This window comes from Methylobacter sp. Wu1 (genome assembly GCF_036553575.1).
GTDB lineage: Bacteria > Pseudomonadota > Gammaproteobacteria > Methylococcales > Methylomonadaceae > Methylobacter.
Genome location: NZ_JAZHOC010000071.1, coordinates 1 through 49,657 on the forward strand (window position 1 = coordinate 1; position 49,657 = coordinate 49,657).

General features: G+C 49.3%; 43 protein-coding genes and 1 tRNA gene. 16 read left to right on the top strand and 28 right to left on the bottom strand.

Translation table 11 applies throughout. The features are described from left to right. Positions 1–189: 189 nt before the first annotated feature. The 10 genes from V2P20_RS15370 to rlmE form a co-directional block, all read right to left on the bottom strand. Positions 190–990 carry a hypothetical protein gene (locus V2P20_RS15370; RefSeq protein ID WP_331819821.1) on the bottom strand — a complete coding sequence of 267 codons (801 nt, stop codon included), beginning with the start codon at positions 988–990 and terminating at the stop codon, positions 190–192. Then, complete coding sequence (locus tag V2P20_RS15375; RefSeq protein ID WP_331819823.1) at positions 987–1,172, bottom strand: hypothetical protein; 186 nt, start codon at positions 1,170–1,172, stop codon at positions 987–989. Before V2P20_RS15375 ends, V2P20_RS15370 begins: the two co-directional genes overlap by 4 nt. A 263-nt stretch (positions 1,173–1,435) precedes the next feature. Further along, the gene (locus V2P20_RS15380) at positions 1,436–1,693 is read right to left on the bottom strand and encodes a hypothetical protein (protein ID WP_331819825.1); all 258 of its coding nucleotides are present in this window, start codon (positions 1,691–1,693) and stop codon (positions 1,436–1,438) included. Between the two features lie 104 nt (positions 1,694–1,797). Then, a complete protein-coding gene (locus tag V2P20_RS15385) occupies positions 1,798–2,262 on the bottom strand; it encodes a hypothetical protein (RefSeq protein ID WP_331819827.1) in 465 nt (154 codons plus the stop codon). Positions 2,263–2,267: 5 nt separating this feature from the next. After that, positions 2,268–3,515 carry an integrase arm-type DNA-binding domain-containing protein gene (locus tag V2P20_RS15390; protein WP_331819829.1) on the bottom strand — a complete coding sequence of 416 codons (1,248 nt, stop codon included), beginning with the start codon at positions 3,513–3,515 and terminating at the stop codon, positions 2,268–2,270. A gap of 162 nt (positions 3,516–3,677) precedes the next feature. Then, a tRNA-Leu gene (locus V2P20_RS15395) sits at positions 3,678–3,762 on the bottom strand. Between the two features lie 40 nt (positions 3,763–3,802). Beyond that, positions 3,803–4,231, bottom strand: coding sequence for a preprotein translocase subunit SecG (secG, locus tag V2P20_RS15400; protein ID WP_194970479.1), 429 nt, complete (start codon positions 4,229–4,231; stop codon positions 3,803–3,805). Between the two features lie 319 nt (positions 4,232–4,550). Further along, entirely contained in the window at positions 4,551–5,891 is a 1,341-nt protein-coding gene (glmM, locus tag V2P20_RS15405) for a phosphoglucosamine mutase (protein ID WP_331819832.1), read from the bottom strand. 176 nt (positions 5,892–6,067) lie between these two features. Then, a complete protein-coding gene (gene ftsH, locus V2P20_RS15410) occupies positions 6,068–7,975 on the bottom strand; it encodes an ATP-dependent zinc metalloprotease FtsH (protein WP_194970493.1) in 1,908 nt (635 codons plus the stop codon). Between the two features lie 178 nt (positions 7,976–8,153). Continuing rightward, the gene (rlmE, locus tag V2P20_RS15415) at positions 8,154–8,771 is read right to left on the bottom strand and encodes a 23S rRNA (uridine(2552)-2'-O)-methyltransferase RlmE (RefSeq protein ID WP_331819834.1); all 618 of its coding nucleotides are present in this window, start codon (positions 8,769–8,771) and stop codon (positions 8,154–8,156) included. Between the two features lie 46 nt (positions 8,772–8,817). On the opposite strand from rlmE, the gene yhbY reads away from it, so the two are divergent. Beyond that, positions 8,818–9,084, top strand: coding sequence for a ribosome assembly RNA-binding protein YhbY (gene yhbY / locus V2P20_RS15420; protein ID WP_194970476.1), 267 nt, complete (start codon positions 8,818–8,820; stop codon positions 9,082–9,084). A gap of 60 nt (positions 9,085–9,144) precedes the next feature. On the opposite strand, the gene greA is transcribed toward yhbY, so the two are convergent. The 8 genes from greA to hrcA all read right to left on the bottom strand — a co-directional run bounded on the left by greA (position 9,145) and on the right by hrcA (position 20,009). Beyond that, complete coding sequence (greA, locus tag V2P20_RS15425) at positions 9,145–9,621, bottom strand: transcription elongation factor GreA (protein WP_331819837.1); 477 nt, start codon at positions 9,619–9,621, stop codon at positions 9,145–9,147. Between the two features lie 81 nt (positions 9,622–9,702). Continuing rightward, positions 9,703–12,921: a carbamoyl-phosphate synthase large subunit gene (gene carB, locus V2P20_RS15430; protein ID WP_331819839.1), complete on the bottom strand. Its 3,219-nt coding sequence runs from the start codon at positions 12,919–12,921 to the stop codon at positions 9,703–9,705. Positions 12,922–12,957: 36 nt separating this feature from the next. Next, on the bottom strand, positions 12,958–14,088 hold the full coding sequence (gene carA, locus V2P20_RS15435; protein ID WP_331819841.1) for a glutamine-hydrolyzing carbamoyl-phosphate synthase small subunit: 1,131 nt from the start codon (positions 14,086–14,088) through the stop codon (positions 12,958–12,960). A 103-nt stretch (positions 14,089–14,191) separates the two neighbouring features. Further along, positions 14,192–15,010, bottom strand: coding sequence for a 4-hydroxy-tetrahydrodipicolinate reductase (dapB, locus tag V2P20_RS15440; RefSeq protein WP_348532252.1), 819 nt, complete (start codon positions 15,008–15,010; stop codon positions 14,192–14,194). Beyond that, positions 15,007–16,137 carry a molecular chaperone DnaJ gene (gene dnaJ, locus V2P20_RS15445; RefSeq protein ID WP_331819845.1) on the bottom strand — a complete coding sequence of 377 codons (1,131 nt, stop codon included), beginning with the start codon at positions 16,135–16,137 and terminating at the stop codon, positions 15,007–15,009. The genes dapB and dnaJ overlap by 4 nt, the downstream gene beginning before the upstream one ends. A gap of 129 nt (positions 16,138–16,266) precedes the next feature. Then, positions 16,267–18,195 (bottom strand): molecular chaperone DnaK, encoded by a 1,929-nt coding sequence (gene dnaK, locus V2P20_RS15450; RefSeq protein ID WP_331819847.1) that lies wholly within the window; start codon positions 18,193–18,195, stop codon positions 16,267–16,269. 68 nt (positions 18,196–18,263) lie between these two features. Continuing rightward, positions 18,264–18,884: a nucleotide exchange factor GrpE gene (gene grpE, locus V2P20_RS15455; RefSeq protein ID WP_331819849.1), complete on the bottom strand. Its 621-nt coding sequence runs from the start codon at positions 18,882–18,884 to the stop codon at positions 18,264–18,266. A gap of 69 nt (positions 18,885–18,953) precedes the next feature. After that, positions 18,954–20,009: a heat-inducible transcriptional repressor HrcA gene (gene hrcA, locus V2P20_RS15460; protein ID WP_331819851.1), complete on the bottom strand. Its 1,056-nt coding sequence runs from the start codon at positions 20,007–20,009 to the stop codon at positions 18,954–18,956. 229 nt (positions 20,010–20,238) lie between these two features. On the opposite strand from hrcA, the gene V2P20_RS15465 reads away from it, so the two are divergent. The 6 genes from V2P20_RS15465 (at position 20,239) to V2P20_RS15490 (ending at position 25,984) form a co-directional block, all read left to right on the top strand. Further along, positions 20,239–21,120: an NAD(+) kinase gene (locus V2P20_RS15465; protein ID WP_331819898.1), complete on the top strand. Its 882-nt coding sequence runs from the start codon at positions 20,239–20,241 to the stop codon at positions 21,118–21,120. Between the two features lie 5 nt (positions 21,121–21,125). Beyond that, positions 21,126–22,805, top strand: coding sequence for a DNA repair protein RecN (recN, locus tag V2P20_RS15470; protein WP_331819853.1), 1,680 nt, complete (start codon positions 21,126–21,128; stop codon positions 22,803–22,805). A 36-nt stretch (positions 22,806–22,841) separates the two neighbouring features. Further along, positions 22,842–23,870 carry an agmatine deiminase family protein gene (locus V2P20_RS15475; RefSeq protein WP_331819855.1) on the top strand — a complete coding sequence of 343 codons (1,029 nt, stop codon included), beginning with the start codon at positions 22,842–22,844 and terminating at the stop codon, positions 23,868–23,870. 184 nt (positions 23,871–24,054) lie between these two features. Further along, on the top strand, positions 24,055–24,378 hold the full coding sequence (locus tag V2P20_RS15480) for a nucleotidyltransferase domain-containing protein (protein WP_331819857.1): 324 nt from the start codon (positions 24,055–24,057) through the stop codon (positions 24,376–24,378). A gap of 11 nt (positions 24,379–24,389) precedes the next feature. Next, complete coding sequence (locus V2P20_RS15485; RefSeq protein WP_331819859.1) at positions 24,390–25,001, top strand: DUF2238 domain-containing protein; 612 nt, start codon at positions 24,390–24,392, stop codon at positions 24,999–25,001. 98 nt (positions 25,002–25,099) lie between these two features. Then, the gene (locus V2P20_RS15490) at positions 25,100–25,984 is read left to right on the top strand and encodes a carbon-nitrogen hydrolase (protein ID WP_194970462.1); all 885 of its coding nucleotides are present in this window, start codon (positions 25,100–25,102) and stop codon (positions 25,982–25,984) included. A 78-nt stretch (positions 25,985–26,062) separates the two neighbouring features. Here V2P20_RS15490 and V2P20_RS15495 read toward each other — a convergent pair whose 3' ends face one another. Continuing rightward, the gene (locus V2P20_RS15495) at positions 26,063–26,407 is read right to left on the bottom strand and encodes an H-NS histone family protein (RefSeq protein ID WP_331819861.1); all 345 of its coding nucleotides are present in this window, start codon (positions 26,405–26,407) and stop codon (positions 26,063–26,065) included. Between the two features lie 1,046 nt (positions 26,408–27,453). Here V2P20_RS15495 and V2P20_RS15500 point away from each other — a divergent pair. The 4 genes from V2P20_RS15500 (at position 27,454) to V2P20_RS15515 (ending at position 34,191) form a co-directional block, all read left to right on the top strand. Next, positions 27,454–30,285, top strand: a complete 2,832-nt coding sequence (locus V2P20_RS15500) for a 2-oxoglutarate dehydrogenase E1 component (protein ID WP_331819863.1) — start codon at positions 27,454–27,456, stop codon at positions 30,283–30,285. A gap of 1 nt (position 30,286) precedes the next feature. Continuing rightward, positions 30,287–31,570, top strand: coding sequence for a 2-oxoglutarate dehydrogenase complex dihydrolipoyllysine-residue succinyltransferase (gene odhB / locus V2P20_RS15505; RefSeq protein ID WP_331819864.1), 1,284 nt, complete (start codon positions 30,287–30,289; stop codon positions 31,568–31,570). Positions 31,571–31,930: 360 nt separating this feature from the next. Then, positions 31,931–33,385: a dihydrolipoyl dehydrogenase gene (lpdA, locus tag V2P20_RS15510; RefSeq protein WP_331819866.1), complete on the top strand. Its 1,455-nt coding sequence runs from the start codon at positions 31,931–31,933 to the stop codon at positions 33,383–33,385. A gap of 32 nt (positions 33,386–33,417) precedes the next feature. After that, entirely contained in the window at positions 33,418–34,191 is a 774-nt protein-coding gene (locus V2P20_RS15515; protein ID WP_331819868.1) for a hypothetical protein, read from the top strand. Positions 34,192–34,278: 87 nt separating this feature from the next. Here V2P20_RS15515 and parC read toward each other — a convergent pair whose 3' ends face one another. After that, a complete protein-coding gene (gene parC, locus V2P20_RS15520; RefSeq protein WP_331819870.1) occupies positions 34,279–36,510 on the bottom strand; it encodes a DNA topoisomerase IV subunit A in 2,232 nt (743 codons plus the stop codon). 2 nt (positions 36,511–36,512) lie between these two features. Next, entirely contained in the window at positions 36,513–37,010 is a 498-nt protein-coding gene (locus tag V2P20_RS15525; RefSeq protein WP_331819872.1) for an acyl-CoA thioesterase, read from the bottom strand. Positions 37,011–37,493: 483 nt separating this feature from the next. Between V2P20_RS15525 and V2P20_RS15530 the strand changes: the two genes are divergently transcribed. Continuing rightward, positions 37,494–38,480: a helix-turn-helix domain-containing protein gene (locus tag V2P20_RS15530; protein ID WP_331819874.1), complete on the top strand. Its 987-nt coding sequence runs from the start codon at positions 37,494–37,496 to the stop codon at positions 38,478–38,480. Here the strand turns inward: V2P20_RS15530 and V2P20_RS15535 are convergent, their stop codons facing one another. From V2P20_RS15535 to V2P20_RS15560, 6 genes are all read right to left on the bottom strand, one after another. Next, a complete protein-coding gene (locus V2P20_RS15535) occupies positions 38,481–39,479 on the bottom strand; it encodes a dienelactone hydrolase family protein (protein ID WP_331819877.1) in 999 nt (332 codons plus the stop codon). It abuts the gene before it with no gap. Positions 39,480–39,522: 43 nt separating this feature from the next. Further along, positions 39,523–40,734, bottom strand: a complete 1,212-nt coding sequence (locus V2P20_RS15540; protein ID WP_331819879.1) for an aminotransferase class I/II-fold pyridoxal phosphate-dependent enzyme — start codon at positions 40,732–40,734, stop codon at positions 39,523–39,525. Positions 40,735–40,996: 262 nt separating this feature from the next. Next, entirely contained in the window at positions 40,997–42,220 is a 1,224-nt protein-coding gene (locus V2P20_RS15545; RefSeq protein WP_331819881.1) for an MFS transporter, read from the bottom strand. A gap of 1 nt (position 42,221) precedes the next feature. Then, positions 42,222–42,947: an iron-containing redox enzyme family protein gene (locus V2P20_RS15550; RefSeq protein ID WP_331819883.1), complete on the bottom strand. Its 726-nt coding sequence runs from the start codon at positions 42,945–42,947 to the stop codon at positions 42,222–42,224. Between the two features lie 15 nt (positions 42,948–42,962). Then, positions 42,963–43,517 carry a hypothetical protein gene (locus tag V2P20_RS15555; RefSeq protein WP_331819885.1) on the bottom strand — a complete coding sequence of 185 codons (555 nt, stop codon included), beginning with the start codon at positions 43,515–43,517 and terminating at the stop codon, positions 42,963–42,965. A gap of 474 nt (positions 43,518–43,991) precedes the next feature. Then, entirely contained in the window at positions 43,992–44,342 is a 351-nt protein-coding gene (locus V2P20_RS15560; RefSeq protein WP_331819887.1) for an FUN14 domain-containing protein, read from the bottom strand. Between the two features lie 194 nt (positions 44,343–44,536). On the opposite strand from V2P20_RS15560, the gene V2P20_RS15565 reads away from it, so the two are divergent. Further along, on the top strand, positions 44,537–45,967 hold the full coding sequence (locus V2P20_RS15565; protein ID WP_331819889.1) for an aldehyde dehydrogenase family protein: 1,431 nt from the start codon (positions 44,537–44,539) through the stop codon (positions 45,965–45,967). Positions 45,968–45,971: 4 nt separating this feature from the next. Here the strand turns inward: V2P20_RS15565 and parE are convergent, their stop codons facing one another. Further along, positions 45,972–47,867 (bottom strand): DNA topoisomerase IV subunit B, encoded by a 1,896-nt coding sequence (gene parE, locus V2P20_RS15570; RefSeq protein ID WP_331819891.1) that lies wholly within the window; start codon positions 47,865–47,867, stop codon positions 45,972–45,974. 397 nt (positions 47,868–48,264) lie between these two features. Here parE and V2P20_RS15575 point away from each other — a divergent pair, with 397 nt between their 5' ends. The 3 genes from V2P20_RS15575 to V2P20_RS15585 all read left to right on the top strand — a co-directional run. Continuing rightward, positions 48,265–48,498: an exodeoxyribonuclease VII small subunit gene (locus V2P20_RS15575; protein ID WP_194972019.1), complete on the top strand. Its 234-nt coding sequence runs from the start codon at positions 48,265–48,267 to the stop codon at positions 48,496–48,498. Beyond that, a complete protein-coding gene (ispA, locus tag V2P20_RS15580; RefSeq protein WP_331819894.1) occupies positions 48,491–49,387 on the top strand; it encodes a (2E,6E)-farnesyl diphosphate synthase in 897 nt (298 codons plus the stop codon). The genes V2P20_RS15575 and ispA overlap by 8 nt, the downstream gene beginning before the upstream one ends. An 85-nt stretch (positions 49,388–49,472) precedes the next feature. Further along, a partial coding sequence (locus tag V2P20_RS15585; protein WP_331819896.1) for a 1-deoxy-D-xylulose-5-phosphate synthase N-terminal domain-containing protein occupies positions 49,473–49,657 on the top strand: 185 nt, incomplete at its 3' end.

Sequence of the window (49,657 nt, forward strand, 5' to 3'; positions counted from 1 at the left end):
AGAATAAGTGTGTTAATTTCATCAGTAGCAGGTTCTTGTTTGGAGAAAGTTAGCGTCGAAAACTTATTTTCTCTTTTATAACAAAAACCTGCTCCCTTTTTTATCCCGAACTCAGGTTAGAAATAACAGTAATGGCATGATTGCAGCTCTTGATGACTTCGATTTGATCTTGTACACGATTTTTGCCGCTCATGGTTGCACCCCGTAATAAGCGTCTAATAGCGCCCGGGCGTCTTTGATTTCAAAGCGAATGGTCTCAGCGGATCGCCACAAAGTATCGCGAGAGAAATCTGCCTTATTGGTTTCCTGACAAGCGACTTCGATCAAATCAGCCACTGCTTCGGCACGTTGCAGGATCGGATATAGAGCGTGGTACATGGCAAAAGAATCACCCTTTTTTACGCTAAATGGCGCCCGGTGACTGAAAATGATATTGGGTTTATTGGTTTGATCTTGCTCGGTTTGAGCGTTTGATGCTGTGGTTTCCATTAGCCCTTCCTTGGTCATCAGGTATATAACCTGGCATTCAATGTCGTAAAGCAACTGGTCACTCCAGCCGGGGGTATGCCGAATGTGCAAGATCTCATGAAAGAGTCTAAAGCCTTCAGCATCTAGGCGGGACAACTCGCCCAGGCTATGTTGAAAAGGCTGGTCGGTCCGGTAGGCGCTGATAAAGGCGTCGGCCAGGAATTGACCGGAGTGGCCGCCTTGGTCAATGCGATCAAGCAACAATTCAGGCTCGAGCGATAATGGCTTGATGCCGCGTTCCTGATCCTGCCTGGCCATAAGATCATCAAGGCTGATGACTTGGGCTTGCTCTGAATTTAAAGCCTCCAGGTCATCGGCGGCCTGAATTAACTGGGCTGCCATCTTTCTGAGACTGTCCGAATACATTTCGGCATCCAGTCCCGGAAAGTTTTTAACGATGGCCAGCGGTTTGGCGTGCCGGTCTCGGATTATTTCGATATGGAGCGTTCTGTTTTGGCTCATTGTGCGGCCTCCATTCTGGAAAACTTCACAATAGCGGCGGGGGTTTCAGCAACCAGGGCGACTACCTGAGCAAAGGTTAAGTCCTGGCAAATTAATTGCCGGCCTTCAGGTGTGCGTTTGATAAGGTTGAATCTTGATTGTCTTTGGCTGGATTTAGCCGGTGTTTGGACGTGATTTTTCATGATTGTGTCTCGTAAGGTTATAAACCCGACACCTAGACGCCAATCATGGGTGCCGGACTGAACGAAGTTGGCGTACCGGTACGAGCACCGGCCAGTCTTGCGACTGCTCCGCCCAGCCCGACATAACGATGAGGAACTGAGAAGTTTTCGCGCACAAAAAAACCGCTTAATCGCGGCTGTGCCGCTCGTATTCCAGGACGCCAATCCCGTGCTGCAATTTGGCAGCAGAATAAGCATAGCGGCTTGTAGATATTTCGTCAAGATCATGCATCCTCGCCATTTTCAAGTGAAGCAAGCAAGGCACGTATCTCAGAGACCGGCCAGACTCGGCAGCGCGGGGATAACAATTTTCCAGCGGGATATTTACCTTCTTTTACCCCATTAAGAAAGCTGGTTTTTGAAATACCTAAAACCGCTAAAACTGTACATAATCGAACTACGCCTTCAGGCGGTAATGATGTAGGAATGTATGTGATTTTGTTGCGGGTTTTACGTTGAGAGTTTATGTTTTTTGTTGTCATTGCTCGTCCTCCTTTGGACGTTATTGGAACAATGACACCGTATTATTCACATATTTTTTCGAATGTAACCTCGGTAATTTTGCTTTTAATTACCGGGTTGACAATTAGATTTTTGAAGTTTTTCTATCTATTAATGATTTGATTTTTATAATATTTCTGACAGCTTCTCTACGATCCTTGATAAATTTTTCAGCCGTTGTTTTCTCAACGTGAAATTCTCTTTTTAGAAGATCAATAGCCCTGTCATAGGTTATTTCTCCTGATTCAAGGCTTAATACGATGCCAAATTCAGGATCATGAATGGTCTGTTTTAACCTTGCATTTTTTGGCCCTGTTTTTTTCCTTATCCCTAGTTCCTTCCTTAGATCTACGCCAACAACTATTAATGCCGATAATGCCCTGGCAACTGCCAAAAATTCTTCTTTGGTTATACCTTCACCCAAGTTCTCTGGCTCTGGGTCTATACCTGATGCCTTGCACTCTATAAAGCGTTCAAATGATCCCCAATAGTTTTTATCTACTTTTTCAATAAACCGCTTCAATGCTTCAAGATCATAATAATCATTCACAGCTATCACCCATTTTTACGCATCAATGGGATAACATCAGCGCCAGCCTTTAGGCTATCCAGATAATCAGACCAGGCTTGCATCATCTTTCGACGTTCTTCCAGGTATTGCGCCCGGTTGTATGCTGCCCTTACTGCATCCCTTGGCATGTGACAAAGCTGCCGCTCAATAGCATCTGGAGACCATCCTTGCTCATTCAGTAAAGTTGAAGCTGTGGTTCTGAATCCGTGTGCGGTCATGACATCGCTATCATAACCCAACGTTTTAAGCGCCGTTCTGATCGTGTTATCTGACATTGGCCGCCCATCGCCACGGCTTGAGGGGAACACATAGCGGCCCGATCCGGTTAGCGGTTTGATTTCCTCCAGGATGGAAACGGCCTGTTTGGACAATGGCACAATATGTAATACTTCTGTCTTGGTGACAAAATAGCGCCATTCTCTGGCCTCTAAATCAATATCATCCCATTCCATTTGGCGGATTTCGCCAGGTCGCTGAAACAGCAAAGGCGATAACCGGAACGCGCACTGTACAACGAAGGTTCCCTGGTAGCTGTATATGTCCCTGAGCAATTGGCCTATTTCTTTGGGGTCTGTCAGTGCCGCCCGATGTTTTACTTTTTGTGCCGGTATCTGCGCTGCTACGGCCTGAGCTGGATCATAGTTTGTAAAGCCGTGAGCTATGGCATAGCTATATACAGAACTGATCTCACTATGGACTCGATGCGCTGTTTCAAGCTGGTTTTTGGCAATGAGCGGCTTTATAACGCCATAAATATCCGGTGATTTGATTTCGGCTACATCCATTGCCCCAATGCCAGGGAAAACATGCCTTTCAAAATGCCTGATCTTTTTTTGTCGTGTAAGTTCTCTAACCGTGTGCGCTGCTGATTCTAGCCAGTCACGCGCGACATGCTCAAAACTATTGAGAACCGGCAAGCCGGCATCAAGCCTATTTTGCCGATCAATGGCGGCGGCTTTCTCGGCTTTACCCTGCTTCCTAATTTCGCCGGGATCTATTCCATCAGTTATTTGTTTTTTGGCTTCGTCTCGTTTGTCTCTGGCCTGCTTCAAACTGATCTCTGGATAAACACCCAAGGCCAATGTTTTACGCTTTCCGTCAAAACGGTAATCAAGCCGAAAGTATTTTCCGCCGTTGGGATGGATAAAGAGATACATGCCTTTTTCATCAGGCATTTTATAAGGCTTTTCGGTGGGTTTGGCGTTACGGATGGCGGTATCTGACAGCGACATGACGGTATATTTTTTGACGGTATAAGATGTACCGCCATTTATACCGTCATAAATGACGGTATGTCAACGAATCTGCTTGTACTTCGTTGGACAATAAAAAACCCGCTAGACCAGAAGGAATGCGGGTTTTTGTACTTTGTTGGGTCTCTTAAACCCTTAACTTGGTGCCGATGGTCGGATTTGAACCGACACGACTTGCGTCACCACCCCCTCAAGATGGCGTGTCTACCAATTTCACCACATCGGCTAATAAATCATCAGAACGTCATATTAAACACTGTTTTGAATTATTTTTCCACTTTATCTTTAGTTTGATCAACAGGCTTTTCAGCAGGCGTTGCCGCTGGCGCTGGTGCCACTGGCGCTTTTTCTGATCCGGCCTCAGGTATAACGGGAACACTCTTCATATCTGTGGCTCCATCCACTTTAGGAATACCGGAAGTATCCTCGACTTCAGGAGTACTCATCAGATCAGTAGTTTTGCCCTGTTGACCACTTAATACAGCGAGCCCTAAGCTGGTCGTAAAAAACAAAGTTGCCAAAATTGCTGTTGCCCGAGACAAAAATGAAGCAGCGCCCTGAGCACCAAAAACGGAACCTGAAGAGCCGGAACCAAAAGCCGCGCCCGCATCAGCCCCTTTTCCTTGCTGCATTAGAACTAATCCAACAACGCCTATACCCAACAACACATGAACAACAATGATTACCTGATACATAAAAAGTCTAAACTACTCTAAGTCGAATGATAAATCTGTAAAAGGACCCGCATCCTGCGAAGCCTCACCTATTAAGCTGCTATCAATATTCTCATGACAAGCAAGTCTTTTCCCTATCCGGCTTAACACTACCTCAACATACTTATAATTGCATTTCGCATCGGTAATGTCCTTATCTTTCCAGTTATAACTGTTGATCTTAGGGATTGAGTCCGCTCATCCGTTGCTGTTTCTTAAAATTCTCACAACCAGAGACTGGAGCATTTCTACGCTCAAGCAGGAAATAAACGACGTATAATATATGCTAATTACTTATAGTTCAAGCTCCTATTGCCTTCTTAACATCGCCGGCCAAGTAATTTGCGTACTCTTTTACCAAGCCTTCGCTTTGTCCTTCTACCATTACACGAATCAGGGGTTCTGTCCCTGAAGCTCTTAACAGCACTCGGCCAGTATCGCCCAGTTTTTTCTCAATGGACTTCACTGCTTTTTGTATGGACTCATCCTTATCCGGATCTACTTTTTTGCTTGTTTTGACATTCACTAGAACTTGAGGATATTTTTGCATTCCGGATTTCAATTCGTACAAATTTTTCCCGCTACTTTGCATCTCCGCCATAACTTGTAGCGCCGAAATAATGCCATCCCCTGTTGTCGTTCTATCCAGGCAAATAATATGACCGGAATTTTCCCCGCCTAATATGCCATTATTGACTGTCAACATTTCCATGACGTACCGGTCGCCTACTTTCGCCCTCATCAGATCTATGCCCAGTTCTTTCAAACCGTGCTCCATACCCAGATTTGTCATTAATGTACCGACTACAGGGCCGGACAATTGGCCTGACTTCAGTCTTGATTTAGCGATAATATAAATGAGTTCATCACCGTCAACGATTTCACCTTTATGATCCACCATTATTACACGGTCGCCATCGCCATCAAATGCGATGCCTAAATCTGCTCTGTACTCCAGAACGGTCTCAGCTAACTTCTCCGGCCTGGTTGATCCGCATTCATCATTAATATTAAGCCCATCCGGCTCTGCGCCAATCGTGACAACTTCTGCGCCTACCTCGCTAAACACATGAGGCGCTATATGATAAGTTGCCCCATGAGCGCAGTCGATTACAATCCGCAACCCTTTAAAATCAAGCCCAGAAGGAACACTTGCCTTGCAAAACTCAATATAACGGCCGGCCGCATCGACCAATCGTTTTGCTTTGCCTAATTTTGAGGACTCTACCGTAGTCATCGACGAGTCAATGTAATGTTCTATTTTTTTCTCTATTTCATCAGGCAATTTTGTGCCTTGCACCGAGAAAAACTTTACGCCATTATCGTAATAGGGATTGTGAGAAGCACTAATAACAATACCTGCACTCGCTCTCAATGTACGAGTTAAGTAAGCTATACCCGGCGTAGGCATGGGGCCCAATAGCCGAGTATCGACACCTGCCGCAGTCAAGCCCGCTTCCAACGCGGATTCAAACATGTAGCCTGAAATACGAGTATCCTTTCCAACCAAAACAAAGCCGTGCCCTTCCTCTGCAAAAACACGTCCGGTAGCCCAACCCAGTTTCAGCAAAAAATCTGCCGTGATGGGGGCATCCCCTACTCTGCCTCTGATACCATCAGTCCCAAAATATTTTTTTGTCATAATCCTACAAACCTCTACCTGAAAAATAGGGAAGCATTAATGCTTTCATAGATTATTATGCGATAAAAACATGCATTATTCTCGAATTCAGTTCACTTTATCGCATTCCTTGCCAAAAATTACGCATAAAAAAAGGAGAGATATCAATCTCTCCTTTTTTTCAAGCTAGAGAATTGCTAGATCTGCTCGGCTGTGCCGCCAATCGGCTTCTCCGTCGCTCCTTTGGAATCATCTGCCTTAACATCAGCATGAGGAGGCGTGTCATCCCAGCCTTGAGGCTCTCTGACCGGTTTACGGGCCATCAGATCGTCAATCTGATATTTATCGATAGTCTCATACTTCATTAACGCTTCAGCCATGGCATGCAGAATGTCAATATTTTCCTTAAGAATTTTTTCCGCACGCTCATAGTTCCGGTCAATGAAAGAACGAATCTCTTCATCAATCGTATGAGAAGTTTCTTCCGCAACTGTCTTATGCTGCGTTACCGAGCGTCCCAGAAAAACTTCACCTTCCTCTTCACTGTATGCCAACGGCCCTAAACGTTGAGATAATCCCCATTTAGTCACCATGTTTCTGGCTAACTCAGTGGCTCTCTCGATATCATTGGAGGCACCGGTGCTAACCTGCTCCCAACCAAAGATCATTTCTTCGGCAATACGGCCGCCATATAAACTGGAGATCATGCTGTCCAATTTTTGTTTGCTGGCGCTGTATTGATCCCTTTCCGGCAAGAACATGGTAACACCCAACGCACGTCCCCGCGGCATGATACTGACTTTGTAAACAGGGTCATGCTCAGGAACAAGCCTTCCGACGATAGCATGGCCGGCCTCGTGATAGGCCGTCATCTTTTTTTCCTTCTCGCCCATAACCATGGAGCGTCTTTCAGCGCCCATGATCAGCTTATCCTTGGCTTTTTCCAGATCCGCCATATTCACCAGGCGTTTATTTGATCTGGCTGCAAACAAAGCCGCCTCATTAACCAGGTTAGCAAGATCGGCGCCTGAAAAACCTGGCGTACCCTGGGCTATATATTTAACTTCAACATCGTCAGCCGTAGGCACTTTCTTTAGGTGCACATTAAGAATCTGTTCCCGGCCTCTTACATCAGGCAGACCCACCGTTATTTGACGGTCAAACCTGCCAGGACGCAACAAAGCCTGATCCAATACATCGGGACGGTTTGTCGCGGCAATGACGATAATGCCTTCATTGCCCTCAAAACCATCCATTTCCACGAGCAATTGGTTCAATGTTTGCTCGCGCTCATCATTTCCGCCGCCCAGGCCGGCGCCCCGTTGACGACCGACCGCATCGATCTCATCAATAAAAATAATGCACGGTGCGTGCTTTTTAGCCTGATCAAACATATCGCGTACGCGCGATGCACCTACACCCACGAACATTTCCACAAAATCCGAGCCGGAAATAGTGAAAAACGGAACTTTAGCTTCGCCGGCAATGGCTCTGGCAAGCAATGTTTTACCTGTACCAGGAGGGCCGATCATCAGTGCGCCGCGAGGAATTTTGCCGCCCAATTTCTGATATTTGGCCGGATCTCTCAGGAAGTCGACCATCTCAACGACCTCTTCCTTAGCTTCATCGCAGCCAGCCACATCGGCAAAGGTCACTTTAATCTGATCTTCTTCAAGCATGCGGGCTTTGCTCTTTCCAAAAGTCATTGCGCCGCGGCCACCGCCAGCGCCGCCCTGCATTTGCCGCATGAAAAATACCCAAACAGCAATAAGCAACAGCATCGGCCCAAAGGACACCAGCAACTGCATGAGCATTGAAGGCTGTTCGGGTGGTATAGCTTTAATTTCGACGCCGTTTGCCAGCAAGTCATCAACTAAATGCGGGTCTTCCGGTGCATAGGTTTTAAACCTCTCACCTCCCTGCATTTTGCCTTTGATAACGTTATCGTCAATCATAACTTGCTGAACCTGGCCCGATTTTACCGACTCAATGAACTGCGAATATGATAGCGATGAATCGCCCCGGTCGCTCTGCGGACCAAAATTATTAAAGATGGACATCAATACAACAATAATGACGCCCCACAGGATTATATTTTTAATCATATCGTTCAATTTGCACACCCTAGGGCCGAACGGCTCACGGTTTAAAAAACTGACTAATTATATCAGGAATAATCTTTTTGACAGTGTCTATTTATCTGGAATTCACCAGCTATGAAAATAAAATTTCCACCACACCTAGTAATCTCCTTATTAGCTAAATATTAAGGGCTATAAACGATTATTTAAACCCTTTGGCCAAAATATATACTTCATTACTTCTTGGTCTTGAAGCTTTCGGTTTTCTAATGACTACCCTTGAAAAAGATTTCTGCACTTCTTGATAAAACTGCTCAAAGCCTTCGCCATGGAACAGCTTAACCAGAAAAGTACCGCCTTTTGCCAGCACCGCCTTGGCCGTTTCCAAAGCCAGTTCTCCCAGGTAAATGGAGCGCGGCTGGTCTACAGCTTTGTTGCCGCTCATATTCGGCGCCATATCCGACATCACCAAATTAACCTCTGCTCCATCGAGAACGGCATATAACTCATCCAGAACAGCTTGTTCGCGGAAATCTCCCTGTATAAAGTCAACACCTTCAATCGGCTCCATCGGCAAAATATCCAATGCAATGATCTTATTCTTTTTACCGATAATCTCTCGTGCAAACTGCGACCATCCGCCCGGGGCCGCGCCTAAATCAATAATATTCATCCCTGGCTTGATAATTTGATCCTTATCCTGAATCTCATTCAGCTTAAAAACCGCGCGCGATCTATAGCCCTTCACTTGAGCCATTTTGACATATTCGTCACTGAAATGTTCCTGCATCCAGCGACTGCTACTTTTACTTCGTCCCATTGCCAATTTTTAGTGTAAAATTAAGTTTTTGATTTAGGAATAAAGAGTGAATTCTGCAGATAAGAAAAAACTCCGAGCGCAGGCTCATAGCTTAAAACCCGTAATCATGATCGGCCAATCCGGATTGACAGCTGCAGTCATGGCAGAAATAGAACTGGCACTCGACAGCCACGAGCTTATAAAGGTAAGAATACGTGCCGAACGGGAAGATCGCAAGCAAATTAGCGATAAAATCTGCATGGATACAGGAGCGGCACTTATTCAAACTATCGGCCAGATTGCTGTCATTTACAGAGTAAACCCCGACAAATAACTCAAACCAAGGCTAAAGATGGAAAGCGCCATAGCTTATATCTTTAGCCTTGAGACTCAATCAAATATATTCGACTGAGATAATTTCGTATTCGACATTGCCGCCCGGCGCCTTAACCGTAACAACATCTCCAGCTTCTTTACCAATTAGCGCCCGCGCGATAGGCGATCCGATTGAGATGCGGCCATCCTTAATGTTGGCTTCATCTTCACCGACAATTTGATACGTCACTTTCTTTTCCGATTCTATATCTTCTATTTCAACTGTTGCACCGAAAACCACCTTTCCATTCGCATCCAGTTTAGTGACATCAATAATTTGGGCATTGGATAATTTAGCCTCAATTTCGGCAATACGTCCTTCTGCGAAACTTTGTTGCTCACGCGCAGCATGATATTCCGCATTTTCCTTTAAATCGCCGTGCTCACGCGCAGAAGCTATAGACGCAATAATGCGCGGACGAACTACTGATTTCAATTCGTCCAATTCCTCACGCAATTTTTCTGCACCCTTCACGGTAAGCGGTACTTTATTCATTTTGTTACAACTCCAAAAATATTATTCATCCATCCCTTAACCTGGGAATTCAAAACCTGCCTAACGCAGATCGATCATTAACTAAGTCAGGCTTTTATGCAGATCCTGAAGACTATTCACATTACCGGCATCCAGTTCGCCAAGCGCGTAACAGGCAGCTCTAGCGCCAGCCATAGTCGTGTAATAGGTTACGCGATGCTGCAATGCTTCTCTGCGCATGGTAAATGAATCAGAAATAGCCTTTTTACCTTCCGTTGTATTAATAATCAACTGAACCTGATCATTTTTTATCATATCGACTGTATTAGGTCGACCTTCATTGACCTTAAATACAACTTCGCAAGGAATGCCGGCTTCCTTAAGAAACTTAGCCGTGCCGCCGGTTGCGACAATCTCATATTTTTTCTCCACCAGCATTCTTGCAATATCAGGCAGTTTGGGTTTATCAGCATCGCGAATGCTGATCAGCACCTTGCCGCTATGATTCAAGTTAACGCCAGCCGCTCGTTGAGATTTGGCGAACGCTTCACCGAACGTCTTTCCAACTCCCATCACCTCACCTGTTGACTTCATTTCAGGCCCCAATAAAGGGTCTACACCTGGGAACTTAACGAACGGAAACACGGCTTCCTTGACCGAATAATAAGAAGGAATACGCTCTTCAGTAATGCCTTGTTGCGCCAACGATTGCCCTACCATGCAGCGCGCCGCAATTTTGGCCAGCGGATAGCCTGTGGCTTTGGATACAAACGGCGCCGTACGCGATGCCCTTGGATTCACTTCCAGCACATAGATGTCTTCGCCCTGAATCGCAAACTGCGTGTTCATCAAGCCTCTTACGCCCAGAGCCTCTGCCATTTTGGCGACCTGTTCGCGCAATTTGTCCTGAATCTCGGGAGCCAGGTCGTATGGCGGCAATGAACATGCTGAATCGCCTGAATGGATACCGGCCTGTTCGATATGTTCCATCAGACCGCCGATCAATACGCGCTCGCCGTCATAGATGGCATCGACATCCATTTCGACCGCATCATCAAGGAATCGGTCGAGTAGAACCGGCGAGTCATTGGACACTGTAACCGCTTCCTTCATATAGCGCTGCAGGCCTTCTTCATTGAAAACGATTTCCATGGCGCGCCCGCCCAATACATAGGAAGGCCTCACAACCAAAGGATAGCCCAGCTCTTTTGCCGCATTAAGCGCCTGCTCGACAGAACGCGCTGTGGCATTGGGTGGCTGTCTCAAATCCAGCCGCTCCAGCAATTTTTGAAACCGCTCACGGTCCTCGGCCAAATCAATTGAATCGGGCGATGTGCCAATAATCGGCACGCCAGCCGCTTCCAGCGCGCGCGCCAGCTTCAGAGGCGTCTGTCCACCGTATTGAACAATTACACCTTTGGGTTTTTCAATATTGACGATTTCAAGCACGTCTTCCAAGGTTAACGATTCAAAATACAATCGGTCGGACGTATCGAAATCGGTGGAAACCGTCTCAGGGTTGCAGTTGACCATGATCGTTTCATAACCGTCTTCACGCAGCGCCAATGCCGCATGCACGCAGCAATAGTCGAACTCGATACCTTGTCCGATACGGTTAGGCCCGCCGCCGAGAATAATGATTTTTTCCTTATCCGAAACGCGCGCTTCGCATTCTTCTTCATAAGTCGAATACAAATAAGCCGTATCCGAGGAGAATTCAGCCGCGCAGGAATCGATGCGTTTGTAGACCGGGCGGATATTCTGTTTATGCCTGACGTTGCGCACTTCCGATTCGGTCGTATCGAGCAACTTGGCCAGTCTTTGATCAGAGAAGCCTTTACGCTTTAACCTGTAAAGTTCGCCCTCTTTCAACGTCGACAAAGTTTTGGTCGATAATGATTTTTCGGTCAGCACCAAATCTTCAATTTGCGCCAAAAACCATGGATCGATTTTGGATGCCTCATGCACTTCATCCAGAGTCATGCCGCTACGGAAGGCATCAGCGACATAAAGCAAACGATCTGGCCCCGGATGGCGCATTTCACGCTGCATTTTTTCGCGTGCATCTTCGGCGCTCAAGTCGACAACTTCATCGAGACCGCTGATGCCGATTTCCAGACCGCGCAAGGCTTTTTGCAGCGACTCCTGAAAAGTCCGGCCTATCGCCATGACCTCGCCTACCGACTTCATCTGCGTAGTCAGACGATCGTCGGCTTGCGGGAATTTCTCGAAAGTGAAGCGCGGCACTTTGGTGACGACATAATCGATCGTCGGTTCAAACGATGCCGGAGTTGCGCCGCCCGTGATCTCATTTTGCAGTTCATCCAATGTATAGCCGACGGCCAGTTTGGCTGCCACTTTGGCAATCGGGAAGCCGGTAGCCTTGGAGGCCAGCGCTGACGAGCGCGATACGCGAGGATTCATTTCGATCACGACCATGCGCCCATCTTCAGGATTGATCGCCACCTGTACGTTTGAGCCGCCGGTATCGACGCCGATTTCGCGCAATACGGATACCGCGACATTGCGTAAAATCTGGTATTCCTTATCAGTCAAGGTCTGCGCCGGGGCCACGGTGATCGAATCACCGGTGTGCACGCCCATCGGATCAAAATTCTCGATCGAGCAGACGATGATGCAATTGTCTTTCGAATCGCGCACAACTTCCATTTCATACTCTTTCCAACCCAGCACCGATTCCTCAATCAGCAGCTCATTGGTCGGAGATAAATCAAGGCCGCGTTCGCAAATTTCAATAAACTCTTCCTTGTTATAGGCAATGCCGCCGCCGCTGCCGCCCATGGTAAAAGACGGACGGATGATGGTGGGATAACCGACTTCCTGCTGAGCCGCCAGCGCCTCCTCCATTGAATGCGCGGTCTTTGAGCGCGCCACTTCGAAACCGATTTTTCGCATGGCCTGATTGAACAGTTCACGGTCTTCGGCTTTGTTGATCGCTTCTTTGGTGGCGCCGATCATCTCGACGCCGTATTTTTCCAGCACCCCATGCGCATCCAGCGCCAGCGCGCAGTTCAATGCCGTCTGTCCGCCCATCGTCGGCAGGATGGCATCGGGACGTTCTTTTTCGATAATTTTTTCCACGGTTTGCCAATCGATAGGCTCGATGTAAATGGCATCGGCCATATCCGGATCAGTCATAATGGTAGCCGGATTCGAGTTGACCAGAATGACGCGATAGCCTTCTTCCCGCAGTGCTTTACAAGCTTGCGTACCCGAATAATCAAACTCACAAGCTTGACCAATAACAATCGGGCCTGCGCCCAGTAATAAAATCGATTTTATGTCGGTTCTTTTTGGCATTTCGTTGTTTTGCTTTGCTGATTATTGACTGGCTTATTACTTGTTGAACTGATCCATCATAGTGATGAAATCATCAAACAATGATTGTACATCATGAGGACCGGGACTTGCTTCAGGATGTCCCTGAAAGCTCATGGCAGGGCAATCGGTCCGCTTGATGCCCTGCAAGCTGCCGTCAAATAAAGAATGATAGGTTGCGATCAAGTTAGCGGGAAGCGATGCTTCATTAACCGCGAATCCATGATTCTGGCTACTGATCATCACGCGGCCTGTGGATTTTTCCTGCACAGGATGATTGCCGCCGTGATGGCCGAATTTCATTTTTTCGGTTTTGGCTCCGCTGGCTAAAGCCAGTAGCTGATGTCCAAGGCAAATGCCGAATACCGGAATTTTCTTGGCTAAAAATACTTTGATCGCTTCTATGGCGTAAGTGCATGGCTCCGGGTCGCCTGGGCCATTGGATAAAAATATGCCATCGGGATTCATTGCCAGCACGGTTTCCGCCGACGTGGTCGCCGGCACGACCGTAATGCGACAACCACGGTTTGCCAATAATCTCAGGATATTGCGCTTAACACCGAAATCGTAAGCGACAACATGCCGGGCCAGATTTTCAGCTTTAGTGTGGCCGTCTCGCAGATGCCAGACATTTTCAGTCCACTCATAAGGCTCGGCGACGGTAACGTCTTTCGCCAAGTCCATGCCCTGCAATCCCGGGAAAGTATCGATTGCCGCTTTGGCTTCCTCTACATCCACTGATTCCCCGGCCATGATGCAGCCCCGCTGAGCGCCTTTATCACGCAACAGGCGCGTTAATTTGCGCGTATCGACATCGGCGATAGCGACGACGTTATTGTCGATCAGATATTGCTGCAGAGTTTTTTCACAGCGCCAGTTACTGGCCAGCAATGGCAGATCTCTGATGACTAACCCGCTGGCAAAAACGCCGGTAGACTCGTCATCTTCGTCCGTTGTGCCGACATTACCGACATGCGGGTATGTTAATGTAACAATTTGCCGGGCATAAGACGGATCACTGAGGATTTCCTGATATCCGGTCATAGAGGTATTAAATACGACTTCTCCCACGGAACAACCATCGGCGCCTATGGATACGCCATTGAATACTGTTCCGTCTTCCAACACTAACAACGCAGGCTTACTCAAACACGTCACCTCAAATGTGCAAAACGGGATGAACCCGTAAGGACTCACCCCGTTATAAAAAACAAAATTCTGCTTATTTTACGAGATTATAGCGTTTTGGTCATTAACAATTTTTCAGACCTAAGACATCCTGCATGTCATAAAGACCGGTTTGTTTATCTTTCAACCAAACCGCCGCCCTGACTGCACCATTGGCAAAAGTCATGCGGCTTGTGGCTTTGTGCGTGATTTCCACGCGTTCGCCTTCGTCGGCAAACATAACCGTATGTTCTCCAACGATATCGCCGGCACGGATAGTCGAAAAGCCGATGGTTTTTCGGTCCCGCTCGCCGGTATTGCCTTCACGGCCATAAATCGCACAGTTTTTCAAATCCCGGCCTAGCGCAGCCGCAACTACCTCGCCCATGCGCAAGGCAGTGCCTGACGGCGCATCGATCTTATGCCGATGATGGGCCTCAATGACTTCAATATCGGTATAATCACCCATGACCTTGGCGGCCATTTCCAACAATTTGAGCGACAGATTGACACCGACGCTCATATTGGGCGCCAGCACTATCGCCACTTCTTTGGCAGCCTCTGCAATCCGGGCTTTTTGCACATCACTGTACCCCGTAGTTCCGATTACGATTTTTTTGCCGGCCTGGCGGCAAATATCGATATATTCCATGGAAGCATCGGGACGAGTAAAATCGATCAGCACGTCAAACTGGTCAACAACAGACGCCAGATTATCGGCGACTTTAACGCCGACAGCGCTAATACCCGCCAATTCGCCGGCATCCTTCCCCACTGCAAGACTCCCAGGCCGAGAAACTGCTGCAGAAAGCTCAGCCTTGTCGGCCAGTGCCGACGCCTTGATCAGACAAAGCCCCATCCGTCCTGTTGCGCCTACTATAGCAATACGAATCATGGTGCTTATCCTGTCAATTTATCAAAAAAGCTTTTTACACCGTCGGTCCATGAGTGTTCCTGAGGACTATGATGCTTGCCGCCGCCTGACAGGGAATCACCCAACTGTTGAATCAGCTCTTTCTGCTCTTTGGTCAGATGAACCGGGGTTTCAATCTGCACCCGGCACAATAAATCGCCGATCGCGCCGCCGCGTACCGGCTTGACGCCTTTGCCGCGCAATCTGAATAATTTTCCGGTTTGCGTTTCGGCAGGAATTTTGAGCATCACTTTGCCATCGAGCGTCGGCACTTCTATCTCACCTCCTAGGCAAGCCGTAGGAAAGCTGATCGGCACTTCGCAGTAAAGATTGGCGCCATCACGTGTGAAAATCTCATGTTCTTTCACCTGAACCTGCACATACAGATCACCGGCCGGCCCGCCGCGCTCTCCGGCCTCGCCTTCTCCAGCCAAACGAATACGATCGCCGGTATCGACGCCCGCAGGCACTTTGACGGATAAGGTTTTGGTTTCCTGAACACGCCCCTGTCCATAACATTTGCCACAAGGATCCTTAATCTGCTTGCCCGTACCGCGGCAAGTCGGACAGGCCTGTTGGACGGAGAAGAAGCCCTGCTGCATTCTGACCTGCCCATGACCATGACAGGTCGAGCAGATAACCGGACTAGAACCCTTCTTGGCGCCCGAACCGCTACATTCACTGCAAACGACCAGCACCGGCACCCGAATTTTGGCTTCGGTTCCGGCGACAGCTTCTTCCAGCGTCAATTCGAGGTTATAACGCAAATCTGCGCCACGCTGCACAGAGCTGCGTGTCCTTCCGCCGCCAAAAATATCGCCAAACACATCACCGAAAATATCGCTGAAGCTATCGGCGCCGAAACCGCCGCGGCCGCCGCCCATGGATGGATCAACGCCGGCATGACCGAATTGATCATAAGCGGAGCGTTTTTTAGGATCCGACAAAACTTCGTAAGCTTCCTTAATCTGCTTGAATTTCGCTTCAGCCTCAGCCTGATTGTCTTTATTTCTATCAGGATGATACTTCATCGCCAGGCGGCGATAGCTCTTCTTAATCTCTGCATCACTGGCGTTTCTTTCTACACCGAGAAGCTTATAAAAGTCTTCTTTTGCCATGTTCCAATCGTTAGTTTCGTCTTGTTTTTGCTTAAATCCATTCCCGAGGACTTACTCAGGAGTGCAAGCATTGCCATAAAGTTATCAGGAACCGCGCCGTTAAAGGCGCGGCATGAACTATAGTTTTAATTACTTTTTATCGTCCTTGACTTCTTCAAACTCGGCATCGACAACGCCTTCATCAGCAGCATGCTGTTCAGAAGCGCCCGCCCCGGCAGACTCGCCGCCTGCAGCGCCAGCTTTCTGAGCATAAACGCGCTCAGCCAACTTGCCGGACAGTTCAGTCAAGGCATTGGTTTTCGCTTCGATCTCAACTTTGTCATCGCCTTTAACGGCGTCTTTCAGCGCATTGATCGCATTCTCGATCGCGCTTCTTTCATCGGCACCAACCTGATCGCCCAGCTCTTTCAGCGACTTCTCCGTAGCATGGATCATACCATCGGCATGGTTGCGCGCCGCCACCAGTTCTGCCAATTTGCGGTCTTCATCAGCATGAGCCTCGGCATCCTTGATCATGCGTTGAACTTCTTCATCTGATAACCCACTGGACGCTTTAATGACAATAGATTGTTTTTTGCCGGTCGCCTTGTCTCTGGCCGATACGTTCAGAATGCCGTTGGCATCGATATCGAATGCCACTTCGATCTGCGGAATGCCGCGCGGTGCGGGCGGTATATCAGACAGATCAAAACGCCCCAGTGATTTATTGGCAGCCGCCATCTCACGCTCGCCCTGCAACACATGAACCGTTACCGCAGTCTGGTTGTCATCGGCCGTAGAAAAAACCTGTGAAGCATTGGTTGGAATCGTGGTGTTTTTCTCGATCAGCTTGGTCATGACGCCACCCATGGTTTCGATACCCAATGATAGCGGAATAACGTCCAGCAACAGCACGTCTTTGACTTCGCCGCCCAGAACACCGGCCTGAATCGCCGCACCCAAGGCCACCGCCTCATCCGGGTTAACGTCTTTGCGCGGCTCTTTACCGAAAATGTTTTTTACCATTTCCTGTACTTTCGGCATACGGGTTTGACCGCCCACCAGGATCACGTCATCAATTTCGGATGCAGACAAGCCGGCGTCTTTAAGCGCTATTTCGCAAGGACCTTTCGTGCGATTGATCAACTCTTCAACCAGCGATTCCAGTTTTGCGCGGGTCAGTTTAACGTTTAAATGTTTAGGACCTGTTGCATCAGCAGTGATGTAAGGCAGGTTAACATCGGTTTGCTGGGCTGAAGACAGCTCGATCTTGGCTTTTTCCGCCGCTTCTTTCAAACGTTGCAGCGCCAAAGGATCATTATGCAGGTCAACGCCGCTTTCTTTCTTGAATTCTGACGCCAAATATTCAATGACTCTCAAGTCGAAATCTTCGCCGCCGAGGAAAGTGTCACCGTTAGTCGACAATACTTCAAACTGATGCTCGCCTTCTATCTCGGCAATTTCGATGATGGAAATATCGAATGTACCGCCGCCGAGGTCATATACGGCAATTTTGGTATCGCCTTTAGGCTTGTCCATACCGAAAGCCAGCGCCGAGGCAGTCGGCTCGTTGATGATACGCTTTACATCCAGCCCGGCAATACGGCCGGCATCTTTAGTAGCCTGACGTTGTGAATCGTTAAAGTAAGCAGGCACCGTGATAACGGCTTCGGTGACTTCTTCGCCCAGATAAGCCTCGGCGTCTTTTTTCAGTTTCATCAAAACACGTGCTGAAACTTCAGGCGCCGCCATTTTCTTGCCGTGCACCTCAACCCAGGCATCGCCGTTTTCAGCTTCGACAATTTTATAAGGCACCATTTTGATGTCTTTTTGCACGACATCGTCTTTAAAGCGACGGCCGATCAACCGTTTGATAGCAAATAGTGTGTTTTTAGGGTTGGTTACGGCCTGACGCTTAGCCGATTGGCCTACCAATACTTCATCATCACTGGTAAAAGCGATAATTGACGGCGTCGTACGGGCGCCTTCGCTATTCTCGATCACTCTCGCTACGCCGTTTTCTAAAACCGCAACGCAGGAGTTTGTGGTTCCTAAATCTATTCCAATAATTTTAGCCATTGAAGTCTCCAGACTTGAATATGTAAATGTTAAAAGTTGTTCTTAATATGGGGATTGTTTTATCTTCTTCAAGCCTGTTTATTATTGCTTGGTGTATCTTCTGCCGGTTTTTCGGGGACTTTGGCAACCACGACCATGGCAGGGCGCAACAGGCGCCCGTTCAGCAAATAGCCTTTCTGGAAAACATTAACCACGGTATTAGGCTCGGCGCCTTCCACGGCCTGCATGGCCATAGCCTGATGATGTTCGGGGTTAAAAGGCTGGCCGACCGGATCGATCGTTTCAATGTTAAATTTGGCGAATACCGATTCAAACTGTTTGATCGTCAATTCGCTGCCCACGCGAAACTTCTCCACTTCAGGGCTGTCGCCAGTAGCTGCCTGCAGTCCTAATGTCAGACTGTCCAATACCGGCAGCAACTCTTTGGCAAACCCTTCCAGCGCAAATTTATGCGCGCTCTCCAGATCTTTCTGCGTCCTTCTCTTCAGGTTTTCCATCTCCGCTTGGGCACGAACTGCTTTGTCCCAGTTTTCCTGAGCTTTCTGCTCGGCCTGCACCAATTGCTGCTTCAGTTCTTCAAGAGTCGGTTCAGACAACAGCTGCTCTCCGTTAATCACTTCACCAACTGGCTCTTCTTTTTTAACCTCGGCTTCAACCTGAGATTCAGGCACTTCCTGATCATTACTCATTCGCTATAGCTCCTCAAAATATAAAAATGGGTTTTCGCGCCCAATCGCGCGAAAGAAAACAGATGCTAGTTATGATGGGGACGATGATTTTTGATTCAAGGCTGCGCCTAATAATTTTGCCGTAATATCGACATAGGGGATAACTTTCTCATAAGCCATGCGTGTCGGCCCGATGACGCCCAGCACACCCACCACCTCATCGCTAATCGAATAAGATGATGTAACCAGGCTGCAGTGATCGAAGGCCTGATAGCCGGATTCTTCGCCGATAAAAATCTGCACGCCTTCTGCATTCATACATTGATCCAGCAAATGAATCACATCCTGTTTTTGACTGAATGCTTCAAATAATTTTTTCAGCCGGTCCATATCCGCCAACTCTGAAAAACCCATTAAATTGGTTTCGCCGGTCAGCACGTAATCTTCTTTTTCACTGTCCTGCTCGAAAGTCAGCTGCGCCATTTTGATCGCATCAAGCATACCCTGATTCATGCGCGCCTGATCTTCCTTCAACTCTTCAAAAACTGCTTGCCGCACTGAAACCAGACTGCGGCCGCAATAAACTGAATTCAAATAATTCGCCGCCTGCTGCAATTCAGCAGCGCTAAACGCCTTCGCAGTATGAATGATTTTGTTATGGACTTCCTGCTCATTGGTAACAAAAATCACCAATACACGCGTATTGGATAAAGACAAAAATTCAATATGCCGCAGGCAGAGCATTTCCCGCCTAGGCAAAGTCACGACCCCGGCCATACGGGTCAATTCCGACAGCAGACGAGAGGCGACGCCGATAACATCACCATTATTATCAGTGACTGATAAACCCTGCTGCAATCGAGCCAACTCTTCCGATTTCAAGGGCTTGACTGTCAACAGGCTGTCTACGAACAAGCGATAACCGCTGACTGTGGGCACGCGTCCAGCCGAGGTATGCGGCGAATGCACCAACCCCAAATCTTCAAGATCGGCCATAACGTTGCGGATGGTGGCCGGACTCAAGTTTAAGCCCGAGTCTTTTGATAAAACCCTTGAGCCTACCGGCTGACCGTCACTGATATAACGCTCAACCAGCGTTTTCAGCAATTGCAGCGACCTTTCGTTTAAAACTTGATCAGTACTCACATCAACCTCTAAAAGATCATAATTAGCACTCCACCCGAGCGAGTGCCAGCGCCGCAAAATATCAGCTCAACGGTTTGTTGTCAATAAAACCCTTTTTCTTAAAACTGCCTATTATTAAAGAAGGCCTTTCGCTCCTCCTCATGAGAACCCCAAACATCTTCTGCCGGTAAAACTGGTTGCTTTACTGAGGTTTTTGTATAATCCAATTCATTTTGACTTGTATCCGGCAATGCAGAGCCCTTTCAAAACCATTGGCCTCATAGGCAAACCCAGTGACCCCAGCATTGCTGAGCCCCTGTCAATTCTTTATGATTTTTTAAAAAGCCGGCAATTCACTGTCCTGATTGCCAAGGACAGCGCCCGGTTTATTCGTAATCAGCCCGAATCCCGCCCTATGGACAAACTAGGCCAATATTGCGATCTGGTTATCGCGGTTGGCGGCGATGGTACTTTTTTGACTGCCGCACGGGCCATTGCCGAATATGATATTCCTTTGATTGGCATCAATCTGGGGCGTCTCGGTTTTCTGGTCGACATATCGCCCAACGAACTGCCGGACAGATTGCACCGCATGCTCCAGGGCCACTATATTGAAGAAAAACGCTGTTTATTGCGGACCAAAATCGTCCGTGACGAACAGGTCATTCACGAAGAAACAGCCGTCAATGAAGTGGTGATTCATCGCTGGGTAACGCCCAGCATGATTGAAATCGTGACCAAGATTGACGGCGTCTTTCTCAATTCTCAACGCTCCGACGGCTTGATTGTTTCCACGCCCACCGGTTCGACCGCCTACTCCCTGTCCGCAGGGGGCCCGATTCTGCATCCGTCGTTAAATGCGCTGGTATTGGTGCCGCTCAACCCCCATACCCTGACCAATCGCCCGATCGTCATCGATGATTCCGCTGAAATTGAAATCAGCTTCTGCCAGACCAAGCAAATCAATGCACTGGTTACCTGCGATCAAATTGAAATTCCGGCCGTGCTGATCAGCGATAAAATTTTGATCAAAAAAGATCCGAAACCGATTAGAATTCTGCACCCCGAAGACCATGACTTCTTTCAGATACTGCGGGGCAAATTAAACTGGAGCAGTGGTTATCATATTTAATTCCTATGCTATTGAACCTTAACATCATCGACCTTGCCGTTGTCAAATCGCTGGACCTGGACCTTGAAAAAGGTATGTCCGTGCTTACCGGCGAGACCGGGGCCGGCAAATCCATACTCTTGACCGCATTGGGGCTCGCCCTGGGTGACCGGGCCGACTCAGGCTATGTACGCCCCGAAGCCAAACGCGCCGAAATCAACCTGGAGTTTGATCTGGCCGATGCGCCTGAGGCCCAGCGCTGGCTGAAAGAAAACGATCTCGATGACGACCACCATTGCCTGATTCGGCGCATAGTCAATCAGGACGGGCGCTCCAAAGCCTATATCAACAACCGGCCGGTCACATTGCAGACCCTGCAGGCGCTTAGCGAGAAACTGGTAGAAATTCACGGCCAGCATGCGCATTTAACCTTGCTCAACAGCGACGAACAACGCCGTCTGTTGGATGCCTACGCCAAAGACCAGCCGCTTCTGGATCAAGTCAACGCCTGTTACCGGCAATGGCAGCAAGCCCATAAGGAACTGGAAGCGCTGATCAAAGCCGGCAAGGACAAAGCCGAACGCGAAGAATTATTGCGCTACCAGATTGAAGAACTGCAGCAGCTTGATCTGCAAAACTTCAATTACGCGGCCTTGTCGGAAGAACACAGCAAACTGGCCAATCTGGGCCAGATTTTAGCGGTCGGCCAAAGCCAGGTTGACATTCTCTACGAAAACGACGAGCAATCAGTCAGCCAGATGCTGGGCCATAGCCTGAATGAAATCACGCATATCGCCCGCTTTGCGCCGGAGCTGAACGAGATCTGTTCGCTGTTATCGGAAGCGCAGATTCAGACCGAAGAAGCGGCACAGCAGCTGCGCCGTTTCCTTGAGTCTCAGGAAGCCGATCCGCAACGCATGGACATACTGGAAAACCAGATCGCCGTCATTCAGAACCTGAGCCGCAAGCATCATGTCAAGCCGGATGAACTGCCGGAACTGGCAGAAAACCTCGAGCAGGAACTGGATGGGCTGACTCACAGCAGCGAGCGCATCGAAGCCTTAAAGATCAGCACGGCAAAACTGCTCGAACAATACGATCAACTGGCCGCGCAATTGTCGGAACAGCGCAAACAGGCCAGTAAAAATCTGGCACAGCAGATATCAGCCATGATCAAGGAGCTGGGCATGCCGCAGGGCGAGTTTTTGGTCGACGTCACAGCGCTGGATCTGGAGGCGCCCAAGCTGAACGGCAAGGATAAAATTGAATTTCTGGTCAGCGCCAACCCGGGCCTGCCGGCCAAGCCGCTGGCCAAAGTCGCCTCCGGCGGCGAATTATCGCGCATCAGTCTGGCCATCCAGGTCACGACCAGCAACGACAAAACCACGCCGACCATGATTTTCGACGAAGTCGACACAGGCATCGGCGGCGGCATTGCCGAGATTGTCGGGCAAAAACTGCGCAGTCTGAGCCACAACCGCCAGGTCATGTGCGTGACGCATTTGCCGCAAGTCGCATCGCAGGCGCACACTCATCTCTATGTCGAAAAAAATAATAAGGCCGATATCACATCGTCCAATGTCAGAGTCCTGAATGACGAGGAGCGCGTTCAGGAAATTGCCAGAATGCTGGGCGGCATCAACATCACCGCCAACACGCTGGCCCACGCTAAAGAAATGTTATTTCAATCCGCCGCCAGCCATTAATCGGCCGGCGCGCACAACCACAGGGTACCAAAATCAATGATCCGCTTTCCAGCCGAATGGGAAAAACAGTCCGCCGTATTAATCGCCTGGCCGCATGCAACCGGCGACTTCAGCAATCGTCTCGATGCTGTCGAACAGAGCTACGGTTTTATTGCCGAAACGATCAGCCAGTATCAGCGCTTATTTATCGTCTGCAGGGATGACGCCCATCAGCAGCATATTCAGTCTTTAATCAAAAACAACGGCAATATCACCTTTCTTCACGCCGAAGTGAATGACATCTGGGTCAGGGATACCGTTTTCCTGACCGCAGAAGAAGATGGCCGCATGAAACTGCTCAACTTCAGATTCAACGGCTGGGGCGGCAAGTACCCGCACCAGCGCGATAACGCGCTGAACCATGCCTTATTAAACTACAGTCCATTCAAGAATGCGGCTTATGCCGACATGGACTTCATCCTCGAAGGCGGCAGTGTTGAAAGCGATGGCATTGACACGATCATGACCACGCGCCAATGCCTGCTGAACCCGAACAGAAACAAAGAACTGTCGCAACAGGACATTGAACAGCGACTGCAACAGTATTTCGGCGCCAAAAGAATATTATGGGTGGACCAGGAAAATCTGTCCGGCGACGATACTGACGCCCATATCGATACACTGGCCCGTTTCTGCTCGGCCACGACTATCGCCTATACCAGCAGCGATGATCCCGAAGACAAGCATTATGCAAGTTTGAAAAACATGGAATCTCAGCTGCAGGCTTTCCGCACGCAAGCAAATGAAGCCTATAATCTGGTGCCGCTGCCGATGCCGAAACCGATCTTTGATGAAGAAGGCCAGCGCCTGCCGGCCAATTACGCCAATTTCCTGATCATCAATCAGGCCGTCATGGTGCCTGTCTATGACGACCCGATGGACGCCGTTGCCCTGGAACGGCTGTCCGGCTGCTTCCCGCACCACAAGATTATCGCCACGCCATGCCGGCCGCTGGTGCATCAATACGGCAGTTTGCATTGCATGACCATGCAGTTTCCTGAAAAAGCGTTTGCTGTTACCGACTAATGCTCAATCTGTAATTGCTCGGCGCTGATTAAGTATAAGCGTCCGATATATATTTTCGGATGCTTATATTATTGATGAAACCCGTTACATAATAAAACGATTTAAATGAACTTGAAGTACAAGAGCTCATTCAAAGCCATAAATACTTTTGTGAGCGGGTTTATTTAAAGCGCAATCATAAAACATGAAATACGGCCTCAAAAATCAAACCATAGCACAAATAAATGCCGTTTTTGCCCGCCACCCTGAAATAGAACAGGTCATACTCTACGGCTCTCGGGCGAAAGGCAATTATAAAGATAGCTCGGATATCGATCTTGCGTTAAAAGGGCAGGAATTAAATTCAAGCGTTATTGACAGGGTAAGTTTTGAGCTCGAAGACCTGTTTTTACCTTATTGTTTTGATATTTCACTTTTCAGTCGAATAAATAATGCCCGCCTTATTGATCATATTAATCATATAGGCGTCATTTTTTATGAATCTGCAAATGCACCGCATTTAGACTGACAAAACCGACCATGACTAAAACCTGGGCGGCAATATTTTTTTCGGTACTGATCTGGTCGGCTATCAATCCCAAAGATTATTTTACCTGGCTGCTTGAAACCACACCCGCTCTGATCGCCTTGATCATTCTTATCGCGACGCGCCGGCGTTTCTCTTTGACTCGCCTCGCCTACAACCTGATTTTGATCCACAGCATCCTCCTGATGATAGGCGCCCATTATACTTATGCCGAAGTTCCGTTATTTAACTGGCTGAAAGTGACTTTCGAATTGGAACGCAATAATTACGATAAACTCGGCCATCTGGCCCAAGGTTTTATCCCGGCCATTGTAGCCCGCGAGATATTAATCAGGAATCAAGTCGTGGCAGGCCGTAAATGGCTAAACTTCCTCATTATCTGTATCTGTTTAGCCATCTCGGCATTTTACGAACTTATCGAATGGTTCGCTGCCTTAGTCAGCAAGGAAGCTGCCGAATCATTTTTAGGCACACAAGGTTATATGTGGGATACGCAGTCCGACATGGCTTTCGCGTTGGCCGGCGCAGTTTCGGCCATCGTAACGTTAAGCCGTCTTCATGACCGTCAAATAAGCAAAATTGCCGCAGGACAACCTTTGCCTTAGTGACCTTTCGGCTTTCACTGAACCGAATAGCGCTACTGCCTATTTTTAAATCGTTGTAAAATAATACTATTGTCAAAACCCATCCAAGCTTATTCATCATGAAATCAAAATTAATCGTCAGCGCTGTTCAACAGCCCTGCAATGAAGACAGACAGACTAACCTTGAATTTTCCATTGAGAAAATCCATGAGGCGGCCGCTGCCGGCGCAGACCTGGCCGTACTGCCGGAACTGCATCTGGGGCCTTATTTCTGCCAGAACGAGGATCATAATACCTTCGCCCTTGCCCAGCCTATTCCCGGCCCCACTACCGAAGTCCTATCGGCAGTGGCTAAAAAGCTGGAGATCGTTATCGTTTCAACTATCTTTGAAGAAAGAGCGCCGGGGCTTTATCACAACACCGCCGTGGTTTTTGATAAGGATGGCAGTATCGCCGGTAAATACCGGAAAATGCATATTCCCGACGATCCTGGCTTTTATGAGAAATACTACTTCACGCCGGGCGATATTGGCTTCAAACCGATCCAGACTTCAATCGGCAAACTAGGCGTATTGATATGCTGGGACCAATGGTTTCCCGAAGCGGCAAGACTGATGGCTCTGGCTGGCGCAGAACTATTGATCTATCCTACCGCAATAGGCTGGGACCCTCTGGATACGCCTGAAGAACACAAGCGCCAACTGGATGCCTGGGTCACCGTTCAACGCGCGCACGCTGTAGCCAATGGCATTCCGGTCATATCCTGCAATCGCATCGGCTTTGAAAAAGCGCCTGATTCGGATAAAGGCATAAATTTCTGGGGCAATAGCTTTATCGCAGGCCCCCAAGGGGAAATCATCACTCATGCCAACGAATCGGAGATAAAACTGCTGACCGCCGATCTTGACAGCTCAAGGGTTGAGCGCGTCAGACGAATATGGCCTTATTTGCGCGACCGAAGAATTGATGATTATGGGGATTTAACAAAACGTTTTATTGATTAAAACCACTGGCACAAGGCAAAAACCGCGCTGTTTTGCCTTGTGCCCCGGACCGGAAAATATCTGCCTGAACCTGGATAATCAAACTTCAAATTCAGAACGGTCATGGCCGGCATCGATCAAAGTCTGCATCCATTTTGGCGTCACTCCGCGGCCGGTCCATGTTTTTTCAGGGTCCTGGGGATGACGGTATTTAACAGGCACCTTAACGCCTTTGCGAGCCGACCTTTTATCGCCTTCATAAATTTCAACGGCAACATCGATTGATGCCGCCAGCTCTTTTATCTGAGCAATAACTTCCTTACGTTTATTTGCCTGCTTGGTCTTTAATGCTTTTTCGGCTTTTTCAATAAGAGCCTGCAATTCATTTTCAGTGAGATTTTGATACTCTGTCGTTTTAAGATTCTGATACTGGGATTGGGTCATTTTAGCTCCTAATAATAAAAATATATTACAATCATATCATGACTACCTAATACTATAAATAGTAAGAATTACTTAGATTAATCTTAAATAATCATTTATAACCCTATAATTTTTTAATTCTTAGCCTGCAACACTAAGTTAATAATAATCTTAAAGCTTTTTTAATTTAATATATGCCCTAGCTCATCAATAAGTCTAACGCCTCAATTACCTGCATTTTTATCAGTAAATAACTTGCTGCTGGTTGCCCTCCATCTATTACCTAAGATATTTATCCGTTATTAAAGCAGCCTTTCTATTATCTAGCCATTCATGACGGAGCGCCGGACCTTTTAATTCGTTTAATTCAGTAAAATAATAAATGCCTACTGCTTTTGTTTCATTGACACTAACCGGTAGATTTAGTTCTCCGACAGACTTATTATTAACCCCATGAGTCGATAAAGCACGGGAAACATTTTTATTAACAATTGAGACATGCTGTTTTTTGTTGCGCTTTTTGTTTAACTATTATTGGTTGCCTTTTTACTTTCCCCTTAACTTTAATACTAGCCGGTTGGTTTTAGCTTCTGGCCCGATCGTATTATTAGCAACTTTGGACAAGCCCGCAGGCTCAATTATTACTGGCTGCTCTTTGTGTATATTCATCTATTATTTCCGCTTTAGCTGAAGCATTAACGTTTGCATCAGACAGTGGCGCATCCGTCTTTTTGACACCCGGCTTTATGAAAAGTACAGCTCACTTGAAAGCAGGGCGATTACAATGCTGCCAATTAATAATATCTGCTTGGCATGCCGCACTGTTATCATCTCGGGCACAGAGATAGGCTTTAGATCTTCCCGATTTTTGAATAAGGAACTCTAATTACAATATTTTTTGTCTCTCATATTTTTTATCTCAACAACAAGCAGATGAAACTTTATGATTGCCTTTGCCACTAATAAAATGAACCATACTTTGGCTAGACAACATCTAACCAAGTACTATACCACTGCGGATAGGGTGGAAAATTAAAACCCCGTTTTGAATAAATTGGATAATACTAATGAGTAAGCTGCTAAAACTTTTTCAAGATTCTTCCAGCCTCTATGGCAGCAATGCCAGCTTCATTGAAAGTCTGTATGAAAAGTTTCTGGAAGATCCTGAGTCGGTCGACCCCAGCTGGCAGAAAGAATTCAGCGCCATTCACGACGGTGTCGAATATGAAGCGGCCCATAGTCCCATCGTGAAACGCTTTGCACAGCTCGCGATTAAATCTCAATGCAGGCTGGCCGAATTGCAAGGGTTCACGGAAGAAAGCGTCAAAAAGCAATCGGCCGTTGCCCGGCTTATCAACCATTACCGCGTCCGCGGGCATCAAATCGCCCAAAACAATCCGCTGGGAAAAACAACGCCCCCGCCTCCCGATTTTGATCCGGCTTATTACGGACTGTCCGCGCCCGACATGGATACCCTGTTCGATGCCGACATGCTGCGGGGCATTGACCGGTTACCGCTGCGCGACATCATAACCAGCCTGAAAGAGATTTACTGCGGCAGCATTGGCACCGAATACATGCATATTGTCGATACGACAATCAAACGCTGGATAAGAAATCATCTGGAAAGCCCGAAATCGACTTTAGCGATAGAACCCGAAAAAAAGCGCTGGCTGTTGAAGCTGCTGACGGCAGCTGAAGGCATAGAAAACTATCTGCATACACGATTTGTCGGCCAAAAGCGCTTCTCACTGGAAGGCGGCGAATCGCTGATTACGGTTCTCGACGAACTCGTTCAGAGAGCCGGAGAAAAAGGCGTTAAAGAAGTCGTGATCGGCATGGCGCACAGAGGCCGGCTGAATGTGCTGATCAATGTCCTCGGCAAAAGTCCTGCCATTTTATTCGACGAATTCGCCGGTCTGCCCAAGCTATCGCCCGGCGTCATTTCCGGCGACGTCAAATATCACATGGGTTTCTCGTCCAATATCGCCACGCCCGGCGGCCCATTGCATTTAACGCTGGCTTTCAACCCGTCGCATCTGGAAATCATCGATCCGGTCGTGGAAGGCTCGGTAAAAGCACGTCAGGACAGGGCCGGCGCAGACGGTGAAAAAGCGGTCATACCGGTGCTAATCCACGGCGATGCCGCGTTTTCGGGACAAGGCATCATCATGGAAACGCTGAACATGTCGCAAACCCGGGCCTTTTCTACCGGCGGCACGATTCATATCGTCATCAACAACCAGATCGGCTTTACCACCAGCAATCCGCAGGACGCCCGCTCCACCCTCTATTGCACCGATGTGGCCAGCATGATTCAGGCGCCGGTTTTCCACGTCAATGGAGACGACCCCGAAGCCGTCATTTTTGTCACTAAAATGGCGCTTGATTTCAGAATGACTTTCAACAGAGACGTCGTCATCGACCTGATTTGCTACCGCCGCCTCGGCCACAACGAAGCCGATGAGCCCTCGGCCACTCAGCCGCGCATGTATAAAAAAATCCGCAAGATCAAAACCACGCGGCGGCTTTATGCGGACCGCCTGATCAGCGAAGGCGTCATTACGGAGGAACAGGCGGCCGAAATGGAACAGCAGTATCAGAAGCAGCTCGATGCCGGCCAGGTCGTCTCCCGGCCTGTGCTGGACCACAATCATTACTCATATACCACGCAATGGAATCAGTTCCTGCACGGAAAATGGGACACCCCCTGCGACACTTCCGTTTCGATAGACCACATTCGCTTCTGCAACGATCGCATGCAGCGGCTGCCGGCCGGCTTTGAACTACATCCGCGCGTCGCTAAAATTATGGATAACCGCCGTAAAATGGCTGCCGGTGCCATGCCTCTGGACTGGGGATTTGCCGAGAACATGGCTTATGCGACCCTGCTGATGGAAAAATATAATGTCCGCCTGACCGGCCAGGATGTCGGCCGCGGCACATTCTTCCATCGCCATGCCGTCTTGCATAATCAGCTCAACGGCAAAACCCACACGCCGCTGAAACATCTGGACAAGGATCAGGGCCAGGCGCAGATTTTCGATTCATTGCTGTCTGAAGCGGCCGTATTGGGATTCGAATACGGCTACAGTTCCACCGTACCGAATACACTGGTCATCTGGGAAGCGCAGTTCGGCGATTTTGCCAATGGCGCGCAAGTCGTCATCGATCAGTTCATCAGTTCCGGGGAAACCAAATGGGGCCGGTTGAGCGGTCTGGTCATGTTTCTGCCGCACGGTTTCGAAGGCCAGGGACCTGAACACTCATCCGCCCGACTTGAACGCTATCTGCAACTGTGCGCCGAACACAACATGCAGGTCTGCAATCCGACCACGCCGGCACAGATATTTCATTTGCTGCGCCGGCAATTGATCAGGCCTTACAGAAAGCCGCTGATTGTCATGACGCCCAAAAGCCTGCTCAGGCATAAACTCGCCGTTTCCACGCTGGAAGACCTGACTGACGGGCAATTTCAGACTATCATCGGCGAACAGGACCCGATCAATCCGAAAAAAATTACGCGCTTTATCTTATGCTCCGGCAAGGTTTACTATGATTTGCTCGAAGCGCGCCGCAAGGACAAAGACAATCTGAAACATGTAGCCATCACGCGCATAGAACAATTGTATCCTTTCCCCATCGAAGCCTTCAGAGCGGAACTGGCGAAGTATCCCGCCATGAAAGAGTTCGTCTGGTGTCAGGAGGAGCCACAGAATCAAGGCGTCTGGTATCAATCCAAGCATCATTTCGCAGACAGTCTGCCTGCGCATGTCACTATGAGTTACAGTGGCAGAGAGGCGTCTGCAGCCCCTGCGGTGGGGAATTTCCGCGTCCATATAGAACAACAAAAAGCCGTCGTAGAATCGGCCTTATACAGTAAGTCATCAGGAAAATAACATGAGCATTGAAGTCCTAGTCCCCAACCTGCCCGAATCGGTTTCAGACGCCACACTGGCTACCTGGCACAAGCGCCCCGGCGATTTGGTCGATAAAAACGAAAACCTGGTCGATCTGGAAACGGATAAAGTGGTTCTTGAGGTACCCGCGCCGGACTCAGGCATTCTGCGTGAAATACGCAAGAAAGACGGCTCGACAGTCGTTGCCGGCGAAGTATTGGCCGTGCTCGAGCCTCAAGCCGCTCAAGCACAGACAGCCGGCAAAATACAGGCCGTTGAGGATATTGAAACGGCCGAACCTGAAACACGCGCACCTGGCAGTGAAGCTCATCCTGCGCTCAGCCCCTCCGTACGTCGACTGATTCTGGAAAATAATATCGATCCCGTTGGCATAAAAGGCACGGGCAAAAATGGCCGCATCACTAAAACCGACGTGCTGGATTATCTGGAAAGCCACAAACCGCCTGCACCTGAAATCGAACCGCCAAAACCGGAAACCGCGCCCGTAGAGCCCATCAGGCAGGAAACAACGGCTAAACCAGAGATAGCCAAGCCAGTCGAGCCGGCAATGCCTGCTATGAATCTACGTCCGGAACAACGAGTTCCAATGACGCGTTTGAGAGCGAGGATTGCCGAGCGCCTGCTGCAGGCCCAGCAAAATGCAGCCATGCTGACGACCTTCAATGAAGTCAATATGCAAAACGTTATTGATCTTCGCAATCAGTACAAAGCCCGTTTCGAAGAAAAGCACCATATCAAGCTGGGCTTCATGTCATTTTTCGTCAAGGCTTCCATCGAAGCCTTGAAGCGTTTTCCGGCTGTGAACGCTTCCATTGACGATAACGACATTATTTATCACGGCTACTATGACATTGGCATCGCTGTTACGACAGAGCGCGGCCTGATCGTACCGGTTCTGCGCGATGCCGATCAGCTCGATTTCGCCGGCATTGAGAGAAGCATCGCCGATTACGGAGAAAAGGCGCGTAACGGCACGCTGGGCTACGAGGACCTGAAAGGCGGCACATTCACCATTACCAACGGCGGCATTTTCGGTTCCATGCTGTCAACGCCGATATTGAATCCGCCGCAGTGCGCCATATTGGGCATGCATGCCATCAAGGAGCGCCCCATTGTCGAAAACGGCCAGATTGTCATCCGGCCAATCATGTATCTGGCTTTGTCCTACGATCACCGCCTGGTCGACGGACGCGATGCCGTGCAGTTTTTAGTGACGATAAAAGAATGCCTGGAAGCTCCCGCCCATCTGCTTCTTAATATCTGATGTTACGTCGGACGATTTTATCCCGTTTGCCGCGCCGAGCACCGCAGCTTTCGGCGAGAACACCCAGCATTCGACGCCGCCAACGCTGGGTCCCTGGTTCCCACGGTCCTCCACGGGAACCGATGCCGAGCTTTGAGAGCGAGCGGCACGTCGTATCCAAGCCCCGTATACGTTCCCAGGCAGGAGCGTGGGAACGCGGAAATGCAGGAGCAATTGCCGAAGCGACGCAAAAGAAAGGCACTCGCCCTCGGGCGCGATAAACCCGATTAAACCAAACCGTCGCGCTAGCAATACTTTAGCCAAACCGATCTGTATTCAACTTACTGCGTAACATCAGTTAATATTTAAAAAGGCTTTATTATGTCAAAGCTACAATCTCATTACGATGTCGTCGTCATTGGCGCAGGGCCGGCTGGTTATGTCAGCGCCATCCGATGCGCGCAGCTCGGCTTGAAAACGGCCTGCGTCGATAATTGGAGCAATAACAAACGCCAGAGCAGCCTGGGCGGCACTTATCTTAATGCCGGCTGTGTCCCCGCTATAGCCCTTCTCGAGTCGGCAAAAATTTATCATCTGCTGAACCATGAGCTGAGCAGACATGGTATTCATGCTGAAAATATTTCAGTGGACATCTCCCAGATGATGCGACGCAAGGACAAAATCATCGAAACGCTCAGCAATAAAATCGTCGATATATTTAACCATCACAAAATTACCCGTATCCATGCCCAGGCAAAATTGCTCAATGCCTGCGAAGTGGAAATTACCCCTGTAGACCATTCGTCATCGTCCATCATTAAGGCCAAAAATATTATCCTGGCCGCCGGCTCATCCCCGATCTGTCTGCCCTGCGCCCCGATCGACAATGAATTCATCATTGACTCCACAACCGCCTTAAGCCTTGACAGCGCACCCAAAAAGCTGGGCATTATCGGCGCCGGTGTCATAGGTCTGGAGCTTGCCTGCATTTGGAAGAAACTCGGCTCCGAAATCGTTATGCTGGAAGCGCAGGAAAATTTTTTAACGCTGCCCGACCAGCAAATCTCACGCGAGGCCTATCGCATTTATACGCAACAAGGACTGGAAATGCGTTTGGGCGCGCGGGTCATTTCCACCAAAAAAGGCCATAAAAAAGTTGCTGTCGAATATCAGGATAGTGAAGGTCTGCATTGCCTGCGTGTAGACAAACTGCTTGTTGCCTCGGGAAGAAAACCCAATACCGAAAACCTGATCGCCGCGGAAGCCAATTTAATGCTCGATGAAAATGGCTTCGTGCATGTCGATGAAAACTGCAGAACCACCCTGCCTGGTGTTTATGCGATAGGTGATTTGACTTCGCTCGGCCCCATGCTGGCCCATAAGGGCATAGAGGAAGGCGTCTTCGTCGCCGAACAGATTGCCGGCGTTCACAACCCGATCAATTACGAACTCCTGCCCTGCGTTATTTATACCGAACCTGAAGTTGCCTGGGTCGGCCAGACCGAACAGGCTTTAAGAGCCATAGGTGAGCGCATCAAGATCGGAACTTTCCCGTTAAGCGCGGCCGCCCGGTCTCATGCCATGGGCATTTCTGAGGGGATGGTTAAGATCATTGCCCATGCCGAAACCGATGCCATACTTGGCGTTCATATCATTGGCGCCCATGCCTCCGAGCTGATTGCCGAAGCCGCACTGGCTATGGAATTCTCGGCCAGCGGCGAAGATCTGGCCAGAACCATACACGCACACCCGACCATCTCAGAAGCCTTGCATGAAGCGGCGCTGTCTCTTGAGAAACGGGCATTGCATTTGCCAGTGGGCACACTGGCATCATAAGAAATCCGGTTCCTCTAATACAGAAATCCAATATGCCCCTCTCTTCCGTTTTTGAATCCCTGTTCAAATGGCTTTTCATGCTCAGCGTATTGGTGATGGGAGCGACTTATTTTTATAAGGACACGTTGCCAGATCCCTCGTATTACGATCTGGATCAGCTCGAAGAACCGATGCAAACGCCGATTTCCGATCAGGCTTTCACGCTGCAGGTCAATGGACAGGAATACACAGTCAATCCCAAATTCAGCTATGAGCTCGACGGCGTCGTTGTCGGCTATCATGATGCCGATGATTTCAGCGATATCTGGCATCACAAACGTTGGAAGGATTTCATCAATCTGCGTGATCTCTGCGTAATCTGGGGCGAGAATGTCGAGTCAGGCGTTTACAAAAGCATGACGTTCAGCAATGACAGCTGGACCTGCTGGGCGTCCTGGCCCGATGCCTCAGTCGGTGCGCTTTTCAAAATGAATGCACTGTCCAACAATCATCTGCTGACCGATGATGACGCAGTCAAAACAGCCCTGATGAGTGCCGAACCTGGCGATCATATCCGGCTGAAAGGCGTTCTGGCGAGCTATTCCAATAAAGCCAGCGGCTTTCAGCGCGGCACCAGCGTCATCCGTGACGACACCGGCAACGGCGCTTGTGAAACGATTTATCTGGACGAATTCAAGATTATCAAGAAAGCCAACCGCAAGCTGCGCCGGTTATATGGCATGACAAAATGGCTGACCCTCTTTGCCGGTATCGGATTTCTGATCATGTTTGCCATTACGCCGGTCAGAAATAACCGAAGGTATTAACTGCAAAAATTCATCTACCACGAAGGACACGAAGAATAAGACTTCGTGTCCTTCGTGATTTCAGATTTCATGCTTTAGGCAACGAACTTACTCACACTCCAAACCATCAACCCGCTGAAAGCCTCTCAGCAAAGCCGATCCTCTGTTGGCGCGGCTGCCTGAATAATGCTCGATATCAGACGATTTCAGCGTCAAATGACGTTTGCCGGCCAACACTTTCAACTGGCCGTTTTCCGGCAGCGCAATCACCGCGATCACTTCATCCTTGCCGGCGGCCAGATCCGAAGTCGGGATCTGGATCAGCTTGTTGCCCTTGCCCTTCGCCAACGCCGGCAGCTCGGCCACCGGAAAGACCAACAAACGGCCCTGCATCGTAACGGCCGCAAGCAGATCGGATTCATTGGCTACCCGTGCCGGCTTCAATACCTTGGCGCCATCCGGCAGTGTAATCAGCGACTTGCCCGCTTTGTTCTTGCTGAACAGTTCCTTGAGCTGCACACGGAAGCCGTAGCCGGCGTTGCTCGCCAGCACAAACCAGTCATCGGGATTGCCGGCGAGCAGATGCGTGAAGTAAGCGCCGGCCGGCGGATTAAGGCGTCCCGTCAGCGGCTCGCCCTGGGTTCGGGCCGACGGCAGATCATGCGTCGACGTGCTGTAAGCCCGGCCGGTCGAGTCGAGCAGATAAACCGGCTGGGTCGTTCGGGTCCTGACTGCATCGAGAAAACCGTCGCCGGAGCGGTAGCTCAGGCTGGTCACGTCGATGTCATGGCCCTTGGCCGCCCTGATCCAGCCTTTCTGCGACAGGATGACCGTCAACGGTTCATTGGCTATCAGCTCGGTCGTATCCAGCGCCTGCGCGGCCTGTCTTGCGACAATCGGCGAACGGCGGTCATCGCCGTATTTCTCGGCGTCGCGTTCGAGTTCCTTTCTGATCAGGTGGTTCAGCAATTTTGAGGAGCCGAGGGTCTTTTCCAGCGCAGCCCGCTCTTTTTCCAGCTCATCCTGCTCGCCGCGGATCTTCATCTCTTCCAGCTTGGCCAGATGCCTCAGCTTTAATTCGAGAATCGCCTCGGCCTGCAGGTCGCTGAGCCCGAATCGCGCCATCAGCACCGGCTTGGGATTGTCTTCATTGCGGATAATGGCGATGACTTCATCGATGTTCAGATAGGCGATCAGCAAGCCTTCCAGAATGTGCAGACGCGCCAGCACCTTGTCGAGCCGATGCTGAAGCCTGCGCCGGACCGTTTCGGTACGGAACGACAGCCACTCGGTCAGGATGTCTCTCAACCCTTTGACCTGCGGGCGGCCGTCCAGGCCGATCATGTTCATATTGACGCGATAGCTTCTTTCCAGATCCGTCGTCGCGAACAAATGCGACATGACCGCCTCGACATCCAGCCGTTTCGACTTCGGTATGACCAGCAGGCGGGTCGGATTTTCATGGTCCGACTCATCCCTCAAGTCCTCGATCATCGGCAACTTTTTCGCCAGCATTTGCGCCGCGATCTGCTCCATCAATTTGGCACCTGATACTTGATGCGGCAGGGCCGTAATAACGATATTGCCGTCCTCCAGCTCGTATTTGGCACGCATTTTGATCGAACCGCCGCCGCTGATATACATTTTCCGTATCTCTTCGGCCGACGTGATGATTTCGGCGTCGGTCGGATAATCGGGACCTTTGATATGCCTGAAAATGGCGTCCGGCGGGCAGTCAGGATCGTCCAGCAGCTTGATGCAGGCATTCGCCACTTCGCGCAGGTTGTGCGGCGGAATGTCGGTCGCCATACCGACGGCAATGCCCATCGTGCCGTTCAGCAGCACGTTCGGCAATCTTGCCGGCAGTAAAACCGGCTCTTTCAGCGTGCCGTCGAAATTGTCGGTCCAGTCGACCGTGCCCTGCCCCAGCTCACTCAGCAAGGTCTGCGCATAAGGCGTCAGCCGCGATTCGGTGTAACGCATGGCCGCGAACGATTTCGGATCGTCCGGCGAGCCCCAGTTGCCCTGGCCGTCGATCAACGGATAGCGGTAGGAAAAATCCTGCGCCATCAGCACCATGGCTTCGTAGCAGGCCGAGTCGCCGTGCGGATGGTACTTGCCGAGCACGTCGCCGACCGTTCTGGCCGATTTCTTGTATTTCGCCGCCGCTGTCAGGCCCAGCTCCGACATCGCATAAACGATGCGCCGCTGCACCGGCTTCAGGCCGTCGGCAATATGCGGCAGGGCCCGATCCAGAATCACATACATGGAATAATCCAGGTAGGCTTTCTCGGCAAAATGCTTTAACGGCAGTTGTTCGTAATTTTCTTGTATACCCACGATCACAATTCATCCTTTGGTAAATCTACATGTAACGCCCGACTCTTTTCCATGAATTCCTGACGCATTTTTTTGCGCATTTCTGCAGCTTCAAATAATCTTCTTTCCACTTCAGTCTCTATCTGTAATTTCGGTATTTCCTGTGGTTTGCCGTTTTCATCGACGGCCACCATGGTAAAGTAGCAGGAGTTGGTATGCCTTGTTTCTCCTGTCATCAGATTCTCGGCCTCGACCTTGACGCCGATTTCCATCGAGGAGCGTCCCACGTAATTGACATGCGCAAAAAAATTCACCAGTTCACCAACCTTGATCATCTGCTTAAAGAACACATGGTCCAGCGATGCGGTCACGACATAGCTTTTACAATATTTCGCCGCACAGGCATAGGCCACCTGATCCAATAACTTCAATAACGCGCCGCCGTGCACATTGCCGGAGAAATTCGCCATATCCGGCGTCATCAGCACGGTCATGGCCAACGACTTCTCTTGTCTATCCATTTTACTTTCCTGACTCAATAAGGCTGAATAGCCTTGTTATGACACGGGCAATCCGAAAAATGCCCTCCTGTCGTCCCCTTAAGACGTATTCTACCTGAAGGCTGCTTATAAAGGCCTAAGAACCTGTTCATTGTCTCCACAGCAACGACAAGCAAGCCAAATTACAGGCGGGTATTGGGCAGGCGCGCGGTATTTTTCCATAGCATCCGGCACTTTACTAGATACGTACAGCCCAGCCTTGGGCCTTTCTTATGTTTCTGTTGTCAGCAGGTATTGAACAGGTCCAGATCCGACGGTTGCGACCTGTTTTTTTCTCCTCACTGCCACTTTTAGCAGTTGATTGCCTTTCAAGCCTATATAAAGCCGCGCATCTGTTTGTAATATTTCTCACTTATAATTTGAGCTCAACGTTAAAATCCATTTTGACTATTCCTAACGCCTTAATGACAATGTAACTTCGTACTTAGTGGAATATAGCAACCTATGCAGCCGAATCATGCCCAAGACAAAGCAATAGTCGCTCAATCCGCGATTCATGTTTATTTCCTTATCACACCAGAAGTTCACCTGCTGGATCTGGCCGGGCCTATTCAGGCATTTCATGAAGCACAGCTTATCCATAGTGGTTTTGTTGTCCATTTTGTCGGTTTTGATTCTGAGGTAACGAGTCGGCAGGGCATGGGAATCAGCGGGCTGAAATTACCGCCCGCGGAGTTGCCGCCACATTCAATTGTTATCGCCTGCGCCAGCCGCTACCATGCTGATATCTATAGCGACCCCGCCAGCCAGAAAAGCATTACGTGGTTGAAAAATGTCCCGCGTAAAGACACGACTCTAGCCAGCCTATGCACAGGCGCTTTTTTGTTAGGCAAGGCCGGCTGGTTGGACGGAAGGGAATGCACTACTCATCACACCCTGACCACTCAGCTTCAACGGGATTTTCCGAGAGCGAATGTGGTGTCGGACAGAATCCATGTAAAATCCGGAATGGTATGCACGAGCGCTGGGGTTACTGCCGGTATCGATCTTTGTCTGGACATAATTGAAGACAAGGCTGGCGCCTATTGTTCGATTGCGGTTGCCAGAGAGTTGGTGGTTTGCCGACGCAGAATGGCCAATGATCCCCAAATATCCAGCCACCTGAGCTTCAGAAATCACATCAGTCCATTTGTTCATTCCGTCCAGGATTATATTGCTTGTCATTTCAATGAAAAACTGTCGCTCGCACGACTGTCTTCGCAGTTCCGGGTATCTCAACGCCATCTGCAGCGTTTGTTCAAAACATATACCGGCATGACAGTGCGGGATTACATAGCAGAGTTGCGGCTTGAAGAAGCCAGACATATTATTAACAGAGGCGAAACGATTGAAAGAGCCGCGCATCAAGCTGGTTTCAATGCCGCGTCATCGCTTCGTTCCGCCTGGAAAAGAAAATATTACAGCCTGCCCAGTCAGACTTTGACTAGATAATCAGTCTCGTCTATTTGGAGCATTCAATTCATAAGAATCCGCCGAGCCGAATTGTTCGAGCATAAACCCTATTGCGGATTCTACAGCTTGCTCGGTGGCTTCCTTGTTGTATCGAATGGGAACGTCCCCACCCTTTCCTTGATAAGCATATGGATCAAAGAACAGACTGTCCGGCCTGTTAAGATCAAAGGCATGGGTAGCGTCCTCCAATTCCAGAACCTGAACCTGTTTCCTGTCTTCGTCAGACAGACTGGATGCCAGGGCCGTGCAATCGTCTGGGGCATCATACACATCCTCCTTGCCTGAAATAATCAGCACCTGCCGGCCATCCTGAATTTGGTTGAAAGTGTATCCCGGCACTTTGTTATAAACCCAACAGACAGGGTAATTTGCCACCAAGCCATGCAGTACATTTGACTGCGGCGTGTCTTCTCCCGCCATTAACATGGCAACTACCCCGCCCCAGGAAAACCCAATCAATCCTAGTTGGTCCTGCTGAATGTCGATGCGGGATTGCAGGTATTGTATGGCCCCGTAAATGTCAGGCAGTGTTTCGCGTACATGAGCGGGGCGAGACAAGCCTCCGTCCAGTCCTCGAGCAGCCCACATATCTAATTCCAAAGTAGCAATACCTGCTTGATTCAAGTGCAAGGAATAGAGTTCCCCTCTCTCGTCCACGCCGCCTGAGCCATGTACAACAATGACAGCAGGCACCGGCCCTTCCATGCCGGTAGGAATTGCAAAACGGGCGCTAATTGTAAGGGGTATGGCCTCACTGTCATCGGGATCAAATGAAGGGAATGCAACGTAATTGTGCTTAATGCGTGGCGCGTCATCGACAGTTGCAAACGCTGTAAATTTACTATCATCAGAATCAGATGAATGGATTTTGACGTGATTGTGCTTAATGCGAGGAGTGTGAGCTATAGAATCAGCACTTATTATCGGTGAAAAGAAAAATGCCAAGGTGGTTAGAATAAATAAATACTTATGCTTCATTTGATCAACTCTTTATTCAATTATCAGTCGCCCTCAGCAGATGTTAAGCAGATTCCAATAAAAACGGTTTAGATTCAACATAAGCCAAAGGCCTGCATGCAATGGCCAATGCCTGTTTGATATCCGCTATAATGTCGTCAGGTTCCTCAAGACCTACACATAGCCGAACAAGATTATCGGTAATGCCATTGTTTATTTTTTCTTCTTTACTGTATTTGCCGTGAGTGGTAGATGCAGGATGCGTAATCATCGATTTTGCATCCCCTATATTGGTACACCGTGAAACAAGAGCCAGCGCATTAATAAATGCCCAAGCCTCCTCCTTTTTTCCTCGAAGAGTGAAACTTATGATTGGAGTATGACCCGATTGCTGGCTCCTGATCACATTTGCACTCGCATGGCGCTCATCCATTGTTGAATACACTTCTTCTACTTCGGGCTGTAATACCAACCATTCGTAAATTTTTCTTGTGTTGCACTCATGCAGCATCATTCTGGCTTTTAGTGTGTCCAGACCTTTGCTGAAAATCCAGGCGTTAAACGGGCTCAAGCAAGTGCCGGAGCTTCGCAGGTATTGTTTTAAGGGAGAAATCAATTTTTTACTACCGGCAATTGCACCTCCGACGCATCGTCCCTGACCATCGATGAATTTGCCTGTGGAATGCAGCACCAGATCAGCCCCATGCCTGAGGGGTTTCTGGAATGTGGGGCTCATTAATGTATTGTCCACAATCAAAAGTGCGCCAAATTGTCTGGCTATTCGGCCTAAAGCAGATAAATCGGCGACTTTCATCATCGGGTTTGTTGGCGATTCGACAACCATCAACTTGGTATTGTCTTGCATGGCATTTTTCCATGCGTTCATGTCATCAACACAGACGGAAGTTGCAGTAATGCCAAACTGTCCAAAGTATTGGCGAAATAAATGACTGGTCGTGCTGAAAATTCCACTTGCCAGAACAACATGGTCGCCCTGCTTTAAAAATGTAATGGCAATAGCTAAATAAGCAGACATGCCCGATGACATCGCAACACAGGACTCTGCCTCTTCCATAATAGCCAGTTTTTGTTCAAAACTTTCAACGGTCGGGTTGGTAAAGCGACTGTAGACATTGCCAATCTGCTCACCGCTGAATCGAGCGCTGGCTTCTTCAGCAGAACTGAAGTCATAACCCGATGTTATTGCAATGGCTTCCGAGTGACTATCGGACATCATTGGAAGAGGGGCATGAATACTTAGGGTTGTTGTTTCCATTTTGTGCATCCTTTTAACTTAAAAATATTAATTGCAATTCAAACTCGTAATTTAAAAATTGCTATTGTTAATACCATTTTATCTTCCTACTTCTATTCTGAGTTGCCTGTATGTTTTTTGGTGATGTTTTCCTCGACGGAAGTTGTAATTTTGGAACATTATTCGACGAATAACAGTTACTGTGCTGAGTATCTTTAGTAGAAATCCGGGGACGGTGAATTCTGGGTTCCGCTTATTGAGCCGATATACGCTGTAAATCGCTCTATGCCATGGATGGAGCAACTTCCTTCTTCTCAAATCTGTTCAATATCAGGCCTACAAATACAGATAACATACAGAATCCCATGACAGATAATGTGACGAGGTCATAACTTTGCGTGAATTCATAGGCCATGCCGCCAAGCCAGGCCGTGAGAAACACCATTAATTGGTGGACGGTAAACAGGAAACCGAACATTTTCCCTTTAATTTCCGCGCCGTAGCAGCGCAGGCACATCACGGAAGTAATGATTACTGTGCCCATATAAGTCAAACCAAAAACAGTTGCAAAAGCTAAATAATGCCATGTGTCGCTTGCAGAATGCAGAATCAGCATTGAAAAGGTACGCAGCGTGTAAAGTATAGCCAAAAGCATAGCGGGTGCCGAAAAACGCAATAGCCATCCTACAACAAACGCGCCAATTAACTCAGCGGCACCTAGAATGCTCAAAGTTGAAGCGACCAGGACCGCACCTGTGGGCTCACCGGATAATCTTTCTTGCATCATAGGCACCAAGTGGACATCTATATAAGCCATTGACGCGCCGCAACCGGCAAAAGATAAAGCCAGCAGTATGAAAATAGGACGCCGAAGCTGGCTTAATACATTATTATCAGGAATTCTGGCTCCAGGTTGAGGAGGCGCATTATTAGGGAATAGTCTGGATAACCACATGACGCCGGGGACAACTACCAACAAAAACGCAATAGCAATACATAAGCTGATCTGCTGCCACGGCACAAAGGTATTTAACCAAACCCACAATGGAGACAACACCATGAACCCTATTGACGTTCCGTTAGTGATGGCTGCATACGCCATGCCTTTTTGATCATCCTGGAATATTTTGTCAATCAATAAGCCAAGAGGGACAAATGTCATAGCGGCTAATGCATAAGCCGCTAATACGCCAAATAAAAACATGAAGCCCCAGAAGTTCACTGTAATACTTAACGCTAAATACGCCAATACTGTTGAAAACGCGCCGGTCAGGATTGTTTTCGCGGGGCCATATCGATCACAGACCCAGCCTACAAATGGCGAAACCACCCCCAGTACAAGCCCGAAAACAGCGCCTGTCAATGCAAAGGTATCCCTCCCTTGACCGAATAGTTTTACCAGGTCAAGGAAGTAAACTTGATAACTGCCCTTAATAGAAGAGGCCAGAAAAGTGACAAAAAAGCCAATGACTACGGCCACTATCCGATGTTTTCGAGATATGTTCATTTTATGCTTCCGCTAATTGAGCTTGACCCAGGCCAAGGCGATCATAAACTCCCTGATACATGCCATAAAATAATTTACATGTCGTATTAATAGCTTCTAAGGACTCCTGCTGCATCTTTTCCGTTGTACACAAGTCAGCAAGCAAGTCCATTCCCTGACGAACGTGACCGACATCCTCTTTCTGATGCACGGAGAAAAACAATAAATCTTCTTCTTTCAAATTGTATACTTTGCCAAAAAGAGTATGGCGCGCTTCCCCGGCAACGGTCTCCAGGTTTTGCCCTTCACTGGCTACCAGTACCGCTGCCGCGCCAATATGGTAACGTTCTTTATCCAGGCAGGCGCTCATTCGATAACTGATGAGTTCCTGAGTCGGTTTCAATGCAGTCGCACGGTCGCGCTCTTCATCCGAAATGCCGATAGCACGTATGAAATCCTCCATCAAAACAACATGATTCTTTGTCTTGGAAAGATTGCCCGTTTCTTCTTCGTACATATTGTGAAGTAAATGCTTCTTGTGCTTTTCCAAGGGACAGTGGAAGAACAGGTTTTCGATGTAAGTCAAAAAGTGTTTGGTTAACTGATAACCTTGCAATGTAGTGAATTTAAGCAACTCTTTATCAGGTTTATTTTCATCCAGAAGATATTTGAATAAAGGGTGTCCAACGGTTAAATGTCTGTTCAATTCGGCTGTCATAGCTGCCTTGAACTCTTTCTTGTCCATCATGGTAAAAAATCCTCACTAAATATATAACTTAAATCGCTGCAAAAGATCGTACGCCGATTGCTTCATAAAATGCCCCTCGTAGCTGATGCCTTGATAACGGCTATAATCCGGCAGTACGCCATAGGTTTCAAAACCGCACATCACCCATGTCTTATGGGCGCGGGTATTTGCTCTAACGTCAAGAGTAATCAGCTCAACCCCATTTTCTATGCAAACTTGCGCAATGTAAGCAAGGCTCCTCTTCAGAATCTTGCCCCTGTGTTCAGGGTGAATGAATCCTTTTTGCAAATCACAAATGTGCTGAGTCGTTTGTTGATGGCTTCTTTTAAGCATGCAGCAAAAAACAAGCTGGTCTGATGTTCTTCCCAGAACCAATTGCAGTGTGCCCAAGGCGATTTCATGTTCCAGGCTGTCCGCATATCTACTGACATTGCTCCCGGTAAAGCGATCATCAAAGCCCAGTACTGCTTCATCTTGTGCGCTCATGGCCAGCAGTATCATCAAATTGGCACGATGCGCTCGATAAGTATCGCAACAATCAATCAGAAAAAATTCGACATTTCGTTCCATCCGCTCATTCTCCTTAATACTTTAAGGAAATGATAAGAGAGAGATAAAGCAACAAAAAGCCCAAAAAATGACATTTTTTGGCTTTAAAAACGACATTGGGCGGATGGGCTGTATAGAGTTGTCTGGCAGACAAATATGAATAATATTCGTTTTTATACGGTTTGCAGCGGACGGGGGCAATAGCTCAGCCGGTTTTGCACAAGCCGAATTTCAGGAAATGTGCTTGTGAATTCACATTGGCAGCGGTTGCATATTCTGGCAACGCCGGCTCAAGCTGTTGCCAAGCTCATAGACCAGCACCAGCCAACTTAGCATCTCATAACCATCCATCAAGCGGTTATCCGGCGTTGCATGGGGCATACAGTACCGCTTGGTTACCGCGTTCATCGTTCGCCTTGCTGATGAGGCATATGGATGAGGAAACACGCTGAACTGCACGGACGATATAAATATCTTTTCGACTGACCTGGGCTATCACCCCATTTTCAAACCGACATAAAAACCGGCAGCGCCACTGACGCCCTTGCTGGTAATGTTAGATAAGCGATTGATCAGGAAATTGCCGGACTGCTGTGCGACTTCGGTTGCCGCGCTTGCCGCGCCCTGTAATTGGGCATCACTGACGCTGACGATGCCGTAATATTCGGACACGAACAGCAGCACCACCGCCCCACCGCCCATGAACAACGCTACCTTCAGCATTTTTTTGGCGAAATAGCCGACCGCCAGGCCGATGATAAAAGGCGCGCCTACATTGGGGATCATAAAAGCCGAGGAAAAAATATCGGTGGAGGAGGCGCTGTTGATTGCTTGGTCACTGCTCATAATTTGTGTTTCTCTACTGTTATTGCTGATTCCAGCCAGACTGGAAAAAAGCCGACATTTTAATCATTTTCTAGCTGGACGCCAGTTCATTAAAAGCGGCCTGTTAAATATTCCCAGTCATAAGCAGCCTCACTTATTGATTTTGACCCGCTGGCAGGAAAAAATAGCACTTCACTGATTCAAAAGAATTTGCTATGCACTATCCCATCAAAGCGCCCGGAGCCAAACCTGCCGGCATCATCGAAGTATTCTCGCCTTATGACGGCAAACGCGTAGGCTCCGTTGAAACCCTTGATGAGAAAGGGGCCAATCAGGCCTTAAAAAACATGCATGAGCTGTTCCGCGACCGCAACAACTGGCTGCCGGCCCATGAACGCATCGCCATCCTGGAGCGTACGATCGCGCTCATGCAGGAACGCACCGAGCAATTCGTGGCCACGGCCGTAGCTGAAGGCGGCAAGCCTTATAAGGATACTCAAGTCGAGCTGGCGAGAGCGCTCGACAGCCTCAGGATCTGTATTGATTGCATCCGCACAGAGCGCGGCACGGAAATTCCGATGCAATTGAATCCGGCCTCCATGCACCGACTGGCTTTTACGCACAGGGAGCCTATCGGCCCTGTAGTGGCGATCAGCGCATTCAATCATCCGATCAATTTGGCCGTCCATCAGGTTGGGCCTGCTATCGCCGCAGGCTGCCCTGTCGTTATCAAGCCGGCGCGTGATACGCCTCTATCGGCTTTTGCACTGGTGGATACCTTGCGCGAAGCCGGTCTGCCCGATCTCTGGTGCCAGCCCGTTGTAGAAAATGACATAAAAGTCGCCGAACAATTGGCGACCGATCCGCGTGCCGCCTTTTTAAGTTTTATCGGCAGCGCCCGCGTCGGCTGGATGCTGCGCTCGAAACTGCCGCCCGGCACGCGCTGCGCGCTGGAACATGGCGGCGTGGCCCCGGTCATTGTAGCCGAAGACGCCGATCTTGAACGCGTGCTGCCATTGCTGGCCAAAGGCGGCTTTTATCATGCCGGACAAGTTTGCGTGTCGGTACAGCGCATTTATGCGCATGAATCGATAGCTCGAAAAGTAGCCAACGGACTGGCGGCCTCGGCTGACAAGATGATAGTCGGTGACCCGGCCAATCCGGATACGGATTGCGGCCCGCTGATCCGGCACAGCGAGGTTGACCGCATTGAAACCTGGGTGAATGAAGCCATTGCCGAGAACGCCGAACTGATCACGGGAGGCAAGCGGCTTTCGGACTCGCTCTATCGGCCGACGGTGTTGTTGAATGCATCGCCTGACAGCAAGGTCAGCCGGCATGAAGTCTTCGGGCCGGTCGTGTGCGTTTATGAATACAGCAGCCTGGATGACGCCATTGAACAGGCCAATGCCCTGCCTTATGCCTTCCAGGCTTCAGTGATCACCCAAAACATCGACACCGCCCTGTATGCTTACAAGCATCTGGCGGCATCGACCGTTCTGATTAACGATCACACGGCTTTCCGTGTGGACTGGATGCCGTTTGCGGGCTTGCGTGAATCCGGCCTTGGAACCGGCGGCATTCCTTATACGTTCCGCGATATGCAGATCGAGAAAATGGCTGTCTTCCATTCGCCGGCCTTGTAAGCGGCTATACCTGGATATCCGCCAGATTTCCTTTCGTCTCCAGCCATATCTTCCTATCCTGCGCGCGTTTTTTCGCCAGCAATAAATCCAGCTGGGCATTGGTGTCGTCTTCTTCCTGTACCGTCAGCTGCACGAGCCGGCGCGTGTCGGGGTTCATGGTCGTTTCGCGCAATTGGCTCGGATTCATTTCGCCCAGTCCTTTAAAGCGCTGGACATTGATCGTCCCTTTGAGCTTTTCGGCCTTGATGCGGTCCAGTACGCCCTGCCGCTCGGACTCGTCCAGGGCATAAAACACCTTCTTGCCGATATCGATGCGGTACAAAGGCGGCATGGCCACAAAAACGTGCCCTGCCTTTACCAGTGCCGGAAAATGCTGGTAAAACAAGGCGCAGATCAGGGTGGCGATGTGGTTGCCGTCGGAATCGGCGTCGGCCAGAATGCACACCTTGCCGTAGCGCAGGTTTTGCAAGTCATTGGAGCCGGGTTCGATGCCCAAAGCCACAGCGATATCATGAACTTCCTGCGAAGCCATGACCTGATTCGAATCCACTTCCCAAGTATTGAGGATCTTGCCGCGCAACGGCATGATCGCCTGAAAGTCGCGCTCGCGCGCCTGCTTGGCCGAACCGCCGGCCGAATCGCCCTCGACCAGAAACAATTCGGTTCTGGCAATGTCCTGCGCCGAACAGTCGGCCAGCTTGCCCGGCAAGGCGGGGCCGGCCGTGATTTTCTTGCGGACTATTTTTTTATTCGAGCGCAGCCTTTTCTGGGCGCTGGAAATAATGATTTCGGCTATTTTCTCGCCTTCGGCCGGATGCTGGTTCAGCCACAGGCTGAAGCTGTCTTTGGCCACGCCGGACACGAACGCCACGCATTCGCGGGAGCTGAGCCGTTCCTTGGTCTGGCCTGAAAACTGCGGATCTTCCAGCTTGACCGAAAGCACGAAATGGCAGTTTTCCCAGACATCCTCGGGCGCCACCTTGACGCCGCGCGGCAGGATGTTTCTGAAGTCGCAGAACTCGCGCATCGCTTCGGTCAAGCCGGCGCGCAACCCATTGACATGCGTGCCGCCCTGCGCCGTCGGCACCAGATTGACGTAGCTTTCGGCCAGCATTTCGCCAGGATTTTCGATAGCCCAGACGACGCCCCATTCGACGGCTTCATGGCTCGCGGACATATTGCCCATGAACGGCTGCTGCGGGTAAAACTCGATATCGCCGACGCGGTCCAGCAGATATTCCTGCAAGCCGTTCTGGTAACACCAGACAATCTCTTCTTCCGGCTGTTCGACCTTCAGCGTTATTTTCAGGCCCGGGCACAGCACCGCTTTCGCGCGCAGCACCTGTTTCAGCCGGGTGACGGAAACCTTGCTGGAGTCGAAATACTTTTCATTGGGCCAGAACTTCACCGAAGTGCCCGTATTGTTACGGCCAACCGTGCCGGTTTCGGTCAGTTCGGTCTGCTTGTCGCCATTGGCAAATTCCATGCGATAGATTTTGCCGTTGCGCTTGACCTCTATTTCCAGTTTCTGTGACAGGGCGTTGACGACCGAGACGCCGACGCCGTGCAAGCCGCCGGAAAACTGATAGTTTTTATTGGAGAATTTGCCGCCCGCGTGCAACTGGGTCAGGATCACCTCGACGCCGGGTATGCCCTGCTCGGGATGGATATCGACCGGCATGCCGCGGCCGTTGTCGGTGACCGACACGGCGCCGTCCTTATACAATACGACATCGATGCTGTTTGCATGCCCTGCTATCGCTTCGTCAACACTGTTGTCGACGACTTCCTGCACCAAATGGTTGGGCCGGGTGGTATCGGTATACATGCCGGGGCGTTTGCGCACCGGTTCCAGTCCGCTTAAGACCTCTATGGCCGCCGCGTTATATTCATTACTCATACTTCGTAATCACTCACATCCGAGTTTAATGCCAATGTTAACCATACATCGTACCATTAACACGAATATTTCACCACGAAGCACACAGAGAACACGAAGACTCTGAAATTCAAACGGTTGCAGATATTTTCTGAAAAATTCATGAACTTATAAAAAATATCAAGACCATGATTTTTTCATGGATTCTATGATTTCAAGAAATATCCGGGGCAGCCTTGAACCGATAAAGGCAAACTCACCCCAAACAAAGCCCCTGCTCGTTTTCTGCCAACACTATCTTTCCAACGTAGGTTTTTAACAAGGACGAGGCGCATTCTTCCTGGTCACTTGCCTGCCAATTTCATATATAATGCCCGGCTTAATTTGTACACCGTATCGTTAAAATATTTTTATCCCTATGCCGAAAAAGAAAAGCTCGACTTTATTCGAAGACTCGCTTGCGGAACTTGAGCAACTGGTTACGCAGTTGGAACAAGGCGAGATTTCGCTGGAAGAATCGCTAAAGTCATTTGAACGCGGGGTCAATCTTACCCGTACCTGTCAAAAAGCCTTGCAGGAGGCGGAGCAGAAAGTTCAGATCTTACTGGAAAAAAACGGCACTCAAACCCTGGAGCCCTTTACTGATGAGTAATGCATTAAAAGAATACCTTAGCTTTTGCCAAAACCGTGTAGAGAGGGCTCTGGAAGCGCGTCTTCCCAGCGAAAACATACTGCCGAAAAAGCTGCATGAAGCCATGCGCTATTGCGTGCTGGACGGCGGCAAGCGCATGCGCCCGATGCTGGCGTATTGTGCCGGCAAGACGCTGGGTATTGCTCCGGAAGTGCTCGACGGGCCGGCCTGCGCGGTCGAATTCATCCACGTTTACTCGTTAATCCATGACGACCTGCCGGCCATGGACGATGATGAACTCAGACGCGGCAAGCCTACCTGCCACGTCGCCTTTGACGAAGCGACCGCTATTTTGGCCGGCGACGCCCTGCAGGCTTTGGCATTTGAAATACTCGCGCACGACCCTACCATGACTGTCGATGCCGAAAGCCGCCTCAAAATGATCACGATGCTGGCAAAAGCCAGCGGTTCCCAAGGCATGGTCGGCGGCCAGGCTATAGACCTTGAATCCGTGGGTACCAAGCTGAACCTGCCGGAGCTGGAAAACATGCATATCCACAAAACCGGCGCTTTGATCCGTGCCAGCGTCAATATGGCGACACTGGCTAAACCCGATATCGATCACGCCGCAGCAGCCAAGCTTGACCATTACGCCAAATGCATCGGCTTGTCTTTCCAGGTCAAGGACGACATCCTTGATGAAGAAAGCGATACGGCTACCTTAGGCAAAACCCAGGGCAAGGACAGGGACAACGACAAACCCACTTATCCTGCCTTGCTGGGCTTGTCCGGCGCCAAACAGAAAGCGCAGGAACTGCATGAACAGGCCATTGACAGCCTGAGCATTTTCGGCAAAGAAGCCGATCTGCTGCGTGACCTGTCGCTTTATATTATCCAGCGGGATCACTAATTACCGATTTGATTACTCAGGAATTAATCTGCATAATCCCGCAATTGCCTGAAAGAAATGCCGATTAAAGGAAGTTGATTTATACATGTACAAACCCGGTAATTATCCTATCCTGGATACCATCAATTATCCCTCTGATGTCCGAAGGCTCAGCAAAGACCAACTGCCGGCCCTGGCCCGGGAGCTGCGCGAGTACCTGACCCACACGGTCAGCATCTCCGGCGGCCACTTCGCGGCCGGGCTCGGCACGGTCGAGCTGACCATCGCCCT

Coding starts and splice junctions, on each gene's coding strand:
- V2P20_RS15475 (WP_331819855.1), top strand. CDS start 22,842: ATGATCCGCTTTCCAGCCGAATGGGAAAAACAGTCCGCCGTATTAATC.
- V2P20_RS15550 (WP_331819883.1), bottom strand. CDS start 42,947: ATGATGGACAAGAAAGAGTTCAAGGCAGCTATGACAGCCGAATTGAAC.
- V2P20_RS15500 (WP_331819863.1), top strand. CDS start 27,454: ATGAGTAAGCTGCTAAAACTTTTTCAAGATTCTTCCAGCCTCTATGGC.
- V2P20_RS15515 (WP_331819868.1), top strand. CDS start 33,418: ATGCCCCTCTCTTCCGTTTTTGAATCCCTGTTCAAATGGCTTTTCATG.
- lpdA (WP_331819866.1), top strand. CDS start 31,931: ATGTCAAAGCTACAATCTCATTACGATGTCGTCGTCATTGGCGCAGGG.
- V2P20_RS15375 (WP_331819823.1), bottom strand. CDS start 1,172: ATGAAAAATCACGTCCAAACACCGGCTAAATCCAGCCAAAGACAATCA.
- ispA (WP_331819894.1), top strand. CDS start 48,491: ATGAGTAATGCATTAAAAGAATACCTTAGCTTTTGCCAAAACCGTGTA.
- V2P20_RS15490 (WP_194970462.1), top strand. CDS start 25,100: ATGAAATCAAAATTAATCGTCAGCGCTGTTCAACAGCCCTGCAATGAA.
- glmM (WP_331819832.1), bottom strand. CDS start 5,891: ATGACAAAAAAATATTTTGGGACTGATGGTATCAGAGGCAGAGTAGGG.
- V2P20_RS15465 (WP_331819898.1), top strand. CDS start 20,239: ATGCAGAGCCCTTTCAAAACCATTGGCCTCATAGGCAAACCCAGTGAC.
- V2P20_RS15555 (WP_331819885.1), bottom strand. CDS start 43,517: ATGGAACGAAATGTCGAATTTTTTCTGATTGATTGTTGCGATACTTAT.
- rlmE (WP_331819834.1), bottom strand. CDS start 8,771: ATGGGACGAAGTAAAAGTAGCAGTCGCTGGATGCAGGAACATTTCAGT.
- V2P20_RS15560 (WP_331819887.1), bottom strand. CDS start 44,342: ATGAGCAGTGACCAAGCAATCAACAGCGCCTCCTCCACCGATATTTTT.
- parE (WP_331819891.1), bottom strand. CDS start 47,867: ATGAGTAATGAATATAACGCGGCGGCCATAGAGGTCTTAAGCGGACTG.
- V2P20_RS15575 (WP_194972019.1), top strand. CDS start 48,265: ATGCCGAAAAAGAAAAGCTCGACTTTATTCGAAGACTCGCTTGCGGAA.
- V2P20_RS15380 (WP_331819825.1), bottom strand. CDS start 1,693: ATGACAACAAAAAACATAAACTCTCAACGTAAAACCCGCAACAAAATC.
- grpE (WP_331819849.1), bottom strand. CDS start 18,884: ATGAGTAATGATCAGGAAGTGCCTGAATCTCAGGTTGAAGCCGAGGTT.
- V2P20_RS15525 (WP_331819872.1), bottom strand. CDS start 37,010: ATGGATAGACAAGAGAAGTCGTTGGCCATGACCGTGCTGATGACGCCG.
- odhB (WP_331819864.1), top strand. CDS start 30,287: ATGAGCATTGAAGTCCTAGTCCCCAACCTGCCCGAATCGGTTTCAGAC.
- V2P20_RS15535 (WP_331819877.1), bottom strand. CDS start 39,479: ATGAAGCATAAGTATTTATTTATTCTAACCACCTTGGCATTTTTCTTT.
- V2P20_RS15390 (WP_331819829.1), bottom strand. CDS start 3,515: ATGTCGCTGTCAGATACCGCCATCCGTAACGCCAAACCCACCGAAAAG.
- recN (WP_331819853.1), top strand. CDS start 21,126: ATGCTATTGAACCTTAACATCATCGACCTTGCCGTTGTCAAATCGCTG.
- V2P20_RS15565 (WP_331819889.1), top strand. CDS start 44,537: ATGCACTATCCCATCAAAGCGCCCGGAGCCAAACCTGCCGGCATCATC.
- V2P20_RS15480 (WP_331819857.1), top strand. CDS start 24,055: ATGAAATACGGCCTCAAAAATCAAACCATAGCACAAATAAATGCCGTT.
- greA (WP_331819837.1), bottom strand. CDS start 9,621: ATGAATAAAGTACCGCTTACCGTGAAGGGTGCAGAAAAATTGCGTGAG.
- dnaK (WP_331819847.1), bottom strand. CDS start 18,195: ATGGCTAAAATTATTGGAATAGATTTAGGAACCACAAACTCCTGCGTT.
- carB (WP_331819839.1), bottom strand. CDS start 12,921: ATGCCAAAAAGAACCGACATAAAATCGATTTTATTACTGGGCGCAGGC.
- V2P20_RS15370 (WP_331819821.1), bottom strand. CDS start 990: ATGAGCCAAAACAGAACGCTCCATATCGAAATAATCCGAGACCGGCAC.
- ftsH (WP_194970493.1), bottom strand. CDS start 7,975: ATGATTAAAAATATAATCCTGTGGGGCGTCATTATTGTTGTATTGATG.
- V2P20_RS15530 (WP_331819874.1), top strand. CDS start 37,494: ATGCAGCCGAATCATGCCCAAGACAAAGCAATAGTCGCTCAATCCGCG.
- dnaJ (WP_331819845.1), bottom strand. CDS start 16,137: ATGGCAAAAGAAGACTTTTATAAGCTTCTCGGTGTAGAAAGAAACGCC.
- V2P20_RS15485 (WP_331819859.1), top strand. CDS start 24,390: ATGACTAAAACCTGGGCGGCAATATTTTTTTCGGTACTGATCTGGTCG.
- secG (WP_194970479.1), bottom strand. CDS start 4,231: ATGTATCAGGTAATCATTGTTGTTCATGTGTTGTTGGGTATAGGCGTT.
- V2P20_RS15545 (WP_331819881.1), bottom strand. CDS start 42,220: ATGAACATATCTCGAAAACATCGGATAGTGGCCGTAGTCATTGGCTTT.
- V2P20_RS15495 (WP_331819861.1), bottom strand. CDS start 26,407: ATGACCCAATCCCAGTATCAGAATCTTAAAACGACAGAGTATCAAAAT.
- V2P20_RS15540 (WP_331819879.1), bottom strand. CDS start 40,734: ATGGAAACAACAACCCTAAGTATTCATGCCCCTCTTCCAATGATGTCC.